The organism is Tropicimonas sediminicola (assembly GCF_900188335.1).
GTDB lineage: Bacteria > Pseudomonadota > Alphaproteobacteria > Rhodobacterales > Rhodobacteraceae > Tropicimonas > Tropicimonas sediminicola.
In genome coordinates this window covers 280042-336875 of sequence record NZ_FZOY01000003.1, presented here as the reverse complement: position 1 = coordinate 336875, position 56834 = coordinate 280042, and the positions used below count along the sequence as shown (strand labels likewise).

At 69.1% G+C, this 56834-nt stretch carries 48 protein-coding genes and 1 pseudogene (2 of these 49 only partly in view); 31 read left to right on the top strand and 18 right to left on the bottom strand.

Annotation, left to right across the window (positions count from 1 at the left end):
- The 4 genes from CHB86_RS10090 to CHB86_RS10075 all read left to right on the top strand — a co-directional run.
- Positions 1–1307: the 3' portion of a GMC oxidoreductase gene (locus CHB86_RS10090; RefSeq protein WP_089232908.1), read on the top strand. 286 nt of this gene lie to the left of the window's left edge; the window shows 1307 of its 1593 coding nt (coding positions 287–1593); its start codon lies beyond the left edge, outside the window; its stop codon occupies positions 1305–1307.
- Positions 1304–1693, top strand: a complete 390-nt coding sequence (locus CHB86_RS10085; protein WP_089232907.1) for a hypothetical protein — start codon at positions 1304–1306, stop codon at positions 1691–1693. Before CHB86_RS10090 ends, CHB86_RS10085 begins: the two co-directional genes overlap by 4 nt.
- Before the next feature lie 253 nt (positions 1694–1946).
- Positions 1947–3566: a VPLPA-CTERM-specific exosortase XrtD gene (gene xrtD, locus CHB86_RS10080; protein WP_089232906.1), complete on the top strand. Its 1620-nt coding sequence runs from the start codon at positions 1947–1949 to the stop codon at positions 3564–3566.
- Positions 3563–4504, top strand: a complete 942-nt coding sequence (locus CHB86_RS10075) for a sulfotransferase family protein (protein WP_089232905.1) — start codon at positions 3563–3565, stop codon at positions 4502–4504. Before xrtD ends, CHB86_RS10075 begins: the two co-directional genes overlap by 4 nt.
- A gap of 19 nt (positions 4505–4523) precedes the next feature.
- Here the strand turns inward: CHB86_RS10075 and CHB86_RS10070 are convergent, their stop codons facing one another.
- From CHB86_RS10070 to CHB86_RS10060, 3 genes are read right to left on the bottom strand one after another with little or no spacing between them, the layout of a single operon-like run.
- Entirely contained in the window at positions 4524–6131 is a 1608-nt protein-coding gene (locus tag CHB86_RS10070; RefSeq protein ID WP_245837881.1) for a hypothetical protein, read from the bottom strand.
- Positions 6128–8611 carry a tetratricopeptide repeat protein gene (locus CHB86_RS10065; protein WP_176442835.1) on the bottom strand — a complete coding sequence of 828 codons (2484 nt, stop codon included), beginning with the start codon at positions 8609–8611 and terminating at the stop codon, positions 6128–6130. Before CHB86_RS10065 ends, CHB86_RS10070 begins: the two co-directional genes overlap by 4 nt.
- A 43-nt stretch (positions 8612–8654) precedes the next feature.
- The gene (locus CHB86_RS10060) at positions 8655–9344 is read right to left on the bottom strand and encodes a sugar transferase (protein ID WP_089232903.1); all 690 of its coding nucleotides are present in this window, start codon (positions 9342–9344) and stop codon (positions 8655–8657) included.
- A gap of 319 nt (positions 9345–9663) precedes the next feature.
- Here CHB86_RS10060 and CHB86_RS10055 point away from each other — a divergent pair, with 319 nt between their 5' ends.
- From CHB86_RS10055 to CHB86_RS10040, 4 genes are read left to right on the top strand one after another with little or no spacing between them, the layout of a single operon-like run.
- Positions 9664–10512 (top strand): ExeA family protein, encoded by an 849-nt coding sequence (locus tag CHB86_RS10055; protein WP_089232902.1) that lies wholly within the window; start codon positions 9664–9666, stop codon positions 10510–10512.
- Between the two features lies 1 nt (position 10513).
- Positions 10514–12115 (top strand): GumC family protein, encoded by a 1602-nt coding sequence (locus tag CHB86_RS10050; RefSeq protein ID WP_089232901.1) that lies wholly within the window; start codon positions 10514–10516, stop codon positions 12113–12115.
- A gap of 32 nt (positions 12116–12147) precedes the next feature.
- The gene (locus CHB86_RS10045; protein WP_089232900.1) at positions 12148–13068 is read left to right on the top strand and encodes a CpsD/CapB family tyrosine-protein kinase; all 921 of its coding nucleotides are present in this window, start codon (positions 12148–12150) and stop codon (positions 13066–13068) included.
- 31 nt (positions 13069–13099) lie between these two features.
- Complete coding sequence (locus CHB86_RS10040; protein WP_089232899.1) at positions 13100–14116, top strand: hypothetical protein; 1017 nt, start codon at positions 13100–13102, stop codon at positions 14114–14116.
- Between the two features lie 4 nt (positions 14117–14120).
- Here the strand turns inward: CHB86_RS10040 and CHB86_RS10035 are convergent, their stop codons facing one another.
- Together CHB86_RS10035 and CHB86_RS10030 are read right to left on the bottom strand one after the other, a co-directional pair.
- Positions 14121–16004, bottom strand: a complete 1884-nt coding sequence (locus CHB86_RS10035) for a PKD domain-containing protein (protein WP_141134866.1) — start codon at positions 16002–16004, stop codon at positions 14121–14123.
- 165 nt (positions 16005–16169) lie between these two features.
- A complete protein-coding gene (locus CHB86_RS10030) occupies positions 16170–19139 on the bottom strand; it encodes a sialate O-acetylesterase (protein ID WP_141134865.1) in 2970 nt (989 codons plus the stop codon).
- Positions 19140–19305: 166 nt separating this feature from the next.
- Here CHB86_RS10030 and CHB86_RS10025 point away from each other — a divergent pair, with 166 nt between their 5' ends.
- Positions 19306–20256 carry a glycosyltransferase family 2 protein gene (locus CHB86_RS10025; protein ID WP_089232896.1) on the top strand — a complete coding sequence of 317 codons (951 nt, stop codon included), beginning with the start codon at positions 19306–19308 and terminating at the stop codon, positions 20254–20256.
- Here the strand turns inward: CHB86_RS10025 and CHB86_RS10020 are convergent.
- Together CHB86_RS10020 and CHB86_RS10015 are read right to left on the bottom strand one after the other, a co-directional pair.
- Complete coding sequence (locus CHB86_RS10020) at positions 20253–20750, bottom strand: glycosyltransferase (protein WP_089232895.1); 498 nt, start codon at positions 20748–20750, stop codon at positions 20253–20255. The two genes, CHB86_RS10025 and CHB86_RS10020, sit on opposite strands and share 4 nt — an antisense overlap.
- On the bottom strand, positions 20747–21262 hold the full coding sequence (locus tag CHB86_RS10015; RefSeq protein ID WP_217898293.1) for a glycosyltransferase family protein: 516 nt from the start codon (positions 21260–21262) through the stop codon (positions 20747–20749). The genes CHB86_RS10020 and CHB86_RS10015 overlap by 4 nt, the downstream gene beginning before the upstream one ends.
- Positions 21263–21401: 139 nt before the next feature.
- Between CHB86_RS10015 and CHB86_RS10010 the strand changes: the two genes are divergently transcribed.
- Genes CHB86_RS10010 through CHB86_RS09995 form a run of 4 tightly spaced genes read left to right on the top strand, consistent with a single transcriptional unit; the run spans position 21402 to position 25646 of the window.
- On the top strand, positions 21402–22874 hold the full coding sequence (locus CHB86_RS10010; protein ID WP_089232894.1) for an O-antigen ligase family protein: 1473 nt from the start codon (positions 21402–21404) through the stop codon (positions 22872–22874).
- Positions 22875–23852, top strand: coding sequence for a glycosyltransferase family 2 protein (locus CHB86_RS10005; RefSeq protein ID WP_089232893.1), 978 nt, complete (start codon positions 22875–22877; stop codon positions 23850–23852).
- 4 nt (positions 23853–23856) lie between these two features.
- Entirely contained in the window at positions 23857–24690 is an 834-nt protein-coding gene (locus tag CHB86_RS10000; RefSeq protein ID WP_245837878.1) for a sulfotransferase family protein, read from the top strand.
- The gene (locus CHB86_RS09995; RefSeq protein WP_089232891.1) at positions 24687–25646 is read left to right on the top strand and encodes a glycosyltransferase family 2 protein; all 960 of its coding nucleotides are present in this window, start codon (positions 24687–24689) and stop codon (positions 25644–25646) included. Before CHB86_RS10000 ends, CHB86_RS09995 begins: the two co-directional genes overlap by 4 nt.
- Before the next feature lie 6 nt (positions 25647–25652).
- Here CHB86_RS09995 and CHB86_RS09990 read toward each other — a convergent pair whose 3' ends face one another.
- Both CHB86_RS09990 and CHB86_RS09985 read right to left on the bottom strand, forming a co-directional pair.
- Positions 25653–26999: an oligosaccharide flippase family protein gene (locus CHB86_RS09990; protein WP_176442834.1), complete on the bottom strand. Its 1347-nt coding sequence runs from the start codon at positions 26997–26999 to the stop codon at positions 25653–25655.
- A 31-nt stretch (positions 27000–27030) separates the two neighbouring features.
- On the bottom strand, positions 27031–27855 hold the full coding sequence (locus CHB86_RS09985; protein WP_176442833.1) for a sulfotransferase family 2 domain-containing protein: 825 nt from the start codon (positions 27853–27855) through the stop codon (positions 27031–27033).
- 258 nt (positions 27856–28113) lie between these two features.
- On the opposite strand from CHB86_RS09985, the gene CHB86_RS09980 reads away from it, so the two are divergent.
- The 3 genes from CHB86_RS09980 (at position 28114) to CHB86_RS09970 (ending at position 31891) form a co-directional block, all read left to right on the top strand.
- Positions 28114–29535: a mannose-1-phosphate guanylyltransferase/mannose-6-phosphate isomerase gene (locus CHB86_RS09980; RefSeq protein ID WP_089232888.1), complete on the top strand. Its 1422-nt coding sequence runs from the start codon at positions 28114–28116 to the stop codon at positions 29533–29535.
- A 27-nt stretch (positions 29536–29562) separates the two neighbouring features.
- Positions 29563–30483: a glycosyltransferase family 2 protein gene (locus CHB86_RS09975; RefSeq protein ID WP_089232887.1), complete on the top strand. Its 921-nt coding sequence runs from the start codon at positions 29563–29565 to the stop codon at positions 30481–30483.
- A gap of 154 nt (positions 30484–30637) precedes the next feature.
- On the top strand, positions 30638–31891 hold the full coding sequence (locus tag CHB86_RS09970) for a glycosyltransferase (RefSeq protein ID WP_089232886.1): 1254 nt from the start codon (positions 30638–30640) through the stop codon (positions 31889–31891).
- 58 nt (positions 31892–31949) lie between these two features.
- On the opposite strand, the gene CHB86_RS09965 is transcribed toward CHB86_RS09970, so the two are convergent.
- The 3 genes from CHB86_RS09965 to pdxH form a co-directional block, all read right to left on the bottom strand.
- A complete protein-coding gene (locus CHB86_RS09965; RefSeq protein WP_089232885.1) occupies positions 31950–32429 on the bottom strand; it encodes a DUF192 domain-containing protein in 480 nt (159 codons plus the stop codon).
- Positions 32430–32431: 2 nt separating this feature from the next.
- Entirely contained in the window at positions 32432–32968 is a 537-nt protein-coding gene (locus CHB86_RS09960; RefSeq protein ID WP_089233095.1) for a cold-shock protein, read from the bottom strand.
- A gap of 224 nt (positions 32969–33192) precedes the next feature.
- On the bottom strand, positions 33193–33795 hold the full coding sequence (gene pdxH / locus CHB86_RS09955; protein WP_089232884.1) for a pyridoxamine 5'-phosphate oxidase: 603 nt from the start codon (positions 33793–33795) through the stop codon (positions 33193–33195).
- Positions 33796–33930: 135 nt separating this feature from the next.
- Between pdxH and fabI the strand changes: the two genes are divergently transcribed.
- Both fabI and gpt read left to right on the top strand, forming a co-directional pair.
- Positions 33931–34749, top strand: a complete 819-nt coding sequence (fabI, locus tag CHB86_RS09950) for an enoyl-ACP reductase FabI (protein WP_089232883.1) — start codon at positions 33931–33933, stop codon at positions 34747–34749.
- A 7-nt stretch (positions 34750–34756) separates the two neighbouring features.
- Positions 34757–35272: a xanthine phosphoribosyltransferase gene (gene gpt / locus CHB86_RS09945; protein ID WP_089232882.1), complete on the top strand. Its 516-nt coding sequence runs from the start codon at positions 34757–34759 to the stop codon at positions 35270–35272.
- Positions 35273–35384: 112 nt separating this feature from the next.
- Here gpt and yghX read toward each other — a convergent pair whose 3' ends face one another.
- On the bottom strand, positions 35385–36272 hold the full coding sequence (gene yghX / locus CHB86_RS09940) for a YghX family hydrolase (protein WP_089232881.1): 888 nt from the start codon (positions 36270–36272) through the stop codon (positions 35385–35387).
- A 178-nt stretch (positions 36273–36450) separates the two neighbouring features.
- Here yghX and CHB86_RS09935 point away from each other — a divergent pair, with 178 nt between their 5' ends.
- The 5 genes and pseudogenes from CHB86_RS09935 (at position 36451) to CHB86_RS09915 (ending at position 43914) form a co-directional block, all read left to right on the top strand.
- Positions 36451–37653, top strand: a complete 1203-nt coding sequence (locus tag CHB86_RS09935; RefSeq protein ID WP_089232880.1) for an aminotransferase — start codon at positions 36451–36453, stop codon at positions 37651–37653.
- 69 nt (positions 37654–37722) lie between these two features.
- Complete coding sequence (locus CHB86_RS09930; RefSeq protein ID WP_089232879.1) at positions 37723–39573, top strand: peptidyl-prolyl cis-trans isomerase; 1851 nt, start codon at positions 37723–37725, stop codon at positions 39571–39573.
- 7 nt (positions 39574–39580) lie between these two features.
- A complete protein-coding gene (trpE, locus tag CHB86_RS09925; RefSeq protein ID WP_089232878.1) occupies positions 39581–41095 on the top strand; it encodes an anthranilate synthase component I in 1515 nt (504 codons plus the stop codon).
- 40 nt (positions 41096–41135) lie between these two features.
- A pseudogene (locus tag CHB86_RS09920) lies at positions 41136–43106 on the top strand (DUF3604 domain-containing protein).
- A 91-nt stretch (positions 43107–43197) separates the two neighbouring features.
- Entirely contained in the window at positions 43198–43914 is a 717-nt protein-coding gene (locus CHB86_RS09915) for a TVP38/TMEM64 family protein (protein ID WP_089232877.1), read from the top strand.
- Here the strand turns inward: CHB86_RS09915 and CHB86_RS09910 are convergent.
- Entirely contained in the window at positions 43898–44344 is a 447-nt protein-coding gene (locus tag CHB86_RS09910; RefSeq protein WP_176442831.1) for a GNAT family N-acetyltransferase, read from the bottom strand. The genes CHB86_RS09915 and CHB86_RS09910 overlap by 17 nt on opposite strands.
- 103 nt (positions 44345–44447) lie before the next feature.
- Between CHB86_RS09910 and CHB86_RS09905 the strand changes: the two genes are divergently transcribed.
- Entirely contained in the window at positions 44448–45551 is a 1104-nt protein-coding gene (locus tag CHB86_RS09905) for an AI-2E family transporter (protein WP_089232876.1), read from the top strand.
- Here the strand turns inward: CHB86_RS09905 and CHB86_RS09900 are convergent.
- From CHB86_RS09900 to CHB86_RS09890, 3 genes are all read right to left on the bottom strand, one after another.
- Entirely contained in the window at positions 45548–46273 is a 726-nt protein-coding gene (locus CHB86_RS09900) for an endonuclease/exonuclease/phosphatase family protein (RefSeq protein ID WP_089232875.1), read from the bottom strand. The genes CHB86_RS09905 and CHB86_RS09900 overlap by 4 nt on opposite strands.
- A gap of 56 nt (positions 46274–46329) precedes the next feature.
- Positions 46330–47742, bottom strand: coding sequence for a cardiolipin synthase (cls, locus tag CHB86_RS09895; protein ID WP_089232874.1), 1413 nt, complete (start codon positions 47740–47742; stop codon positions 46330–46332).
- A 378-nt stretch (positions 47743–48120) separates the two neighbouring features.
- Positions 48121–50277, bottom strand: coding sequence for a divergent polysaccharide deacetylase family protein (locus CHB86_RS09890; protein ID WP_089232873.1), 2157 nt, complete (start codon positions 50275–50277; stop codon positions 48121–48123).
- A gap of 144 nt (positions 50278–50421) precedes the next feature.
- Between CHB86_RS09890 and CHB86_RS09885 the strand changes: the two genes are divergently transcribed.
- The 7 genes from CHB86_RS09885 to lexA all read left to right on the top strand — a co-directional run bounded on the left by CHB86_RS09885 (position 50422) and on the right by lexA (position 55958).
- Positions 50422–51003, top strand: a complete 582-nt coding sequence (locus tag CHB86_RS09885; RefSeq protein WP_089232872.1) for an anthranilate synthase component II — start codon at positions 50422–50424, stop codon at positions 51001–51003.
- Positions 51000–52019, top strand: a complete 1020-nt coding sequence (gene trpD / locus CHB86_RS09880; RefSeq protein WP_089232871.1) for an anthranilate phosphoribosyltransferase — start codon at positions 51000–51002, stop codon at positions 52017–52019. Before CHB86_RS09885 ends, trpD begins: the two co-directional genes overlap by 4 nt.
- Positions 52016–52681 carry a uracil-DNA glycosylase gene (locus CHB86_RS09875; protein WP_089232870.1) on the top strand — a complete coding sequence of 222 codons (666 nt, stop codon included), beginning with the start codon at positions 52016–52018 and terminating at the stop codon, positions 52679–52681. Before trpD ends, CHB86_RS09875 begins: the two co-directional genes overlap by 4 nt.
- Entirely contained in the window at positions 52678–53502 is an 825-nt protein-coding gene (gene trpC, locus CHB86_RS09870; protein WP_089232869.1) for an indole-3-glycerol phosphate synthase TrpC, read from the top strand. Before CHB86_RS09875 ends, trpC begins: the two co-directional genes overlap by 4 nt.
- Positions 53502–53978, top strand: a complete 477-nt coding sequence (gene moaC / locus CHB86_RS09865; RefSeq protein WP_089232868.1) for a cyclic pyranopterin monophosphate synthase MoaC — start codon at positions 53502–53504, stop codon at positions 53976–53978. The genes trpC and moaC overlap by 1 nt, the downstream gene beginning before the upstream one ends.
- Positions 53975–55147 (top strand): molybdopterin molybdotransferase MoeA, encoded by a 1173-nt coding sequence (locus CHB86_RS09860; RefSeq protein ID WP_089232867.1) that lies wholly within the window; start codon positions 53975–53977, stop codon positions 55145–55147. Before moaC ends, CHB86_RS09860 begins: the two co-directional genes overlap by 4 nt.
- 109 nt (positions 55148–55256) lie before the next feature.
- Positions 55257–55958, top strand: a complete 702-nt coding sequence (gene lexA / locus CHB86_RS09855) for a transcriptional repressor LexA (RefSeq protein WP_089232866.1) — start codon at positions 55257–55259, stop codon at positions 55956–55958.
- Between the two features lie 145 nt (positions 55959–56103).
- Here the strand turns inward: lexA and CHB86_RS09850 are convergent, their stop codons facing one another.
- Positions 56104–56834, bottom strand: the 3' portion of a protein-coding gene (locus tag CHB86_RS09850) for a ComEC/Rec2 family competence protein (RefSeq protein WP_245837876.1). The gene runs 1360 nt beyond the window's last position; 731 of the gene's 2091 nt are visible here — the last part of the coding sequence; its start codon lies beyond the right edge, outside the window; its stop codon occupies positions 56104–56106.

Sequence of the window (56834 nt, the reverse complement as noted above, 5' to 3'; positions counted from 1 at the left end):
TCGATTTCGAGCGCGGCCCGCTCAACGGCATGTCCGGCTGGCCCTTTCCCCGGACCGCGCTGGAGGATGCCTACCGGCGTGCCCACACCTACTGCGACCTCGGCGATTTCGACTACGATCCCGCAACCTCCGTGGGCACCGGGCCCGACGATTTCCTGCTGACCGACAGCGAAGCCGTCGACACAGCCGTCGTCCAGCAGAGCGCCCCCACCCGCTTCGGCCCGAAATACGCGGCGGCCCTGCGGCGCTCCGAGACCATCGACCTCTGGCTCTGGACCAACGTGATCGACATCGAGATCACCGCGGACGGCGAGGCGCGGAGCGTCGACACCCGCACCCTGACCGGCATGCCCCGCCGCTTCGCCGCCCGCCAGCTCGTACTGGCCTGCGGCGGCATCGAGACCACCCGGCTGATGATGGTCAACAACCGCCGCAACGGCCAGTCCTTCGGCGACGCGGGCGGACTGCTCGGCCGCTGCTTCATGGACCACGTCGAAGGCGGCGCGGCCTTTCTCTGGCTCGACCGTCCGACGCCGCAGAAAGCCTATTGGCGCGACGACATCGCCGGTCCGGACGGGGTGACCCGGAGTTTCGTCTGGCGGATCTCGGAAGACGTGCTGCGCCGCGACGGGCTGGCCAACGCGCAGTTCTACCTCATCCCCTTCGCGGACCCGGCAGCGCGCGCGCGGGAACGGGAGGCCAATCGCGGCTGGCGCGGCCTCAAGGACATGGCGAAATGGGTGCTGGGCCGGTCCGAGTACGATTTCTCCTTCTCCGACTCCTACTGCCAGGCCGTCACCCATGCCGATGCCGTGGCGCTCGACGCGCTCGGCCTGATCGACCGCTCCGAGACCGCGACCCGCCTGCTGCTGCGCTACGAGGCCGAGCAGCAACCGGAGCGTGGCAGCTATGTCGGGCTGACCGACGATCTCGATGCGCTCGGCATGCCGCGCAGCCACCTGCACTGGTCCCCCGGCGCAGCAGACCGCGACAGCATTATCGCCGCCGCGCGGCTGATCGGCATCGAGGCGGGAGCGGCCGACCTCGGCCGGCTCGAACTGGAAGATCATTTCGACCAGCCCTACTGGGACGCCAACACCGCCTGGCATCACCTCGGCTCCACCCGCATGGCGGCCTCGCCCACCAGCGGCGTCGTCGATCCGGACTGCCGGGTGCATGGCACGCAAAACCTCTTCATCGCCAGCGGCAGCGTCATGCCCTCGATCGGCCGCGCCAACCCGACCCTGACCATCGTCGCGCTGAGCATCCGCCTGGCCGACCACCTCAAGGCCCTGAACGCGACATGAGCTCCCGCCGCGCTTTCCTCGTTTCCCTCGCCGGACTCTGCGGCCTCGGTGTCGCTGGCGCGCTCGGCAGCCTGCGCTACTGCGCCCGCCGCAGCACCGCGACCGCCGCGCGCCTCGACCGGCTCGACGTCGCGCTCGAGCGAATCCATGCGCCCCGGACCATCGGGCGCGCCTATCGGGCAGGCATGGACGAGCCGTCGCTGCTCGCCCAACTCGCGGAAAAGCCCGGCCTTGCCTCCGCGATGGAGATCGACTGCCCTGCAACGCGCTCCGTCGCGATCGCCGAGCAGATCCGAAGCGACTTCCGGGACGGAGACGTGAGGATCGAAGGACGGTGGGTCGTCTCGCGCAGCGAATGCATCATCGCGGCCCTGCGCAGCGCCTGACCTCCGACGGGGACGCGGGATTGCCGCGTGGGATCGGGTATTTCCGCCAAGAAGAAACAGGGACGCGCGCGCCCATCTTCTTGGCACAAATACCCAGAATCCCACCTTCCGACCCCATGCAAACGCCGGGACGGCCGGGTGCCGGTCACAGCTGCGACAGATCCTGCCGAAACGGGCGCCGGATTGTGGCCAACCCGCCGGTGCGATGGTATCGAGATGGAAACCTGCAGCATTTCGAGACCGGGCAGACTTCATGAGCTTCGACAGTGTTTCGATTTCCCGGCCCACGGGCCTCGGGGGCTGGCTGACCGGCGGCACCCTGGTCTTTGCGCTGGCGGTGATGGCGGCGGGCTGGTTCTTTGCGCCCGGCCTCGAGACCCTTTTCGAGGCATGGCAGACGCCGGAATACAGCCACGGGCCGCTGATCCCGGTGATCTCGGCCCTGCTCTTCCTTCGCCACCTGCGGGAAGTGCCCGTCCGCCCCGGCGCGATCCCGGGCCGCTGGCCGGGCGCTGTCGTGGTGGCCTTCGCGGTCCTGTTCGCCGCGGCGGGCCGGCTGGCCGGGATCGGAGAGATCGTCGCCTATTCGCTGATCCTCTGGGTCGCCGGGATCCTGCTGATCAGCTTCGGCTGGCGGCGCGGGGTGGAGTTCTGGCCCTCGGTCCTGCACCTCGTCTACATGCTGCCGCTGCCCGGCGTGCTCTATTACAAGCTCTCGGCCTTCCTTCAGCTGATCTCCTCCGAGATCGGCGTCGACATCCTGCGGTTCCTGGGCGTCAGCGTCTTTCTGGAAGGCAACATCATCGATCTCGGCACGCTGCAGCTTCATGTCGCCGAGGCCTGCTCCGGGCTGCGCTACCTGTTCCCGATCCTGTCCTTCTCCTACGTCTTCGCGATCCTCTACACCGGGCCCAAATGGCACAAGGCGGTGCTGCTTCTTGCCGCCGCGCCGATCACCATGCTGATGAACTCGGTGCGGATCGCGGTGGCCGGGCTGATCGTGCAGCACTGGGGGCCGAGCCACCTCGAGGGTTTCTCGCATTTCTTCGAAGGCTGGGTGATCTTCGTCATTTCGGTCGCGCTGCTGTTCCTGCTGGCGCGGATGCTGATGCTGCTGTCGTTCCGCGGCGCGGGCGCGCGTCGCGAGGCGCTCGACCTGGACCTCGCCAACATCTGGCCGCAGGTCAACCGGCTGAAGCTGATCATGCCCTCGCCCTCCATGATCGCCGCCTTCCTGCTGCCGCTCGCTGGCGCGCTGACCTTTGCCTCGCTGCCCGAGCGCGGCGTGGGCGAGATCGAGCGGACGCCCTTCGCCCTGTTCCCGACCGAGCTCGGCCCCTGGCAATCCGGGCCGTCGATCGCGCTCGACGCGCCGGTCGCGCGCAGGCTGGCGGCGGACGATTACCACTCGGTGAACCTTTACGGCACGGACAGCCCGGCGGCGGTGAACTTCTTCTCCGCCTGGTATGCCGACCAGTCCAAGGGCGGCGTGCATTCGCCCGAGATCTGCCTGCCCGGGTCGGGGTGGGAGATCGCCAGCCTGGAGCGGGTCGACATCGCGCCCGAACTCGGCTGGGACGGCAGGTTCAACATCAACCGCGCGGTGATCCAGAAGGGCATGGTGCGGCAGGTCGTCTATTACTGGTTCGAGCAGCGCGGCCGGAAGGTCGCCTGGGATTTCGCGGCCAAGGCCTGGCTCGTGGTCGATGGCGTGCAGACGGGCCGCACCGACGGCGCGCTGGTGCGGCTGACGACACCGGTTGTGCCGGGAGAGAGCGAAGCGACGGCCGAAGCGCGGCTGCGCTCGGTCACGCAGGAGCTGCTGCCCCTGTTGCCGATCTACCTGCCGGGAGATGCGGGCGCGCCGCGATGACCCAGCTCTGCCTGCTCTACGGGGCGCTGCGGTCGGGCACCACGATGCTGCGGCTGATGCTCGACGGCCATCCCCGCCTGACCTGCCCGGGCGAAACGGATTTCCTGACCGATCACCTGCGCCCTGCCCCCGGCACGCCGACCGGCTGGCGCTATGACCTCGAGGCGCTCGCCGCCGACCGGATCTTTCGCGCCTCCCCCGCAAACCTGCCCGAGACCGACGAGGCCGAGGCCGCCTTTGCCGACATGATCGCCGATCTGGCCGAAAGCGCCGGCGAGAAGGGGACGCTGGTGCTCGTCGCCCATCGCGGGCTGGACCGGCTGCTCGACCTGCTGCCGCGGATGCCGGTGCTGCACCTGCTGCGCGACCCCCGCGACGTGGCGCGCTCCGCCGTTGGCATGGGCTGGGCCGGCAACAGCTATTACGGCGCCGAGACCTGGCTGAAGACCGAGGCCGCCTGGGAGGCGAGCCGGCAGCGGCTGGCCTTGGGGCAGGTCCACACGCTGCGCTACGAGTCGCTGGTACGCCAGCCGGAGGCGGAGCTTGGCCGGATGATGGACTTCCTCGGCCTCGACTATGACACCGGCCTTCTGACCTATGCCGAACATTCCACCTATGACCCGCCCGCCCCGGACCTGGCGGAGCAATGGCGGCAGCAACAGGACCAGCGCGAACTCGGCCTGCTCGAGCCGCGCCTGGGGCGGCTGATGGAGGCGCGGGGCTATGCCGCCAGCGGCGCCCCCGCGATCACGCCAGGGCCGGGCCGGCGGCTCGGGCTCTGGCTGCAGAACAAGCGCGGGGTCTGGGGCCACCGGATCGGCCGCTATGGCGTGATCGACCCGCTGCTGCTGGCCGCCGGCACGCGGCTGCACCTGGCTCCGTTGGCGCGTGGCGCGCAGGCCCGGATCGACCGCAAGAAGATCGCGCGGCTGAAATAGGCGGTGAGCTCTCGGCCTGTCACGGCAGGCGAGGCTCCCTGCGGCGCATCACCGAGAGGTTCGCCTCCCGGTCCCGCAGCACCAGCTCGAAGGCCTCGGCAAAGCCGCCCGCGGCTTCCGGCCGTTCCACCCAGCCGCCGACGCCCTGCCAGTCGACGATATAGTCGATCTCGCTCTCCACGAGGTAGTTCAGCACATGGCCCTCGCGCTTGCGGGCCTCCAGCGCGGCGGGGTTCACCTTGCCGTCGAGGTTGATCGTACGGTCGTGCCAGTAGCCCAGCGTGCCTGTCTGCACCGCACCGACCCAGGCCTGCTCCGGCACGTTCTCCGCGACCCAGTCGACCACCTGCCGGTGCCCCTCGCCAGGCGGGCGCGGCAGGAACGCGAGCCCCAGAAGCACGACGCAGAGCCCAAGCCCGCCCCCGGCGAGCAGCTGTCCCGGAAGCGCCGGGCGGCGCAGAACGCGGCCAAGCTCGAGAGCGGCTGCCAGCGATGCGGTGATGAGCAGCGGGGCCAGCGGCGCGAGGTAGCGGCTCAGGAAATGCGGCGCACCGAACCAGAGCCCGTAATAGACGCAGAGCGCCGCGCCGTAGGCGAGGCAGACCAGCGCGACGATACAGGCGGCCGGGGTCATGTGGCGCAGCATCCTCCAGAGGAAGGCGCCCAGAACCCCGACCATCACGATTGTGAAGAGCGGCAGCGTCAGCGCGGTGGCTTCCAGCGGCACGGGCACCGGGAGCATCGGGAAGGCGTGTTCGAAGAGCTTCGCCGGCAGCAGATCGGCGTTCTGGCCGAACTCGGCGGAGAGGCGCTGCGCGGTGCCGCTGATCGGTACCAGCGCCCCGAAGCGGACGAGGTTGTTGAGGAGCCAGGGCGCGGCGACGGCCAGCGTCATCAGGCCGGCGGGCAGGATGCGGCGCGCGGTGACCTTCAGGCCGGTGCGCTGGCGGAACAGGCCGTCGGCGGCCCATGCGAGGTAGAGCGGGACGATCAGGAAGGCCGTGTCGTTCCGGGCGAGGAAGGTCAGGCCGCAGAGCGCCCCGAGCCCCAGCCGCGCCGCCGCGCCAGCCGAGGCGCCGCGCTCCAGCACCCGGAGGAACAGCAGCAGCGTGAGCAGCACCATCAGGGTCACGAGCCCGGTCTCCAGCCCGTTCATCGAGTGCCGCACCAGCAGCGGACCGAGGAACCACAGCAGCGCCACGGCCCAGGGCCAGATCGGCGCCGCATCGCGTGGGGCCAGCAGGCGGGCCGCAAAGGCGCGGCAGGCGAAGGCCCCGGCGAGCGCGATTGCCCCATGAAGCAGGTGGACGCCTGTCAGCGCGGAGATCTTGTCGCCCCCGGTCAACCGGAAGGGGATCGCCGACAGGAATGTCTGCAGCGGCTGCACCCCGTTTGTGGGAATCGTTCCCTCGGCCACGCTCATCCCCAGCCCGAGCGCGATGTTCCGCGCCACGGTCAGCATCAGGTAGCCGTCCTCGGTCATGAAGAACGCGGCGAGCGCCGGGGGGCCGGCGAGCACGGGCCAGAGCCGATAGAGCGTGCCGAACGTCAGCAACAGCGCGATCGCAAGGATCAGGCCATCGCCCGTCCGGCTCGCGGCGGCGCCTCCCGCCCCGGGCTGGCTCATTGCGGGCTGGGCGCGAGCGGCTCCCCGGCCTCGATCCGCGCGATCTCGGAGGCGAGGGTCTCGCGGTCGGCCTCGGACAGCAGGCTCGTGTCCAGCGCCTCGACGGCCCGGAAGCGCTCCAGCGCCTCGGACTCGCGGCCGAGCTGGGCCAGCACGAAGGCGTAGTGGAACTGGACCACCGGGTGCCGGGGCATCCCCTCGGCGGCAAAGGCGAGGTGACGCTCGGCTTCCTCGAAGCGGCCGAGCCGGGCCGCGATCCAGCCGTAGGTGTCGCGCAGCGGCGGCGCTTCGGCATCCTGCAGGCGGCGGCTGATGCGATAGGCGCGCTGCAGCGTTTCCGGATCGTCGCGGTACATCGACAGCAGGCTGGCGAGGTTGTTGGCGACGAAGGCCGCGTTGCTGTTGCGGGCGTAGAGCGTCTCGTAGATCGCGATCGCGCCGTCGATATCGCCCTCGGCCTCGAGCTGTCCGGCCTTGGTGAACAGCAGGTTCGCCCCCTCCGGCACCGCTTCGAGCCCGCGGTCGAGCACCTCGGCGGCGGCTTCCCGGTCGCCCTGCAGCAGTTCCAGCCGCATCCGGGCGAGCCAGAGCGTCTCTGATTGCGGGGCCTCGGCGAGCATCCCGTCGAGCGCGGCGGCGGCGGCGGCGTGATCGCCCTCGGCGGAGGTGACGGCCACGTCGAGCAGCCGCAGAATGGGAAGATCCGGTGCCTTCTCCTGCGCCTCCGTCAACCGCGCCCGCGCGCCTTCGAGGTCGCCCTGATCAACCAGCCCGCGGATGATCGCGATGTCGGCGGCGATGCCGGCATCCTCGGCACGGGACAGACCGTCGAGGAAGGCAAAGAGATCCTCCTCGCGGTCCTGGGCCGAGAGGATCTGCGCGCGGAGCGTGTTCATCGCGGGTGCGGCGGCCGGGTCCTGCCCCACGGCGGCCAGTTCCTCCAGCTTGGTCGCGACCTGCTCGGCCCGGCCCCAATCCTCGCGCAGCACCATCAGCCGGCCGAGCTCGGAATAAAGCGCCACGTCCTCCCTGTGCAGCCGCAGCGCATCCATCAGCACTTCCTCGGCCGGGTTGTAGCGCCCATCGGCGATCAGCATCCCGGCATAGCGCAGGGTCTCGGCCGGGGCGCTGCCGGAGAGTTCCACCGCCTTGGCAAGCATCTCGCGCTTGAGGTCGGTCTCGCCGGCGCGTTCGTGGGCGGCGGCCATCAGGGTCATTATCGCCGGGTCCTGCGGGCTTTCGCGCATCGCGGTCCGCAGATCGACGATCGCGTCCTCGACGCGGTCCTCGTCGATGAACCAGGTCGCCCGCATCTTGAGCGCCTCGGTCCGGGTGGGGTCGTCGCGCAGCGCCGCCTCGACAAGCTCCCGGGCAGCATCCGACTCGCCCTGCTCCAGCAGCATCCGTGCCAGATCCACCCGGATGCTGGCGACGTCCTGCGGCTTCTGCTCTTCCTTCGGCAGGGCGGCGGCCTCGTCGAGCAGCGTCCGCATGTCGGCAATCGCCTCGGCCTGCCGCTCGGTCTGGTATTTCAGCGTGGCCAGCATCGCCCGGTAGGACAGGTTGTTTGCGTCCCCCTGCCCGGCCAGTCGCTCAAGTTCCGCCTCTGCGGCGGCGTCGCCCTGGTGCTCCCGCAGGAAGGACACGAGCGTCCGCTGGGTCTCCAGGTCTTCGGGCGCCTCCGCGGCCTCGACACGCAGCAGAGCCTTGGCCGAGGCGATATCGCCCTCCAGAACGTACCATTGCGCCAGCGTCTGGGGCAGCGCCTCCTCCTCGGGGAAGCGCTCGACCATGTCCTCGAGCAGCGCCGTCACCTCGGGGTTGCGGCCGACCTGTTCAAGCGCGCGCAGGCGGATGTCGTAGAATTCGTATTTCTCGGGCGCATTGGCGATGCCGGCATCGGCAAGCGCAATCACCTCGTTCCAGGCCTCTCGCTGCACGGCGTCGAACACGGCGATGCGGCGGGCGTGGACCAGCCCGGGTTCCTCCTCCACCAGCCGGCGCGCCTGGCCGGCGGCGGCGTCGCGACCGATCCGGTCGGAGGATTGCAGGGCATCCCGGTAGGCCAGCGAGGCCGCGACGGCCTCGGTTCGCGGCGAGGCGGCCCCCAGTTCGATCGCCTTGTCCACGCTGCGCCGCGCGGTCGCGATGTCGCCCGAGTCGAGCGCCAGCTCCGCCAGCCGGACCCGCCCCTCGGCGAAATCGGGATCGTATTCCACCATGCGAAGGTAATAGCTCGCCGCGCGGTCGAACCGGTCCTGGTCGGCCAGCAACTCGGCAAAGGCGATGCCGGCGCCGCGGTGATCGGGCACAAGCTGCAGCGCGTTGCGGAATTCCAGCGATGCGCGCTGGTCGTCCCCCTCTTCGAGAAAGGCGATACCGGCCTCGTAATGCGCCTCGGCGCGTTCCTCGGCACTGTCACAGGCGGACAGCAGCAGGGTGGCCGCGAGAATGGCTGCGGTCGTCAAGCGATGTTTCACGAAATCCCCCGGTGTTTTCGAGCCCTGCGCATCGCGCGGCAGGTTATACACCCGTACCGCGCAACACCACACCAACGGTCCGCATCAGCAACCGCAGATCGTTCTTCAGGCCGAGCGAAAGTTCGTAGCTGGCGTCATAACCGGCACGGTCGGCAAAGGTGCTGCCGTGGCGGTCTGCGACCTGCCAAGGCCCGGTGATGCCGGGCCGCATGCGGAAATAGGCGGTGCCGGGATAGATCGGCGCCTGCTCCACCATCATCGGCCGCGGACCGACCAGCGCCATGTCCCCGCGCAGCACGTTCCAGAGCTGCGGCAGCTCGTCGAGCGAGCAGCGGCGCAGGATACGGCCGATCCGGGTCACCCGCGGGTCGTCGATCAGTTTCTGGGACCGGTCCCACTGCACGCGGGCCGCGGGGTTGGCCGCGAGATGGGCCTCGAGGATCGCATCGGCGTCCACGACCATCGTGCGCAGCTTGAGCATGCGAAAGGACGAGCCGTCGCGCGCCACCCGCTCCTGCCAGTAGAAGGCAGGACCGCGGGAAAAGACGCGCACGAGAATTGCAAGAAAGCCGACGAAGGACAGGACGAAGGGCGCCGAGAGGAGCACGAGAGTCAGGTCGAGACCCCGCTTGCCATAGCGCCTGTAGAACCTGTGGTGCCACCGCGAGGCGGTCAGAACGGACAGGCTTTCCGTGGGAGCCTGTTCGACAAACCTGCGCGAAACAAACGACATCACAACACACCTGCTCTCATAGAGAGTGTCCCCTCTTCTTGCGGGGACCATAGACAGTTGAATCCCGATGAACCAGACAATTTCGCAAGAGTCTTAAGCTTCTGCCGAACCTGGCATCGCCACGATACAGCCATAGGCGTTAACACTGGTGCCAGCGCAGGGATTGTGCGAGGTTCCGGCGCCGGCACCATGGATCGTCATCCTTTTTTGTGTCGGCGGTCGAATCGAAGTAGTCAGAAAGCACCGCCCAGCGTGATCGCAGCGCCGGGCAGCACCAGGTCGCGCAGGCAAGACGCGACGCGATGGAGGCACGTCGACAATGTCGCAGGACATGTATGCAGGCTTCTTCGGGCTCGCGCGGCGCCCCTTCACGCTGGTGCCCGATCCGGAGTTCCTGTTCTGGTCGGCGCAGCATCGCCGCGCCTTTGCCGTGCTGGAATTCGGCGTTCTGTCGCGGGCCCCGATCACGCTCATCACCGGCGACGTGGGCGCCGGAAAGACGACGCTCCTGCATGCGCTGATGGGACGGCTGACCGGCGAGCTGCGGGTCGGCATGGTCTCGAACGCCCAGGGCGACCGGGGCGAGCTGCTGCAATGGTCGATGAACGCCCTGGGCATGGAGATCGACCGCAACGAGACCTACGTGCAGATGTTCCGCCGCCTCCAGGACATGCTGGTGGCCGATTACGCCGCCGGCCGGCGCGTGGTGCTGATCTTCGACGAGGCGCAGAACCTCAGCAAGAAGGGGCTCGAGGAGCTCCGGATGCTCACCAACATCAATTCCAACAAGGACGAGCTGCTGCAGCTTATCCTGGTTGGCCAGCCGGAACTGCGCGAGGTCGTGCTCTCGCCCGACATGCAGCAGATGGCGCAGCGGGTCGCAGCGAGCTTCCACCTGGAGCGGCTGGACGCCGAGGCCACCACCCAGTTCATCGGCCACCGACTGCGCACCGCAGGCGGCACCGGCGCGGAGATCTCCGAGGCCGCGACCGGCCTTGTCCACGAGGCGACCGACGGCATTCCGCGGCTGATCAACCAGCTTTGCGACCTCTGCATGCTCTATGCCTGGAGCGACGGGTTGAAGGTGGTGGACGAAGACGTCGTGTTGCGGGTGATCGAGGACGGCGTCTTCTTTGGCGGCGGCACCCTCGAGCGCAAGAGGGCCTGAGATGTCGGACGTCCGGTTCTATTTTTCCCGTTTCATCCGACGCTTGCACTGGTTTCTTCTGGTCGCGGTCACGATCTCCGCAGCCTCGGTCATTGTCGCGCTGACCCTGCCCCCCTCTTACGAAAGCGACCTGCGGCTGATCGTCGAGTCGAAGCAGATCCCCGACAATCTCGCCGAGTCGACCGTCTCCACGCCGGCGCTGGAGCAGCTCCAGATCGTGCAGCAGCGGCTGCTGACCCGCGAGAACCTGCTCGACATCGCCAACGACATCACCGCCGTCCACAACCAGTCCCTGCTCAATCCCGACGAGATCGTGCGCGCCATGCGGGCACAGACCCGGGTGCGCAGCACCTCGGGCCGGGATGCGGCAACGCTGATGGACATCTCCTTCGAGGCCCCCTCGCCCCAGGCCGCCGCCGGGGTGCTCAACGCCTACCTGACGCTGATTCTCGAGGAAGACGCCGAGTTCCGCACCGCGCGGGCCGTCACCACGATGGAGTTCTTCGAACAGCAGGTGGAGCGCCTTGGGGAGGATCTCGATGCCAAGAGCCGCGAGATCCTGGAGTTCAAGAATGGCAATGCCGATGCCTTGCCGGAGACGCTGAACTACCGGATGGCCGAGCTGTCGCGACTTGAGGAGCGGCTCACAACCATCGATGCCGACATCGAGAACTTCCAGGGACAGGCGGAGCAGCTGCTGCGCCTCGCGGAAACCCAGAACCAGCTTTCCGGGCTCAACGCCACCGCCGCCGGCGGCACGCTCACCCCGCGCCAGCAGCGGCTTCTGCAACTGGAGCGCGAGTTGGAGGAGATGCGCGGCGTCTATTCCGAGACCAACCCCCGGGTCGTCCAGCAACTCGCCCGGATCGAGCAGCTCCGCGAGGCGATCGCGGCGGAACTCGGCATCGGCACCGCGCCGCAGGGGGAGGCCACCGCCGACGACGGCACTTCCGAGAACGGGATTGCGAACCTCGCCCAGACCGACAATCCCATGCTGAACCTGCAGCTCGAAGGGATCGGGATGCGCGTCGCCACGCTTGCCAGCCAGCGCGACGAGACGCTGCGGCGGGTCGAGGAACTGCGCGGCTCCATCGCGCGCACGCCGGCAAACGCGCTGCAACTCGAGGCGCTGGAACGCGATTACCTGAATACCCAGAAACAGTACAACGCCGCCTCCGACCGGCTGAGCAGCGCCTCTACCGGGGAGCGGATCGAGCTGCTGTCGCGCGGCCAGCGGATCACCGTGATCGAGCCGCCCGCCGTGCCGAGCGCACCGACCCGCCCGAACCGCATCAAGCTCGCCGGGGCCGGCATCGCGACCGGCATCCTCGCCGGGCTCGGCCTGGTGTTCCTGCTGGAATTCCTGAACCGTTCGGTGCGCCGCGCCGACGACATCGTCGCCCATTTCGAGGTCATGCCGATCGCCACGATCCCCTACGTGCGCTCCAGCCGGCAGCAGATGATCGACCGGGGCTTGAAGCTGGCGCTGATCCTCGCGATCCTGGTCGGGGGACCGGCGTTGATCTATGCTGTGCATGAATTCTACATGCCGCTGGATCTGGTCGCCGAGAACACGATGAACCGCCTGGGCGTACGCTGGTAGGCCCGGACGGCGACGGAGAAAAGAGGCGACCCATGGACAGATTGCACGCTGCCATCGAGAAGGCCCGCGCCGAACGCGAGAAGGCGCTGGCGGGCCAGCCCTCCCGCCCGCTGTCGCCGCCGCCCCTGCCCACAGGCGCGACCCAGGACCCGCTTCTTGGCCCTGCCGCCGCCCCGCAGACACCGTTCCCTGTCTCGCCGCCGACCGACCCCGCCCCGGCCGTCGGGCGGGGCCGTCCGCAGGTCTGGCAGTCGCTGCGCCCGTTCGACCGGGAGGCCAGGGAACTCAAGCGCAACCGCCTGCTCGCCCTGCGCGGCGGCAAGGAAGCGGTGCCCTTCGACCTGCTCCGCACCCGGATGCTGCATCAGCTCAAGCAGAACGGCTGGCGCCGGGTCGGGATCGTCTCGCCCACTCCCGAATGCGGCAAGACCACGGTCGCGGCCAACCTCGCCTTCGCCTTCGCTCGCCAGCCGGACGTGACCGCGCTGCTGCTCGATTTCGACCTGCGCCGCCCGCGGCTCGCGAAGATGCTCGGGCAATCCGTCGAGCATGGCATGGCTGACGTGCTGCGCGGCTCCGTCAGCTTCGCCGACCACGCGCTCAGGTTGAGCGAAAACGTCGCCATCGGGATGAACGTAGCGCCTGCCGTCGCGCCGTCAGAACTGCTCCAGAGCGAGCGCACGGTCTCCGCGCTGGCCCAGATCGAGGCGGAGTTCGCGCCCGATGTCGTGCTTTTCGACCTGCCCCCGATGCTCTCGACCGACGACAATTACGGCTTCCTGCAACGCGTCGATTGCGTGCTGCTCCTCGCCGCCGCCGAGCAGACAACGATCGACCAGATCGACGTCAGCCTGCGCCAGTTGAACGACCTGACGACGGTGCTCGGCGTGGTGCTGAATAAAAACCGTTTCGCATCGTCCACTTACGGGTACAATTCAGACTACTACTACTGAACGCCCTCCTGCGGACAAGGAAGCGGACGCGATGGCAATCCAGCTGATCGCCAACATGACGCCCGTCGCCGGCTGGACTCCGGTGCTGCACATGATCGGGCTGATGGCGCGCTGCATGGGCGCGCGGCTCCACCAGCCCAGCGTGGCCCGGTACTCGCGCGCGGGCCGCAGCCTGCTGCCCCTGCTCATGCCCCCGCGGCACGGCGACGGGGACATCGCGATCTTCGTCGCCCGCACCCCGGCCGAGACGCTCTCGCTGCTGACGCCGCGCCACCGGCTCGCCTCGTATCGCCTGCGCGTTCTCTGGCTGATCGACAGTTTCTGGGTCGACCGCCTGCCCCCGACGGAAAAGCTCGACGCCTACGACGTCATCTGCTTCACCCGCGGCGGCGACCGGGACTTCTACGAAAGTGAGTTCGGCAAACGGGCACTCTGGCTCGGATGGGGCAGCGACGTGCTGGACCTGGGCTCCGCCAATCCCGAGCGCCCGGTCGATGTGCTGCGGGTCGGGCGCCAGCCACCCGATTGGGACAACGACGTCGCGAGCGGCGCGGCCTGCGCCGCCGCCGGGTTGCGCTTTGCCGGGCGGCCGCCCTTCGGCGACACGCCGGAGACGCAGCAGGCGCAGATCATGTCCGCCTATTCGAACGCGAAGTTCGTGATTGCCCATTCCAACCTCGCGGCCCCCGCGCCCTATGTGCACCCGAGCGTCGAGTACATCACCGCGCGCTGGACCGATGCGCTGGCCTGCGGCGCGGTGGTGGCGGGAAGCCAGCCGCAGGGCGACCTCGAGCTGGTCGACTGGCCCGGCGCCTTGCTGGACTTCCCGCGGATCGACCGGGCTGAGAACGTGGCGCAGCTTGCCGAGGCAGCGGCGGCCTGGGCCCCGGAGACCGCCCGCCGCAATCACCTCGAGGCGCTTCGGCGGCTGGACTGGCGCTGGCGCTTCGAGGCTCTCGCCCAGCGGATGGGCCATTACCCTCCGGCCCTCGCCCCAGAGATGACCCGCCTGCACTCCGCCATCGCCGCCGCCGAGGCCGGCTGCTAGCGTCCTAGTCCGGCTCCAGCGCGCCCCGGCTCGGAGACGCCCCCCGCAGTGCGCCGGTCAGATCGTCGAGCGCCACCGGCCCCTGCCCCGCATCCCCGATCGCCGCGCTGCCGGCCTGTGGCCTGTAGAGCGCGATGAAGCCCTTCGGGCTCGCAAAGGCCGGGTCGAGCGGCCAGGTCTGCGTATCGGCCAGACCCGGGTAATAGGCCTCGAACAGCGGCGTGGCGTCGAGCGGCGCATCGCCCGTCGTCCCGCCGCTGACATTGGGGGTCAGCACGACGTTGTTGGCGACCACGACATCGGTGAAGTCGCGCCGGTTCGCCTCCTCCATCCGGCTCGGCCCGTCGCTGTTGGCGTCGCTGCGCAGGTCGACCAGCGTGTTGTTGTAGACCCGGATCGGGCCGGCATTGTTCTCGGCATCGGTGAATCGCGTATCGACCGCCCACCGAACCACCGCCGACGGGCCTCGGTTGGTCTCTTTCGGAACATCCGGAAAGACGAACACGGAATTGCGCAGGCTCACCCCGGAATGACCGACAAAAACGCCGCCCTGGGTATTTGCGGTGCCGATGAAGAGCGATTTCTCCAGGATCACCTCGCCGAACCGGTCCTTGGCCGTCGAGGTGTTGCCGTGCAGGTCGACAAAGGACCAGCCGCCCTCGCCCACGATACGCTGCGCGTTGAGGCGCGGGCCGCGGGTGCCGGTGACGTTCCAACGGATCAGCGCCTGGTGCGCCTGTCGGCCGCCCGCGGTGGACCAGCCGTTGCGCGAAAAGAGCTGCACCTTGTCCAGCACGTGATAGCCCGACAGCAGCGGCGCGCTGAAGCGGACCGGCCCATGATCGTTGTGCCTGCCCCCCTTCGGACCGCCGCCGAGCGCCATCGGATCCTGCTCGATCCGGCAGCCGGTGATACCGACAAAGGTAGATTGCTTGGCCAGCAGACCATAGCCCTGCCAGCGCTCGATCACGCAATCGGAGAGCGCCATCGACCCCGGTTCCTTGCTCGACATGTGGACCGCGATGGAGAGGCCGGTGAAATGCATGTCGTGCACCGTCCACTGGCCGGATTGCGTCATCAGGAGCCCCGGGCTGGGCCGGCCGGTCTCGGTCACCGGATCCCAGCCGCCGCGGATCTCCAGCCCCCAGATCTGCACGGGGAACATCGCCTTCGGCCCCCGGTGCATCGCCGGGCGCGGATTCGCCGAGGTGTCGAGCACGGGCCGCGCGCCCTGCCCCCAGGCCCCGATGTAGAAGTTCTTGCGGGCCTTGTCGTCGCGGATGTCGATGGCGTCGCGCAGCGCGTAGGTCTCGCCCCGCTTGAGCAGCAACCGCCCCCGCGCCACGCCAAGCCCGGCATAGGCGTGGAGCGCGGTATCGAGGCGGGTGTGACGTGCGCCCGGTGGCGCGCCGGTGAAATCGCCGTCCTGCGCGACGACGATGGTGCCCGCGGGGCCAAAGGCGCGCTCCGGGTCCTCCACCACCACGGTCGCGGTGGCCGTGATGGTGGTCGTGCCGTCCGTCACTTCGCAGGTCACGGTGTACCTGCCCGGTGTCGCGAAGACATGCATCGCAGTCGGCCCGAAGGCATCGCCGAGCGACGCGCCCCAGATCGCTGCGACCCGCGGCAGCGCGACCAGCGCTTCCCGATCCTCGCCGAACTCCCAGCGATAGCGCAGCTCGTGTGCGGGTCGTTCGCCCCAGTCTCCGACGGCAGCGCGGAAGAACACACCATGCGGGGCGATCCCGTTCGGCGCCTCGGCGCGGATGGTCACCGAGGGCGCGGCCTGCACCTCGCCTGCCTGTATCAGCAGCCCGGCAAGCAGAATGAGCGGCGTCAGAAAGCGCAGCCCTCGGATCGGCATGGAGAGAAATCGGAACCTGCGCACATCGTCTCCTGTCGGTCGGGCATCGCGGCTGGCAGCGTGCGGCCATGGTCGGAAGGTGACCGATGCGGCGTGGCATTTCCACCCGCAATGCAAAGGGGGGCGACGGAAGATCCGCCGCCCCGCAATCCGTCCCGGGTGTCAGGTGATGGCCCGCGCGCGCCCGCGTCAGAACCCCAGCCGCAGGATCGCCTGCTCCGCGGCGCGGCGGCCGGCGATCCGCTGCCCCTCGGCATCCGAATGGGTGCCGTCGGCCTCCACATGGCCGGCATCGCGCGCGACGTAGATGCAGTCGGGCTGCGCCTCCGGCCCGCCGGAATCCATGTCCATTGCCGCCTGCACCCGCAGGAACTCCGCCTGGTGCGTGTTGGTGCCGTCCGGCAGCGGGCCGAGGATGATCCATGGCGCCCCGGCGGCTCCGGTCGCCGCCCCAAAGGCCGTTCGCATCGCCGCGAAAGCCGTGGGATAGGAGGACATGTCGGCCGTCACATCGGCCTCGCCCTGCCCCCAGAGCACCGCCCGCACCGCACTGCCCGCGGGCGCCGCCGCGCGGCAGGCGTTGGTCCGCGCGACCGCGTGGGCATAGGCGTAGGGATCGGTGCCGTCCGGGTTCCAGGCGCCGCCTGCCCCCTCCAGCGTCGTCGCCGGCCAGGCCGCGCAGACCAGCACGACACAGCGCTCTGGCTTCCGGCCGACGATCGACTGGCCGAAGGCGAGGCCCGGAGACAGACCGCGTGTCAGCGAGGACATCTGCAGCGGCGCATGGGCGGCATGGACCGTGTCGATGACCGTGCCATAGCTCGATTCCTGCGACGACCCCGGCCATTGCAGCAGCCGTGGGTCGCTCCAGCCGTCCTGCTCCGCGTCGAGCCCGAGCGAGGTCGTCGCCCCGGCGGCCATGTTCGACTGGCCCGCGAGCACGTAGATGTCCCAGGGCAGCGCCAGGATATCGTCCATCTTCACGACGTCGAAACGCTCAAGGTGCTCGCCCGACCAGGCGGACCCTGCGAGGAACTGCGCCTGCGTGTTGGAGGCCGCCTCGAAGGGCCAGACCTGGTGCAGGCCGCGGTTGCGCGCCGAGGGCATCATCGTGGGCGACAGCAGCCGCGCCCGGTAGGAGGAGCCGGGAAGCTCTTCCCGCAGGACGGAATGGGCCCAGTAGGTTCCCTCCAGCGTGAGGCCCGCAGCCGTGACCGTCTCCAGCGAGCCGAGCGCGACCGCACCGGCCTCGACCGTTCCTGTGACCGTGACATGGCTCTGGTCGTCGAGCGTCGCTTGAGCGGCGGTGAAAGGCGACGGGCGCGGCTGCGTGGCCCCGGTTGCCGCACTCGCGCCACGCAGGGCGCCGAAGAAGTCGTCGAGCGCCACCAGCCCGCCCGCGGCGCCGTCGGCAGCGCTGCCGAGCAGCGGTTGGTAAAGCGCGATGAAGTCCGCCGGGCTGGCATAGGCGGCATCGAGCGGGGTGTTCTCGAAATCGTGGAGCCCGGGATAGAGCGCCTGGAACAGCACCGTGTCATCGAGCGGGGCCGCGCCGGTGTCGCCGCCGGTCACATTGGGGTGGAACACCAGGTTGTTGGCCGCCTCGACCCCGGTGAAGGCCGCGGGAGGCGTCTCCACCGCGACCGTCGCGCCAAGGGTGTTGGAGTCATCGCGCAGGTCGATCACGGTGTTGCTGTAGATCCGGAAGGCACCGGCATCGTTCTCTGCGGTGGAGCTGTCCACGTCCCATTTGAACGCCGCCGAAGGGCCGAAATTGGTCTCTGTCGGCACGTTCGGGAAGATCATCACGTTGTTGCGGGCTGTGAAGCCGGAATGGCCGAGCCGGAATGCGCCGTGACTGTTTGCGGTGCCGATCAGCAGGGATTTCTCGAAGATCACCTCGCCCGGGAGTTCCGGAGACGTGGAGGTGTTGCCGAAGCTGTCGATGACCGTCCAGCCACCCTCGGCCACGATGCGCTGCACGTTGATCCGCGCGCCCTCGATGCCCGAGACGTTCCAGCGGATGCAGGCCTGGTGCGCGATCCGTCCGACGGCATAGCTCCAGCCGTTCCGCGAGAAGAACTGGCACTGGTCGACCACGTTGAACCCGTCCGCCGAAGGGCTGCCGAAGCGCAGCGGGCCGTGCACGCAATGGCCGCTGCCGTCCTTCGGGCCACCGCCGAGCCCGGCCGGGTCCTGCTCGATCCGGCAGCCGGTCAGGCCGACGTATTGCGAGTTCTGGGCGAGGATGCCGTAGCCTTGCCAGCCCTGCATCGAGCAGCCCAGCATGGAAAGCGCGCCGGTCGTGTGCTGGAAGTTGATCGCGATCCCGAAGTTGCGGAAATTGCAGCCCTGAAAGGTCAGGTTCCCGTCATAGGTCAGCAGGAAGATTTCCTGCGAGGTGCCGGTCTCGGTGGTCGGGTCGAAGGCGCCCAGGAAATCGATGTCGATGAACTGGATGTCCGAGCAATTTCCGCGGACGAAGGTGTCGTAGGCCGAGCCGCTGCTGTCGATCACCGGGTTGGCCCCGCTGCCCCAGGTGCCGACGGTGTAGTTGTTGCGCCCGCCCCAGGAGCGGACCTCGTACTGCGCCGCGATCGGATAGCTCTCGCCACGCTTGAGCAGCAGCCGGGTCGGCGCGCTCTTTGTCCGGTAGGCCGTAAGCGCCGCGCCAAGGTCGGTGTATTGCACCGCCCCCGCCGGCGCACCGGTGAAATCGCCATCCGCCGCCACCACCCAGGTCGCGCTGCCGGTATAGATCTCGTCCGGATCGGCAATGGCGATCTCGGTCGTCCCGGTCAGCGTTCGGCTGCCGTCGGTCACCTCGCAGGTGACGGTGTAGGTGCCGGGCCGGGTGAAGACGTGGCTCGCGGTTGGACCATAGGCCTCGGACAGCGTGTTGCCCCAGATCGCCGCGTTGCGCGGCAGGTCGAGCGGGTTGTCGGCCACCTCGCCGAAACGCCACTTGAAGCGCAGCTCATGGTTGGGAGCCTCGCCGCCGATGCCCGTGACCTCGGCCTCGAAGAACACTCCCGCCGGCGCGATGGATTGCGGCTGGTGGGTGAGAATGGAGAGCGTGGCGCTCGGCGTGCTCGTGGGAGTGCTCCCGCTCGAGATCTTGCGCGAGAAGGGTTGGACGAGCGAGCGGACGGTCTGCATGGGGTTTGCTCCGATATGTCTGGCGGCCGGTTGCGGCAGACTATGTGAAGAGAGAGTTAACGCCGCCCGACCCCACCGTTCGCTGCCCCCTCGGCACGCCATGGCAATGCGGGCTCCGCTGGCGTAGAAGCCACGGGCAAACCCGCCATTTCCGACGCCACGCCCGATGCCAGACACCGCCCCACCCGCCTCCCGCCGCTACCTGGTCGTCTCGCCCTGCCGGAACGAGGCGGCTTACCTGCGCCGGACCCTCGACGCCGTGGTCGCCCAGACCGAGCGGCCGGCGCTCTGGATCGTGGTCGACGACGGCTCGACCGACGAAACCCCCGCGATTCTCGCGAATTACGCGGCACGGCACGAGTGGATCCGGGTCGTTCCCAAACCCGACCGCGGACACCGCGCCGTCGGGCCCGGGGTGATCGAGGCCTTCGAGGCCGGGCTCGCTGCAGCGCCGCCGCTCGACGGGTTCGACTACCTTTGCAAGCTCGACCTCGACCTCGATCTGCCGCGCGCCTATTTCGCCACCCTGATGGACCGGCTGGAAGCCGACCCGCGCCTCGGCACCTGCTCCGGCAAGCCTTGGTACCGCACCACCTCCGGCGCCTGGATCAGCGAGAAATGCGGCGACGAGGCCTCGGTCGGCATGACCAAGTTCTACCGTGTCGCCTGTTTTCAGGAGATCGGCGGATTCGTCCGCGAGGTGAACTGGGACTCGATCGACTGCCACAAGGCGCGGCAACTCGGCTGGACGGCGCGCAGCTGGGACGACCCGGAGATCCGGATCGAACACCTGCGCCCGATGGGGTCGAGCCAGAGCGGCATCGTCAGTGGCCGAAGGCGGGCGGGATATGCCCAGTACTACATGGGCACCGATCCGCTTTATTTCACCGCGACCGCGCTCTATCGCATGACCCGCCCGCCCTATGTGATCGGCGGCCTCGCGATGCTCTGGGGTTACGGCGAGTCCTGGCTCGCCGGCAAGCCCCGCCAGCAGGACACCGCCCTCATCGCCTTCATCCGCCGCTATCAACGCCGGGCGCTCAGGGTCGGCAAGCGGAGGGCGCTGGAGGAGGTCGAAGCCCGGCAGGCCGGCCTGCGCGGCCCCGGCACGCCCTAGCGGCGGCCGCGGAAAATCTCCGCCCTGATTCGCGCGATCATATCCGGGTCGGCTTCCGGCTTCATGTCAGGGCGCGGCGCCCCCTCGGCCAGTGCTGCCTCAAGGGCGTCGGGCAGGTCTGCGGTCGTCATCGCCACGAAGATCCCCGGCCGGCCGCCCAGATGCGCCACGGTGTCGAGCTGGTGATCGTTGCGCACCTCGCCGGTTCCGGACCGGCGAGGCAGAACCACAAGCGGCACCCGATGTGTCATCGCGGCGATCATTACGCCCGTGCCGGCATGGCTGACGATGCAGCGCGCGGCAGCACAGCGGCTGGCAAATTCCGCCGGTGCAAGGCTCCGCACGGTCCGGAAGTGTTGGGGACGGAAGCCCGACTGCCCGTCGGTGAGGATCTGGCCAAAGACCTCGGTGTCGGGATGCGCCGCCGCCCAGCGGTCCATCGCCCCCACCAGCCGGTCGAAGGGCAACTGCGAGCCCACGGTCACGAAGATCACAGCACGCTCCCCGAATACTCAGGCCCTTCCGAAGCACCCGTCGCCTCGCGGCCGAGATGCGGCCATTGGGTCAGCCAGAGATCGCAATGCGGACCGGCCATCCGACCCGACATCGAAAGCGCACCCGCGTTGGCGACGCTGTCGACCCAGATCCCCCGCGCGCCAAAGAGCCGCCCGAGCCTGAGCGCCACGTAGCCCGGCGCCGCCCCGGTGGTGACGATCACGTCGGGCCGGAGCCGCAGCATCAGCGAGGCAAGACGCGCCACCAGCCGCACGAGCTGCCAGCGGCTCCAGCGGCTCGCGTCGGGAATCGCCACGAAACGCGCGTCGCCGCGCCCGGCCAGATCCGCCTGCAAGGCGGGGTCCGTCGTGGCATAGACCAGCTCGCAGCCCTCCCAGGCCGGCGTGAGCCGCATAAGCTCGGCCCAGTGCCCGCCGGAGGAGGCGACTGCCAGCACGCGGGGCGGCCGCATCGCATGGGCGCCCTCGCGCCGTTTCGTGGTGTCGTCCATCGCTCGATCCCCGCCGACCGCAGGGGCCGCCTTTCGCCCCGTTCTAGGCCCGCCTCCGGGCCGAGGAAAGGGGGCGCTGGCGGGTTCTCAATCGCTCGGGCCGGGTCTATGTTGCCCGCGGATCCTTCAGAGGGGGGCCATGCCCAACACCTTCGCCCTTGTCGTGCTCTGGGCCTGGCCCGTGTTCTGCGTGCTCGCGTTTCGCAGGCTGCCGCTGGCCACCGGGCTGTCGCTGGCGATGATCGGCGGCTATCTCCTCGTGCCGCCCGCGATCTCGGTGAACCTGCCGCTGCTCCCGCCCTACGAGAAGCGCCTGGCTTCCGCCGTTGCCGGACTGCTGCTGGTGCTCATGGCCCCGCGCCCGACGCCCGCGATGGCACGGATCGCACCGCCCACGAGCCTTGCCGGCTGGCTTCCCGCCAGCAACGCCCTGAGGCTCTGCCTGCTCCTGTTGGTCGTGGGCGCGCTCGGCACGACGCTCACCAACAGCGAGCCGCTGCGCCTTGCCGACAGGTCCCTGCCGGGGATGACGCTGAAGGACGCGATGGCGCAGATCTTGGGCAGTCTCGGCACGATCCTGCCCTTCCTGCTCGCCCGGAAATACATCGCAGCGACCGAGGACCAGGAACGCATGATCCGCGTGCTCGTCTTCGCCGCGCTCGCCTACACGTTGCTGGCGCTCTTCGAGGTGCGTATGTCGCCGCAACTCAACCGCATGGTCTACGGCTTCTTCCCGCATTCCTGGCTGCAGCACATCCGGGGCGACGGCTACCGGCCGGTGGTGTTCCTGCAGCACGGGCTATGGCTCGCGATCTTCTTCACCAGCGCCCTGGTGGCCACGCTGGGGTACGCCCGGATCAGCGATGGAGGCCAGAAGGTCCGGCTTCTGGCCGCCGCGGCCTGGATCTTTGCCACGCAGGCCGTCTCCAAGTCGCTCGGCGCGCTGGTCCTGTCGATCATTTTCGCCCCGATCGCGCTGATCTTTGGCCGTCGCGTGCAGCTTGTCCTTGTCGCGGCGATCACGCTCGCGGTGCTTGGCTACCCGATGCTGCGCGGATCGGGTCTGGTGGCGGTGGACCAGATCGCCGCCGTTACCGAACAGATCGACGCCGACAGGGCCAAGTCCTTCAATGGCCGGCTGCGGAACGAGAACATGCTGCTTGAGCGGGTCTCCGAGAAGCCGCTCTTCGGCTGGGGCGAATGGGGACGCTGGCGGGTCTATGACGAGCGCGGGATCGACCGCACCACCAGCGACGGCTTCTGGATCATCACGCTCTCGCAGGGCGGCTGGGCCCGCTACCTCGCCATGTTCGGGCTCTTGTGCCTGCCGGTGCTGCAACTGGCGTTCCGGCGGCGGCACCTCGACGACCCCAAGGCCCAGGGACTTGCAATCGCGCTCGCCCTGGCGTTGACTGCCAACCTGATCGACCTGCTCCCAAATGCCGGGATCACGCCGCTCACCTGGATGCTCGCGGGCGCCCTTGCCGGGCGGATGGAGCTGCAACCCGCGGCTGCCGCGCAGCCGGCGCCACAGGCTTCCGCGACGCCACGCTCGCCCTACACGCCGGTGCGAAAGACGACCTCGACCTGGCAACCGCAGCGAAAGACCTGAATGCGCGCCTACGTCACGATTTCCATCATCAATTACCGCACCGCAGCGCTGACCCTGGCCTGCCTCCGCTCTGTCCTCGCCGATCTCGCAGGCGACGCGGACCGCCCAGCGACGGACGGCCGCATCATCATCGTCGACAATGCCTCCGGCGACGGATCGGCCGAAGCAATCGCCGACTGGATCGCCGCGCATCCTGACGCGCCGGTCGACCTGGTCCGCTCGACCGAAAACACCGGTTTTTCCGGCGGTCACAATCGCGGCATGGCGGCCTGCGACAGCGAGTTCACCCTTGTGCTCAATTCCGACGCAGAGCTGCGTCCCGGCTGCCTCGCCGCCCTGCTCGCCGCCGCCGAAATACGCCCCGAGGCCGGCCTTTTCGCGCCGCGGCTGGAAGGCGAGGACGGCACGGTGCAGACCTCCAGCTTCCGCTTCCCGGGCGCGGCGAGCGAGTTGATCCGCGGCGCGGGCTCCGGCCCCGTCACGGCGCTCCTGAAATCCCACGAGGTCGCCATCGGCCCCGCCCCCGCGCCGGCGGAGATCCAATGGGCGAGCTTTGCCTGCATCCTGCTGCGCCGCGCCATGGTCGAGGCGATCGGCCCGATGGACGAAGGCTATTTCCTCTATTTCGAGGATGCCGAGTATTGCCACCGCGCCCGGCGGGCCGGCTGGGCGCTGGTGCACGTCCCGGAGGCGCGCTGCGTCCATCACCGCGGCGGCAGCGGACCTGTCAAGACGCTGATCTCGCAAAAGAAACGCCTCCCAGCCTATTATTACGCCTCGCGCACGCGGTTCCTCTACCAGACCGGCGGCTGGACAGGGATGATCTCCGCCAATCTCGCCTGGCTGCTGGGTCGGCTGCTGGCGCAGGGACGTATCCTCTTCGGCAAGCCGCGGCATCGCGCCGCCGAGGCCGAGGCGCGCGACATCTGGATCAACGCCACCCGCCCGCTCGGGCCACGGCATGCACCGGGCGAGTGATCCGATGGCGGCCCCCGACTTCCTGATCATCGGCGCGATGAAATGCGGCACCTCGACCCTGCAGGCGCAACTCGCCGCCCAGCCGGGCATCTACATGACGACGCCGAAGGAACCGAACTACTTCTCCGACGACGCGATCTTTGCCCGCGGCGAGGCCTGGTATTCCGGCCTGTTCGACGCCGCGGCCCCCGGCGACCTGACCGGAGAGGCGTCGACCCATTACACCAAGCTGCCGACCTATCCCGACACCCTCGACCGCATGGCAGCGCGCCTCGACCAGCCCCGGTTCATCTACCTGATGCGCGACCCGCTGGAGCGGGCGATCTCGCACTACATCCACGACTGGTCGCAGGGTCTGCTGCCCGACGATCCGGTCGCGGCCTTCGAGAGCACGCCGGAGCTTGCCGCCTACAGCCGCTACGGGATGCAACTCGCACCCTTCGTGTCCCGCTACGGGCGCGACTCGATCCTGCTTTTGCGGCTGGAGTGGATGCAGGCCGACCCGCAGGGAACGCTCTCCCGCGTCGGCAATTTCCTCGGGAAGCCGGACCTGCGCTGGAACGCCAAGCTTGGGGCGCAGAACGTCTCCGCCGAGCGCGTCCGGCGGCTGCCGATGCACGGCCTGATCGTCGACAACCCGGTGGCAAAGGCGCTGCGCAGGAGCCTCGTGCCAAAGGCCGTCCGCACCCGGATCCGCGAGGGCCGGCAGATGCGCGGCCGACCCGACCTGCCGGAGCGCCTGCGCACGCGCCTTGAGAGCATCTTCGCCGAGGATCAGGCGCACCTGGCCGAGCTTTTCCCCGGCGATCCGGCAGTCGATTTCGAGGCCGTTCCGTGAGCGCGCCCGAGGTCGCCGCCGTCGTCATCGGCCGCAACGAGGGCGCGCACCTCGCCGCCTGCCTTGCCTCGCTCGCGGGAGAGGTCGGGCGGGTCGTCTATGTCGATTCCGGCTCGATGGACGACTCCGTCGCGGTTGCGCGGACGGCAGGCGCCGAGGTGGTGGAACTCGACCCCGCCCAGCCCTTCACCGCCGCCCGCGCCCGCAACGCCGGCGTCGATGCCCTCGGGGAGATCGGCCTGCCCGAGCTGATCCAGTTCATCGACGGCGATTGCACGTTGGTGCCGGGCTGGATCGCCACCGCCCGCGCCGCCTTCGCCACCGAGCCGGAGCTTGCCGTAGCCTGCGGACGACGGCGGGAGCGGCACCCGGAAGCGTCTGTCTACACCCGGATGATCGACCGGGAGTGGGACACGCCAGTCGGCCGCGCGCGGGCCTGCGGGGGCGATTCCATGATGCGCAGCGCCGCGTTCCGGGCGGTCGGCGGGTTCGATCCGACGATGATCGCGGGGGAGGAGCCCGATCTCTGCATCCGCCTGCGGGCCGCTGGCTGGAAGGTCCGGCGGCTCGACGCGGAGATGACGCGCCACGACGCCGGCATCACCCGGTTCGCGCAGTTCTGGCAGCGCGCCCGCCGCGCGGGTCACGCCTATGCCGAGGGCGCCGCGCGCCATGGCGCACCACCGGAACGGCACTACGTCCCGCAGCTCCGCCGCTGCCTCCTGTGGGGCGCGGCGCTGCCGCTGGCGACCCTGGTGCTGACGCTCGCCATCTCGCCTTGGTTCCTGCTCCTCGCCCTGGCCTATCCGCTCCAGATCCAGCGCCTCGCGCGGTCTCGTGGCCTCGCCGAAGCCACGCTGCTGACCGTCGGCAAGATCGCCGAGGCGCAGGGCGCCATTGGCTACCGGCTCCGCCGTCTCGGCAAGCAGCGCAGCTCTCTGGTGGAATACAAGTAACCGGCTTCAGGGGAGGAGCGGCGCGATCCGGTCCCAGTTGATCGCCACGCCGGCGGCGCAGATCGCCAGTCCCGCGAGGGTCATCCAGACATCCTGCACCGGGTCCCAGGCATTGTACCGACGGGCATAGGCCACCCGCATCGGCAGCGTCAGCAACACCGCCAGCCCGATCGCCGCGATCGCGCCGACCACGCCCGCAAGGTCGATGCCCGCGAACATCAACCCCGTCTGCAGCACCGCAGTCACGATCTGCAACACAGCGTTCCGGGCCGAATCGCCCTCCGCCAGGAGCAGCGATCCGACCGAGTTCAGCGCCAGCGGCGGCACCAGTGTCAGGGCATAGAGGCTCAGCGTCGGCCCCGCATCGGCGAAGCGGGGATCGTAGAGCAGATCGACGATCAGCGGCCCGCCGAAGGCCATCACCGCCGCCGCCAGCAGCGCCGCAGCGGTCAGCATCCGCCGCGCCCGAAAGATCGCGGCCCGCCCGGACGGATCGCCGGACATCGGCCGCACCCGGTAGAGCGGCAGCACGATCTTGCTGCTGACGGCACGGGTCAGCAGAAGCGGCACGCTGGCGAGGAAGAAGGCCACGTTGTAGACGCCGAGTTCCCCGAGGCTCAGGTGCGCGCCAAGGATCGCCCGGTCGCCCTGGGCGATGACGAACCCGGCAGCCGTGCCGATGAAGATGTAGCGCCCGAACCCGAAGGCATTGCCGAGGGCCGCGCGTTCCAGCCGGAAGCGGTTCTTCGCATCGGGCAGAAAGATCCACCAGGCGAGCGTCCGGATCACCTCGCCGATCAGCGTGCCGATCACCAGCGCCCAGACCGACCGCAGGGTGACGGCGAGAACCGCCATGATGACGAGCGTCAAGGCCTGGCAGCCAAGCTGGATCGCCGTCACCTGCCCCAGCCGCAGATGCCGATGCGCGGTGTGCAGCGCCGTCGGCACGAAGCCGTTCACCAGCAGCGCCAGCCCGGAGACCGGCAGGATCAGCGCAATATCCGGCGCCTCGTAGAGCGCCGCGGCCGGCCCCGCGATCGCCAGCGTCAAGAGCCAGAGCAGAAGTCCGCGCGCCACCTGCACCGTCCAGATCGTGTTGAGAAAGTCCGGATCGTCGCCCCGCCCGCTCTGCACGATCAGCGGGCGCACCCCGGTGTCGGAAAACAGGTTCAGCCCGTTGAGGAAGACCTGCACCAGCGCCATAAGGCCGAATGCCTCCGGGAAGAGCAGCCGCGTCAGAAGGAGGTTGGAGGCGAGACGCAGCACCTGCGCGCCGCCGAACTGCACGAAGACAAGCAGGGTGCCGCGCCAGGCCCGCGCCCGGACGCTCTCGCCGATCCCCAGGTCGCTCACGCCCACCCTCCGCATCGCGGGACCGCAACCATCACGAGGCACCGCCGTCGAAGCTGTAGCCGAAGAGCTCCACGTCCCGGGCATAGGCGCGGGCGACGATCTCGGCGGTCGCGTCGCTGTAGGCGCGGCGGTAGTCGCCCTCGCTGCCGCCGGTCGGGTTCAGCCGGGCCAGCCGCGCCTCCACCCCGATCCGGTCACAGACATGGCGGTAGTCGTCCTCCAGCCGTTCGTAGCGCCCCACGAAATCCACGGCCGGCGCGGACCGCCCGGTCAGGCAGACAAAGGCATGTTGCGGCCGGAAATGCACGGCGCTCCAGATGTCCCCCCCGGCGATGAAGCCGCGCAGGAAGGCGTCGAAATCCGGAAAGGGCACGATGATACGCTCCGCCCGCGCGGCATCCTCGGGCACCAGCCCGCCGGCCTTGAGAAACCGATAGGCCGAATGCACCCTGTCCCAGGGGTTGCGCACGAAGGTGAACTTGAAGAACTCCCGGAATTCCCGCCCCGTCAGGGCCAGGCGATAGGCCGTGATCGGCAGATGCCCGCCGCCGCGGCAACCGAAAAGCGCATCGGCCACGGACAGGCCCGCGCATTTCGGGATGTGGACGAAGACGGCGCGCCGCGCGATCATCGGTGCAAGCGTCACAGGGTAGTCCGGCGAGATCTCCCGCGTGCGCAGGCTCTGGAGTTTCCCGTAATACTCCGGGTCGCGCAGTCGGTAATAGGCCTTGTGGACTTCCGGCGGCAGCGCGGCCATCAAGCGGCGCGGCAGGCCGTTCATCCGGGCCTCGTGCCGCCCGTCCTCACTGCCCTGCCCGATCCCGCGGGCCGCTACCATTGCGTCGCTGCCGTCCATCGCCTGCCGTGTTCTGCCTGCGTCCCGCGGCCCGGCCATTGCGCCCGGACCAGAGCCCCGTCACCGCCTCGCGGCGATGCGCCCCCTGCCCGACCGCTACCACGATGGCGGAACCATCACACCTCGAAAATTGTGGCCCGCAATCCGGTCGGACCGGTAGCGGACGCGGGCAAGCTGCGGTTAACCCTGTGCCAGCGCGGGCAAGGAAAGCACCCACGCAGGCAATTGATTTGAAAGTACAGGCAAGAGGGTTTCGCCATGATCCATCCCGTCATTCTCTGTGGTGGCTCCGGCACACGTCTGTGGCCCTCGTCGCGCAAGGGCTACCCCAAGCAGTTCGCGCCGCTGCTGGGAGAGAGCAGTCTCTACCAGGCGACGCTGCGCCGCCTCACCGGCCCGCGCTTCACCCGCCCGCTCGTGATGACCAATGAGGAATTCCGCTTCCTCGCCTCGCAACAGGCCGCCGGCATCGGGCTCTCGGATGCGCAGGTTGTGGTCGAGCCCTGCTTGCGGGACACCGCTCCGGCCATCCTCGTCGCGGCCCTCATCGTGGCGCAGGACGACGGCGACGAAGGGCTGATGCTGGTTGCCCCGTCCGACCACGTGATCGCCGACCTGCCCGGTTTCCTGCATGCGGTGGACCGCGGCGCCGAAGCCGCCCGCAGCGGCGCGCTGGTCACCTTTGGGGTGACGCCGGACCGGCCGGAAACCGGCTATGGCTATCTCGAGATCGCCCGCAAGCCCGACGGGACCGGCGCCGCCCTGCCGGTGTCCAGCTTCCGCGAGAAGCCCGATGTCGCCACGGCAGCGAAGTTCCTCGAAGCGGGCACCTATCTCTGGAACGCCGGGATCTTCCTGTTCCGCGCCGCCGACGTGATCGCGGCCTTCGAGGCCCATGCACCGGACCTCGTCGCCCCCGCCCGCGCCGCTCTGGATCGCGGCCGCGAGGATCTGAACCTGTTCCGGCTGGACCCTGACTCCTACGCCGGGTCGCCGTCGATCTCCTTCGACTACGCCGTGATGGAAAAGGCCGGCCGGGTCTCCGCCGTGCCGCTCGACTGCGCCTGGTCCGATCTTGGCGCCTGGGATGCGATCTGGGCGGCCGAGAGCCCCGACGAGGACGGGCTGGCCATCCGGGGGCCGGTCACGGCCGTCGATTGCCGCGACAGCTACCTGCGGTCCGAGGAGCCTGGGCTGCAACTCGTGGGGCTGGGGCTCGACGGGGTCGTCGCGGTGGCGATGCGCGATGCGGTGCTCGTGGCCGACAAGAGCCGGGTGCAGGAGGTCAAGGGACTGGTCTCGACCCTGCGCGCCGGTGGCGTCGACCAGGCCGACGATTACCCGCGATTCCACCGTCCCTGGGGCTGGTACGAGACGCTCTGCATCGACACCCGGTTCCAGGTGAAGCGGATCATGGTGCACCCCGGCGGGGTGCTGAGCCTGCAGAGCCACCATCACCGGTCGGAGCACTGGATCGTTGTGTCCGGCACGGCCGAAGTGACGATCGGCGACCAGGTCAAACTGGTGACCGAGAACCAGTCGGTCTACATTCCGCTCGGCACCGTGCACCGCATGGCCAACCCGGGAAAGCTGCCGATGTACCTGATCGAGGTCCAGACCGGGGCCTATCTCGGCGAGGACGACATCCAGCGCTACGAGGATGTCTACGGCAGGGGCTGACGCCCCGCCCCACCTGGAGACTTCGCCCTGCCTGACCGCCCCCGCACCTTTCCTGCCCCGGAGACGGTCGCTGTCGTCCTCGCCGTGTTCAACGGCGAACGCTTCCTTGGCGCGGCGCTCGCCTCCGTCTTCGCGCAGAGCCGGGTGCCGGACGAGGTGATCGTGGTCGATGACGGCTCGACTGATTCCAGCGGGCAGACCGCGCGCAGCCATCCCGGCGTGCGGGTGATCCGGCAGGAGAACCAGGGACTGAGCGCCGCCCGCAACACCGGGCTCGCCGCGGTGCAGTCGGACGCGGTGGTGTTTCTCGACGATGACGACCGGATGCTGCCGGAGAACCTCGCCACGGGGCTGCGTCTCCTGTCCGCATACCCGCAGGCGGCCTTCGTCGCCGGATGCGCCACGCCGATCGACGCCGCCGGCACCCGGACCAGCCCCGATAAGCGCCTCGGCAGTCCCGGCACCTGCAGCTTTGCCACCCTGCTGGCCGGGCATTCCTTCGTGCCGCCCTCCACCGTGATGTTCCGCCGCGCGGCCTTCGAGGCGACCGGCCCCTTCGACACCGCGCTTCGGTCGGGCTGCGAGGATCTGGACATCTACCTGCGCATGGCGCGGGTCTTCGAGGTTCATGCCCACCCGGCGCTGATCGTCGAATATCGCCGCCACGGCCGCAACATCACCCGCAATCGTGCCAGGCTGCTCAAGGCCAGCCTCGACCTGCTGGAGCGCAACCGTGCACTTGTCGCGGACGACCCGGAGCTGAAGGCCGCCCTTGAAGCGGGCCGGCGGCGCTGGATCGCGACCTATGGGCCGGGCTTGCCCAGCGAAGCGGCCGGACATCTGAAACAGGGGCACATCCTGCCGGCCGTGCGCGCGATCGGTGCGGCGCTGCGCTATCATCCGCAGGGGCTCTGGCGCTACCTGTACGGCAAGCTCGGGCGCGGATGATCTGCGGCGGATAGGGGGCCGTCTGCCCCCCGCGCCCCGTTCCGGGGCTCCCCCCGAGGGTATTTTCCCCAAGAAGACGGGTATGGGCCGTTTTGCGATGGACCTCCGCCCCTGCCGCGTCGCAAGGTGCCGTCGCCCGCATCGAAGGACCCTCATGGACGACCGCCCGCAATCGAAGGCCCTGCCGCGCCTCGCCTACCTGACCAGCGAATACCCGGCGGTGTCTCACACCTTCATCCTGCGGGAGGTGCTCGCCCTGCGGCGGCTGGGCTTCGAGGTCGAGACCTGCTCGATCCGGCGGACGGATCCGGCGCTTCATCACCTTGGGCCGCAGGAGCGGCAGGCGGCGGCGTCGACCTTCTACGTCCTGGGCGCCGCGCGGTCTCCCCTGGCGCTGATCTCCGCGCAACTGACTGCATTGGCCCGGCCCGCGCGGTGGCTGCGGGCAGCGGCGCTCGCCTGGCGCAGCCGGCCACCGGGCTTGCGGGCCATGCTCTACCAGGCATTCTACCTCGTCGAGGCCGCGGTCCTGGCGCGCCACCTGCGCCAGCGGGGCATAACGCACCTGCACTGCCATTTCGGGCACTCCGCCTGCAGCGTCGCCATGCTGGCCAGCGAATTGTCCGGCATTCCCTACAGTTTCACCCTGCACGGGCCGACGATCTTCTATGCGCCGAAGCATTGGCGGATCGACGAGAAGATCGCCCGGGCGCGCTTCGTGGCCTGCATCAGCCGGTTCTGCCGAAGCCAGGCCATGATCTTTGCCGCGCCCGAGCATTGGGACCGTCTCAAGGTGATCCACTGCGGCGTCGATCCGGCACTCTACGATACCGGAGCGCGGGAACGAACCGGCAAGCGGCTGCTGTTTGTCGGGCGACTGGCGGCGGTCAAGGGGGTGCCGGTGCTTCTGGAGGCGTTCAAGGCGGTGGCCGCGCAGCACCCGGAAGCCCACCTGACCCTGATTGGCGATGGCCCTGAGCGGGCCCGGTTGGAAACCGAGGCGGAACATCTCGGCGTTTCGCGGCAGGTGGCCTTTGCCGGGTATCGCAGCCAGGAGGAGGTGGCTGCCGCGCTGGCGGATGCGGACCTGTTCGTTCTGCCCTCCTTCGCCGAGGGGGTGCCGGTGGTGTTGATGGAGGCGATGGCGGCGCGCCTGCCGGTCGTCGCGACGCGCGTTGGCGGGGTTCAGGAACTGGTCGAGGACGGCGTGAGCGGACTTGCCGTGACTTCAGGGGATGCGGACGCCTTCGCCGACGCGCTTCTGCGCCTTTTGGACGATCCGGACCGGATGCGCTCCATGGGAGAGGCCGGACGCGCGCAGGTGATCGATGAATTCTCCACCGAACGCGAAGCGGAACGGCTGGCCGGGTTGTTTCGGGGAGACATGGCCGGGCCAGCCCGCCAATAAGATCCATTTCGGTCCTGATAGGCCGAGCCGCGCGTTTGCGAAACGCCGCCAGCGCGTCTCAGTCCGCGCAGGACCAGGCGGCGTCCTCTCCAAGGGCGGGGTGGCGCATCTGGGTGCCGGGCGCGATGTTCAACGCCTCGGCCAGCCCGCCGTTGATCTCCAGCACCGCCACCACGCCGGGGCCGCCGTCGATCGGCGTGAGGTCGCCCGGAATCGCCTCCGAATGCACGCGGGTCACGACGCCGTGGGCATCGGCGAAGATCATGTCGAGCGGGATCAGCGTGTTCTTCATCCAGAAGCTCGCGTGCTGCGGCTGCGGATAGATAAACAGCATGCCGGCGGACCGGGGCAGCGACTCGCGGAACATCAGGCCGCGGGCACGTTCCTCGTTGTCATCGGCGACCTCGACGGAGAAGCGCGCACTGCCCCAGTCGCCGCGCAGGTCGATCTGGTCCTCGGCGCATTCCGCGCTCGCAACGGCGGGCAGAGCCGCCGCGACGAGCGCCAGGATCGCCTTCCTGCCCCACCCTGCAGACATCTTCAGCTATCCCTGATCGCGCGTTCCCAGGCCGCAACCTCTATGGCCATTCGGCCTCGACGGCCCTCGACCACGCGCAGGCCAACCGCCTCACCCGGCTGCAGGTCGGCCAACCCGGAACGGCGCAGCACCTCGACATGCACGAAGATATCCTCGTTGCGGCCGAACACGTTGGCAAAGCCGAAGCCCTTGCCCTTGTCGAACCACTTCACCCTCGCGGGCTCCAGCGGCAGGGCGGCGATTTCCTCGGCCGTGATGGCGGCCGCATCTTCCAGCGGCGGGCCGTCGTCCTCGTCGGGCGGGGTGATCGTGCGCACCTCGACCGCCTGCATGCCGCGCGCGGTCTGCTGTACGAGGATCTCGATAAGAGCCCCGTCGGCAACGGAAGATTGCCCGAAATTTCTGAGCACATTCGCATGAAGCAGAATGTCCGGACCGCCCTCTTCGGCGACCACGAAGCCAAACCCCTTGCTGGGGTCAAACCATTTTACACGGCCGTTTACCGGCCACGCGTTTCCAGTCTCGTCTTTCGCGGTCACCAGCGGGTCACCTTTGTACACTCCCGATTACGGGCCTTCGGTTTTCTAACACTACACCAATCAAAGTTCTTTCGGGGAAAAGCGTGACGCAAATGGAAACAATCAATTCAGAGCTTCGATGGTTAGGGCATGATACCCATCGTTTCAAGCTTTGGCCTTCGTTTCAACGCACATGCCACGAAATGACCAAGATTGATGATGAAAAAACACATTTTCGACAGATTTCACGGCTGTAGCCGACGAACTTCCCATGAACCCTGGGCAGATTTCCGCCACTGGAAACGATCGTGAAGGCGAAACGCGCCATCGGCCCAGAATTCGATCTCGGTCGGCCGCAGCCGGAAACCGCCCCAGAATGGCGGACGCGGCGGGTTGGTGCCGTGTTTTGCCGTGACGCGGGCCACTTCGGCCATAAGTGACGCGCGCGACGCAAGCGGCTGACTCTGGTGCGACGCCCAGGCCCCCAGCCGGGATTTCAGAGACCTGGAGGCGAAATAGGCATCGGCCTGCGGCCCTTCTTCGCGCTCCACCGTGCCGCGCACCCGGATCTGCCGGCGAAGGCTTTTCCAGTGGGCGACGAAGGCCGCCTTGCCGGCTTGCTCCAGCTCGGCCGCCTTGGCGCTGCCGTAGTTGGTGTAGAAGACGAAGGTATCGGCCTCGATCTCCTTGAGCAGCACCATCCGGACATTGGGCATGCCCCCCTCGTCGACCGTGGCGAGCGCGATCGCGTTGGGATCGTTCACTTCCCTGGCCTCCGCCTCGGCCAGCCAGTCTCGGGCCAGCGCGAAGGGATCGTCGCCTGCGAAGATGCCGGTTCGGTCGCTCATCGGGGTCTCTCCTGCCTTGCGGAGCCCGGGCTACACGCGATGCACGGGCATTTCCAGTGCCTTCCGTCGCTCTTGCCCTGCCCATGCCGCTTGCCGTAAAGGGGCCGAAAGGAAATCCGAGCGGCGGAGGGACAGATGACGACGGGTCTTATGGCGGGCAAGCGTGGCCTCATTATGGGGCTGGCCAATGACAAGTCCATCGCCTGGGGAATTGCGCGCGCCTGCGCAGATGCCGGCGCCGAACTGGCGCTGACCTACCAGGGCGATGCCTTCCGCAAGCGGGTGCTGCCGCTGGCAGAGCAACTGGGCGTGACCCAGCTCGCCGATTGCGACGTGATGGACGATGCCTCCGTGGATGCCGTCTTCGCACAGCTGGAAGAGGCCTGGGGCTCGCTCGACTTCGTGGTTCACGCCATCGGCTTTTCCGACAAGAACGAGCTTCGCGGCCGCTACGTCGACACCAGCCGGGCCAATTTCAACATGACCATGGATGTCTCGGTCTATTCCTTCACCTCCGTGGTGCAGCGGGCCGAGAAGCTGATGAAGAACGGCGGCTGCTGCCTGACGCTCAGCTACCTCGGCGCCGAGCGGGTGATGCCACACTATAATGTGATGGGTGTCGCCAAGGCCGCGCTGGAGGCCAGCGTGCGCTACCTCGCCGAGGACCTCGGCAAGGACGGCATCCGGGTCAACGCGATCTCGGCCGGCCCGATCAAGACGCTGGCCGCCAGCGGCATCGGCGATTTCCGCTACATCCTGAAGTGGAACGAGCTGAACTCGCCGCTGCGCCGCAACGTGACGATCCAGGACGTCGGCAATTCGGCCCTCTACCTGCTGTCGGATCTCGGCGCGGGCGTCACGGGCGAGCTGCACCACGTGGACGCCGGCTATCACAGCGTCGGCATGAAGGCCGTCGATGCCCCGGATATCGACGTCACCACCGGAAGGAAGTGAGACCCCGATGAGCCAGCGCCCCGACCGCCTGCCCCACGAAAAGGGATTCCACATCAGCTGGGATCAGATCCACCGCGACAGCCGCGCGCTCGCCTGGCGTCTCGACGGCCACGGGCCGATGGAAGGCGGCGCCTGGAAGGCGATCGTCGCGATCACCCGGGGCGGCATGGCGCCGGCGATGATCATCGCCCGCGAGCTCGACGTGCGGATGGTCGATACGATCTCGGTGAAGTCCTACAACCACCAGCACCAGATGGATGCGGTCGTGCTCAAGGCGCCGGACGAGGCGATGATGGGCGACGGCGAGGGCATCCTGGTGATCGACGACCTCGTGGACAGCGGCAAGACGCTGGAGCTGGTCCGCAAGCTCTATCCCAAGGCGCATTTCGCCACCGTATACGCCAAGCCCAAGGGCCGGCCGATGGTGGACACCTTCATCACCGAAGTGAGCCAGGACACCTGGATCTTCTTTCCCTGGGACATGGCCCTGCAATACGTCGAGCCCTATCGCGGCACCGACTGACGGCTCAGGCGGCAAAGGCCGAAGGGGGGCCGTCTGCCCCCCGTCTGCCCCGTTCGGGGCAGCCTCCCCCCGAGGATATTTCCACCAGGAAAAGCTGCCTGACCTGGTCTGATCAGGCCAGGTTGGCCGCGAAATGCGCCAGCGTGCGATCCCACGCCAGGGTCGCCGCCGCCTCGTCGTAGCGTGGGGTCGAGTCGTTGTGGAAGCCGTGGTTGGCGCCCTCGTAGATATGCGCCTCGTAGGCCTTGCCGTTCGCCTGCAGCGCCTCCTCGTAGGCGGGCCAGCCGGCATTGACCCGTTCGTCGAGCCCGCCGTAGTGCAGCAGCAGCGGCGCCTGGATCGACGGCACCTGCGCCGCTTCCGGCTGGCGCCCGTAGAAGGGCACGGAGGCGGCCATCTCGGGATAGGCCACCGCCAGCGCGTTGCAGACGCCGCCGCCGTAGCAGAAGCCCACCGCGCCGACCTTTCCGGTCGAGCCCTCGTGGTCGCGCAAGAATTCGAAAGCGGCGAAGAAATCCTCCATCAGCTTGGCGCCGTCGAGCGTCTGCTGCATGGCGCGGCCGTCGTCGTCATTGCCGGGATAGCCGCCGAGCGGCGTGAGCCCGTCGGGTCCGAAGGCGAGGTAGCCCGCCTTGGCAGTCCGGCGCACGACGTCCTCGATATAGGGGTTGAGGCCCCGGTTCTCGTGGATCACCAGCACCGCCGGAAGCGGGCCGCTGGCGCCGGCGGGTTTGGCCATCAGGCCGCGAATGGTGCCGTGCCCCTCGGGGCTGTCGTATTCCGCGATCATGGTCTCGATCGACGGGTCGTCCTCCGCCACCTGCTGGGCGAGGGCATAGTTCGGCCGCATGCTCTGCAGCACCGCGGCCGCGGTCACGCCGGCGGCGGTGTAATGCGCCGCCTGACGCAGGAATTCGCGCTTGGTCAGCTGCCCGTGGGCATAGCCGTCGTAAAGTTCCAATAGCTTGGGATGAAAATCGGTTGCCTTCTTGCGGGTCATGTCGCGCTCCTTGGCGAGGGTGTCCGGGCGGACTGTAGCACCGGAATCCGGCCGCGCGACGCCCGTCACCAAATCGTGTTGAGGGTGCGCAGAAGCCGCCTTCGCCGCGCCGCAGCAGGACCCTTTCGGGACGGTGCCCGCGCTGCTAGACAGGGCAAGGACCGAAGGAGCCCCGCCGATGCCCATGCCCCTGAACCCAGCCATGGCCGCGACGGCGGTATCTCCGGTGCCGGAGTCCGCCCGCTGGATCGCCGGCCGGCAGTTTCCCGACGACCGCCCCCTGATCAACGTCAGCCAGGCCGCGCCGGTGGCGACGCCCCCCCTGCCCCTGCGCGAGGCGATGGCGCGGGCGGTGATGGAGGAGGCCGGCGCGCATCTCTACGGCCCCGACCTTGGCCTGCCGGACTTGAGGGAAGCGCTGGCGGGACAGATCGCCGGCATCTATGGCAGCGCCGTCGCGCCGGCACAGGTGGCGATCACCTCCGGCTGCAACCAGGCCTTTGCCGCCGCCATCGCGACCCTCGCCGGCCCCGGCGACGAGGTTCTGCTGCCGGTGCCCTGGTACTTCAACCACAAGATGTGGCTCGACATGTCCTCCGTGCGCGCGGCGCCCTTGCCCAGCGGAGACGACCTCGTGCCCGATCCGGACGCCGCGGCCGCGCGGATCACAAGCCGCACCCGGGCGATCGTGCTTGTCACGCCGAACAACCCAACGGGCGTTGCCTATCCGCCTGAAACGATTGCCGCTTTCCGCGACCTCGCCCGCGCGCACGGTCTGGCGCTGGTGATCGACGAGACCTATCGCGACTTTCATCCGGACCCCGGTGCGCCGCACGGGCTCTTCTCCGACCCGGACTGGGAGGACACGGTGATCCACCTCTACAGCTTCTCCAAGGCCTACCGGCTCACCGGGCACCGGGTGGGTGCGCTGGTCAGTTCGCCGGCGCGCCTTTCCGAGGTGGAGAAGTTCATCGACAGCGTCACCATCTGCCCCAGCCAGGTCGGCCAGCGGGCGGCGCTCTGGGGCATCCGGCACCTTGGCGACTGGCTGGCCGGCGAGCGGCGCGAGATCCTCGACCGGCGCGCGGCCATCGTGGAGGGCTTCGGGGGGCTCGCCGATCGGGGCTGGCGGCTGCGCGGCTGCGGCGCCTATTTCGCCTATGTCGAGCATCCCTTCGCGATGCCTTCCGACGCGCTGGCCCCCGAGCTGGTGGACCGGGCGGGCGTGCTCTGCCTGCCGGGCACGATGTTCGAGCCGGCGAGCGAGGCGCCGGGCGGCGCGACCGGCAGCCGCCATCTGCGGATCGCCTATGCCAACATCGACCGCGCCGGGATCGGCGCACTCTACGAGCGGCTTTCACAGGTCGGTTTCCCGGCCTGAGGGCGCTTGCCTCCCTGCGATCAGGCGCATAGACAAGCGCGACACGGATCCGCAGGAGACAGGTGCCCCATGAGCAAAGGCAAGAAGGCCGGTAACATCCTCGTCTATGCGCTGATAGCGGCGCTGATCGCAGGTCTCGGCGGGTTCGGCATCTCCAGTTTCTCCGGCGGCGGCACCACCGTCGCGACCGTCGGCGACCGCGAGATCACGGCCGAGGAATACTACCGCGCGATGGTCGAGGCGATCCGGGCGCAGGAAGCCGCCGGCGCGACCGACCTGAACTTCGCCACGCTCGAGGCCCAGGGAATCCCCTCGCAGGTGCGCGGGCAGCTTGCCGGGATCGAGGCGATCAACGGCGAGGCCGACCGGCTCGGCCTGTCGGTGGGCGACGCCGAGGTCGCTCGCCAGATCCGGGCGTCCTCCTCTTTTGCCGGCGTCAACGGCGAGTTCGACCGCGATGCCTATGAATACACGCTGGAGCAGAACGGCTGGAGCGTGAGCGAGTTCGAGACCTCGGTGCGCGAGGAGACCACCCGCCAGATCCTGCAGGGTGCGGTCTCGGCCGGGGTCGCGCCGTCGCAGCAGATGGTCGACCAACTGACCAACTGGCTCGGCGAGCGCCGCAGCTTCCGCTGGGCCGCCTTCCGCGCCACCCGCTACCTTGCCGAGCTGGAAGAGCCGACCGAGGACGAACTCGCGGCCTTCCATGCCGAGAACGAGGACGCCTTCACCCTGCCCGAGAGCAAGCGCATCACCTATGCGCTGCTGACGCCCGACATGATCGCCGGCGAGGTCGAGCTGAACGAGGACGACCTGCGCGCGCTCTACACCGAGCGGGCCGCTCAATACGTCATGCCCGAGCGCCGGCTGGTCGAACGCCTGGTCTTCGGAACGGCCGAGGATGCGACCGCCGCCCGCGAGGCGATCGAGGCCGGCGAGAGCGATTTCCCCGCGGAGGTCGCGAAGCGCGACCTGACCCTGCAGGACGTGGATCTCGGCGACGTGACCCGCGACGCGCTCGGCGCGGCCGCGGATGCGGTCTTCGGGCTGGAAGAGCCGGGCATCGTCGGCCCCTACCCGACCGATCTGGGCCCGGCGCTGTTCCGGATGAACGGCATCCTCTCGGCGCAGGAAACCACCTTTGAAGAGGCGGAGCCGGACCTCCGCGCGGAGCTTGGCCGCGAGCGCGCCGCCCGGACGATCGAGGACATGATCAGCGATTACGACGACCGGCTCGCCGGTGGCGCGACGCTGGAAGACCTGGCCGCCGAAACCGAGATGGAGCTCGGCACGATCGACTACTACCCCGGCGTCGATGCCGGTGTTGCGGGCTACGAGGCATTCCGCGCTGCCGCCGAGGCGGTGACCGAGAGCGACTTCCCCGAGATCGACACGCTCGACGATGGCGGCATCTTTGCCCTGCGGATGGACGAGACGGTGCCGCCGCGGCTGCAGCCGCTGGACGAGATCCGCGACCAGGTGGCCGACGCCCTGCTCGCCGAGCGCGCGCTCGACCGCGCCCGTGAAGAGGCCGCGGCGGCGCAGGCACAGCTCGAGATCGGCGGCACGCTCGGCAGCGACGCGGCCACGGTGGAGACGGCGGAGAATGCGACCCGCGCGAACTTTGCCGAGACCGGCGCGCCCGCGATCCTGGCCGACGCCGTGTTTGCGCTGGAAGCCGGTGAAAGCACACTGGTCGATTTTCCGGGCGTCGCGATCGTGGTGGTGCTCGACAGCATCGATCCGGTCGACGCCGAGGACCCGCAGAACGCGCTGATGGAGCAACAGATCCGGGCGCAGGTCGCCCAAGGCACCGCCTCCGACCTGTTCCTCTACTTCGCGCAGTCGCTGACCTCCAGCGCGGGGATCCGCTTCAACGACGCGGGGCTGAACGCCGTGAACTCGCAACTCTTCCGCTGAGCGCCCAATGGTACAGCTCCTTCCCGGCTTCGACGATTTCGCCCGTGGCTACAATGCGGGGCAGAACCAGGTGGTCTATGCCCGCCTGGCCGCCGATCTCGACACGCCCGTCAGCCTGATGCTCAAGCTCGCCGACGCCCGCACCGACAGCTTCATGCTGGAATCGGTGACCGGCGGAGAGGTGCGCGGCCGCTACTCCATCGTCGGACTCAAGCCGGACCTCGTGTGGAAATGCAACGGCAGCGCGGCCCGGATCAACCGGTCGGCCCGCTTCGACCCCGACGCCTATGTCGACGAAGAGACCGATCCCCTGACCTCTCTGCGCGCGCTGATCGCGGAGAGCCAGATCGAGCTGCCCGACGGCCTGCCCTCCGCGGCGGCCGGGCTTTTCGGCTATCTGGGCTACGACATGATCCGGCTGGTCGAACACCTGCCCGGCGTCAATCCCGATCCACTCGGCCTGCCCGACGCGGTGATGATGCGACCCTCGGTCGTGGCGGTGCTCGACGGGGTGAAGGGCGAGGTGATGGTCGTCTCTCCCACCTTCACCGGCCAGGGGCTGTCTGCCAAGGCCGCCTATGCCCAGGCCGCCGAGCGGGTGATGGACGCGATCCGCGACCTCGAGTCCGGGATGCGGGGCGAAAGCCGCGCGCTCGCTGACCAGGCCCATGTTGGCGAACCGGTCTCGAACTTCACCAAGCCGGACTACCTGGCGGCCGTCGACAAGGCCAAGGAATACATCCGTGCCGGAGACATCTTCCAGGTCGTGCCCTCGCAGCGCTGGACCGTGGATTTCCCGCTGCCGCCCTTCGCGCTCTACCGCAGCCTGCGGCGCACCAACCCCTCGCCGTTCATGTTCTTCTTCAACTTCGGCGGGTTCCAGGTAATCGGTGCGAGTCCCGAGATCCTTGTTCGCCTGCGTGAGGGCGAGGTCACGATCCGGCCCATTGCCGGCACCCGTCCGCGCGGCGCCAACGAGGACGAGGACCGCGCGCTGGAAGCCGACCTGCTCGGCGACGAGAAGGAAATGGCCGAACACCTGATGCTGCTCGACCTCGGCCGCAACGATGTGGGCCGGGTTGCGAAGATCGGCACCGTGCATCCCACGGAAGAATTCGTGATCGAGCGCTACAGCCATGTCATGCACATCGTCTCCAACGTCGTCGGAGAGCTGAAGGACGGCGAGGACGCGCTCTCCGCGCTGCTGGCCGGCCTGCCCGCCGGCACCGTGTCCGGGGCGCCCAAGGTCCGCGCGATGGAGATCATCGACGAGCTGGAGCCCGAGAAACGCGGTGTCTACGGCGGCGGCGTGGGCTATTTCTCCGCCGACGGCGACATGGATATGTGCATCGCCCTGCGCACCGCGGTGCTGAAGGACGAGAAGCTCTACATCCAGGCCGGTGGCGGGGTGGTCTATGACAGCGACCCGGAAGCGGAATGGCTGGAGACGGTGAACAAGTCCCGCGCCATCCGCGCCGCCGCGCAGGATGCCGGCCGATTCGTGCGCCGGGGCAACCGCTAAATCACACTCGCTTTGACAGGGATCATATTCCTGCCACCCTATGGGATGCAGTTTGGCTGCAATTTTCCAAGGGGAGGGAGCGATGTTTCAGGGAGTTTCCACCGGCGGCGGCACGCGCCGCAAAGGTCTTTGGGCCGCGGTGTCTGTCGTTGCGATGTCGGCGAGCGCAACGGCGTCGTCCTACGAGGTCAGGGTCGAGCCGGAGACCTTTGCCGCACCGGAGGTCTATTCGCCTTACGCCGGCCGCGCCTATCCCGACCAGGTACTCTTTGGCGACCTGCATTTCCACACCGAGATCTCCTTTGACGCCGGTCTGATCGGCACCTCGCTGTCTGTTCACGACGCGTTTCGCATCGCCCGCGGCGAGAAGGTCCTCTCCAACACCGGCCAGCCGGTTCAACTGATCCGCCCGCTGGACTTCCTCGCGATCACCGAGCACGCCGAGATGCTCGGCATCGCCACCGCGGTCCGGACATCGGACCCACGCCTGCTGTCGGACGAGTGGGGCCGCAACATCCACGACCTGTTCAACTCCGGGCAGGAAGGGCGCATGGCCGCCTTCGCCGACATCATCGAGATCGGCACCGTTCAGGGCCGCGACCCGACCGCCGGGCTCGACCTCGACGGACAGATCTGGCTCGACATCGTCGACGCGGTCGACTCCTACAACGATCCGGGCAATTTCACCGCGCTGTCGGGGTTCGAATGGACCTCCACCCCGATGGGGGACAACCTTCACCGGATCGTCCTGTTCGGTGACGGCGCCGACAAGACCGGCCAGACACGGCCGTTCCCGTTCTTCGACAACGAGGATCCGGAAAGGCTGTGGGACTACCTCGAGGGCTACGAGGCGCAGACGGGCGGGCGGGCGATCGCCGTGCCGCACAACGCCAACCTCTCGAACGGGCTGATGTTCGCGCCGACACGGTTCGACGGCTCGCCGATGGACGCCGAGTACGCGGCCAGGCGCGCCCGCTGGGAACCGATCCACGAAATGACGCAGATCAAGGGCGACGAGGAAACGCACCCTTTCCTGTCGCCCGACGACGAGTTCGCCGATTTCGAGACATGGGACGTCGGGAACCTCTCGGGCGCCTTCCCGAAAGAGCCGGAGATGCTGCAATACGAGTATGCGCGCTCTGCCCTCAAGCTCGGGCTGAAGCTGGGGCGGGAACTCGGCGTGAACCCGTTCCAGTTCGGCCTCTACGGCACGACGGACGCGCACACCGCCATCCCGACGTCGCGCGAGGAGAACTATTTCGGCAAGTACCAGCACACCGAACCCTCCGCCAACCGGCACAACATCGACGTGATCCCGGCCGAGGATCCCGCGCTGCGCATCCTGACGGCGCAGGAATCGGCCTCCGGCCTCGCGGCGGTCTGGGCCAGGGAGAACACGCGCGAGGAGGTCTTCGGCGCGCTGAAACGCAAGTAGGTCTTCGCGACGACCGGCACGCGCCTGCGCGTCCGGGTCTTCGGCGGCTGGGAGTTCACGGCCGAGGACATGGCGACGCCGGATTTCGTGGCCAAGGGCTACCGTAACGGCGTCCCGATGGGCGGTGCGCTCCGCGGCGCACCCGATGGCGGCGCGCCGAGCTTCATGGTGCAGGCCATCCGCGACCCGGACGGCGCCAATCTCGACCGGGTCCAGATGGTGAAGGGCTGGGTCGACGCCGCCGGCGAGACCCACGAACGGGTCTACGACCTCGCCGTCTCCGGCGGGCGCGAGATCGGCGAGGACGGTCGCGCACGGGAACCGGTCGGCAACACGGTCGACATCGAGACGGCGACCTACGCCAACAGCATCGGCGCGCCGACCCTGCAGGCGCATTGGACCGACCCGGAATTCGACCCGGCGCAGGGCGCCTTCTACTACGTGCGCGTCCTCGAGATCCCGACCCCGCGCTGGACGACCCACGATGCCGCCTTCTACGGCGTGCCGCTGCCCGACAGCGTCCCGCCGACGGTGCAGGACCGCGCCTATACCTCGCCGATCTGGTACATGCCCTGACGGCAGCGCCCGGCGACTGATCGCAGACGCCGGGCATCACGTTTGGGTTTGAGATTCCCCCTCCGCCGGGGCCATGTGATAGGATCGGGCGATGGACAGTTCTCCGTCGCCTCTCCCGCGCAGCACCGCCCGCCGCAAGTACCTCGGCGCGGCCGTTCTCGGCCTTTGCGCCCTGGCGATCCTCGCCACCACCTGGCTGCTGCCGAGCGTCGACCCGGCGGCGCTGGTCGAGAAGGTGGCCAGCAATCCCGGTCACATCGCCTTGCTGCTGATCGCGCTGATGGTGCTCCACAATTTCGTCCCCGTCCCGGCCGAGGCCATCGCCATCTGCGCCGGCGCGACCCTGGGCATTGCGGCCGGGGCCTTCGCGATCTGGATCGGGGCGATGCTGGGCGCGGTGATCGCCTTCGGGCTGTCGCGCCGCTACGGCCGCCGGTTCATCGCCGCGCGCGACGCCTCGGGCCACCTCGCGCGAATCGAGCGGAACTGGGAGAGCTGGGGCGCGACGGGGCTGATCGGCTTGCGGCTGGTGCCACTGATCTCCTTCAACCTCGTCAACTACGGCGCCGGTCTGACCTCGGTCGGCTGGTGGACATTTCTCTGGACCACGGCTGTCGGGATCCTGCCGATCCTGCTGCTTTCCGTGGCGGCCGGTGCGGGCCTTCATGCCACGTTCATGGGGCCGGCCTTTCTCGCCATCCTAGGGCTGCTCTGCCTGGGCCCCGGCCTGGTCCGCTATCTCCGGCGCAGACGCGCGATCAGCGCCGCCCGGAGCATCGAGACAACGCCCGTCAGCCCAGATCCTTGACCATGAAGACGCGGAACCCCTCGCGCCCGGTCTCGGCCCAGCCGCTGTTGCGATAGAACCGCAGGGTCGGCGTCATGTCCCGGTGGCTGGCGAGCGTCATCTGCCCGTAGCCGGCGGCGCGGGCGTGGTCTTCCGCCGCCGCCATCAGCGCGCGCCCGATCCCCTGCCCGCCACAATCGGGATGCACCGCGAGGTTGGCGATCCGCGCCACACCCGGCTCGAGATGCAGCACCAGCCCGCCGACGATGCGCCCCGTGCCCGGTTGCTCCGCCACCCAGACCGGGTGATGCGCGATCTCGTCGGCCACCCCGGCATCGACATCCGGCAGGCCCTCCAGCCGGTCGATCCACGGTCCATAGGCGGCGCGGATGACGGAGGTGAAGGCCGGGGCGTCCTCGGCGCGGGCTTGGCGGATCTCGGGTGTGTCCATGTGTAATATCTGGGCCGGACCCGCGGGCTTTGCAATCCCGTGGCTTGCCAAGTTCGCATCGTCATGAGCAGGTTCCAGATCAGGGAAGCACCGGGAGGCGCGCATGACACCCATTTCCGAGCGCCAGATCATTGACCTGGCCATCCGCATCGGTTTCATCGCCATCTTCGTCTACGGCGCGGTGGTGCTGGTCGCGCCGCTCATCGGGCTGATGCTCTGGGCGGTGATCCTCGCGGTCGCGGTCTACCCGCTGCATCTGTGGCTCTCGCGCCTGCTCGGCGGGCGGGTCCGGATCTCGGCGGGACTTCTCACGACCCTCGGGCTGCTGCTGGTGGCAGGGCCGGTCGCGCTGCTGGCCGCCGGGATCTTCGAAGCCGCCAACACCGTTGCCGCGAGCGTCGATGCCGGGACCTTCCATATCCCGCCGCCCCCCGAAAGCATCCGGGACTGGGCGCTCGTCGGACCCAAGTTGCACGAGGTCTGGACGGCCTCCCACGCCAACCTCGCGGACACGCTCGGCCGGTTCGTGCCGCAGATCCTGCGGGCAGGCGGGCGGGTGCTGGGCGAGCTGGCGGGGCTCGGGATCGGGCTGCTCATGATGGCCCTGTCGGTGCTGATCATGGGCGCGCTGCTGGTCGTCGGGCCGGGCTTTGCCGCCGGCACCCGAACCTTCGCCGACCGGATCTTCGAGACCAGCGGGCCGGAGCTGCTCGACATGGCCGGGGCGACGGTCCGCAACGTCTCGCGCGGGGTGATCGGGGTCGCGGTCATCCAGGCCCTGCTGGCCGGCATCATCATGGGCGCCTTCGGCCTCGCCGCCGCCGGCCCGCTGGCGCTGGCCTGCCTGCTGCTCGCGGTGATCCAGATCGGCGCCGGTCCGGTCCTGCTGCCGACGATCATCTGGGCATGGACCGCGATGGACACATCGCAGGCCCTGCTCTTCACGGTGCTGCTGGCGCCGGTGACGATCATCGACAACATTCTGAAGCCGATCTTCATGGGCCGCGGGCTCGACACGCCGATGCTGGTGATCCTGGTCGGTGTGCTGGGCGGGCTGATGGCCTACGGGGTGGTGGGCATCTTCGTGGGGCCGGTCGTCCTTGCCGTGTTCCACCGGCTGCTGGTCCACTGGATCGCCCAGCCCCCCGCCCAGTCCCCCGCCCCGGTATCGGCCACGCCAGAGGAACCCGGCGGCGAGGCGCCCTAGCGCCCGTCGTCCTGCCCCTCCGGAGCCGCTGACGGCGCAATCTCGATGTCGCTCCAGATCGGCAGGTGATCGGAGGCCCAGCTTGCCCGCGGCCCCTCCTCCACGCCTGCGTCCCGCAGCCCGACGTCGCGGCCGAGCGCAAACCGGTCGAGCCCGGCCACCGGACGTGCGGCGTGAAAGGAATTGCCGGGGCAGACCAGCTGGAAATCGCGCTCCAGCGGCTCCAATCCGCGATCCGTCGACCATTCGTTGAAATCGCCCATCACCACCGCACGGCCGGGCATGTCGCCCAGATGTTCGCGGATGGTCTGCAACTGCAGGCGGCGGTGATAGCGCACCAGCCCGAGATGCGCCCCGACGACCGAGAGCATCCCGTCCTCGCCCTGCACATCCACCCGAACGGCCCCGCGCGGCTCCAGCCCGGGAAGGTCCACGCGCTCCACATGGGCGATGTCGAGCCCCTTGCGGACCAGAACGGCATTGCCGTGCCAGCCAAGGCTGACCTCGTTCTGGGCCAGCGGCGCGATCTCGTAATCCGTCTCGGTATCGATGTAGGTGCGGCAGAGCACCGAAGGCCGCTCGCCGAGTCGTTTGTCGACTTCCTGAAGCGCGACCACGTCGGCCTCCAGCTCGTTCACGATCTCCAGAATCCGCATCGGATCGCGGCGCAGATCGACGCCGACGGCCTTCTGGATGTTGTAGCTGGCTAGTCGCAGCCGCATCTGGCCTCGCTCCCGTTTCCCTGCCGGCCTGGCTCCGGCTGCCTCGCCCGCAGCCGCTACAGAACCGGCGCCATCAGCCTGGCGAAGGGCGCACCCACGCGCCTTGGCCATGGCTGTTCGCTCAGGCTCTTCTCCAGTACATAGGCACGCCTGAAATCCGCTTCCAGCATTGCCGCCACCTCCGCCGCCGCGCGGGCGTCGAAGACCACGACGGTTGCCTCGAAATTCAGCCGGCAGGAACGGTTGTCCATGTTGGTGGTGCCGATGGAGGCAAGGTTGTCGTCCACCAGCACGACCTTCTGGTGCATGAAACCCTCGGTATAGCGCCAGACCTGCACCCCGGCGTCCCGGATCTCGTCGAAATAGGCGAAGGCCGCGAGCCAGGGCATCCGGTGGTCGATCGCCGCCGGCACGAGGATGCGCACATCGACCCCGCGCAGCGCCGCCAGCTTGAGCGCGGTCAGGATGTCGACATCGGGCACGAAATACGGCGAGGCGATCCAGACCCGCTTGGTCGCGCGGGTGATGCAGGCACAGAAATAGAGGCTCCCCGTCTCCAGCAGGTCGCCGGGACCGGTGGGCACGACCACCGCATCCATGCCGTTTGTCACCCGCTCGGCCCGCCACTCGAGGAAATCGAGCAGCAGCGTGCGCGTGGCCCAGTGCCAGTCCTCGGCAAAGACCAACTGCAGCTCCGAGACGACCGGCCCACGCAGCCGGCAATGGGTATCGCGCCAGGGGCCGAAGGTCGGATCCCGCCCCATGTATTCGTCGCCCACGTTCAGCCCGCCGATGAACCCGACCTGCCCGTCCACCACCACCGTCTTGCGGTGGTTGCGGAAGTTGATCTGGAAACGGTGGCGCGGACCGCCGCTGGCATGGGCATTGACGACGTCGATCCCGGCCTCCCGGAGATCCTCCAGGTAGGCATTGGGCAGTTTGGAGCAGCCCACGGAATCGTAGAGCAGCTTGACCGTCACGCCGCGCGCCGCCGCGCCCTTGAGCCGCTCGGCAAAGGCCTGGCCCAGCTCGTCGTCATGGATGATGTAGAACTGCGCCAGCACATAGCTCTTCGCCTCCTCGATCGCGGCGAAGATGGCATAGAAGGTCTGCTGCCCGTCGATCAGCGGCTCCACCGAATTGCCCGAAACCACGGGCATTTCGGCGATCCTCTCGAAGGCGCGGAAGCCATAGGGACCGCCATCTCCCTTCGCGCGGTTCAGCTCGGCAAGCGCGTCGATGCCGGCGATCACCGCAGAGGAATCGCGCCGCGAGATGACGTAGCCGCTGAACCGGAAGTGGCCGAGGAACAGGAAGGCCGGCACCGCCAGCCAGGGGAGGGTAATCAGGAACATCACCCAGGCCAGCGACCCCTGCGGCGTGCGCGCCTTGGTCACCGCGCGGTGGGCGAAATAGACGGCCGCGACCTCCAGAGCCAGATAGGCGACGGCGTAGATCGTGACCCACATGTCAGACCTCCCTTTCCAACGTCGGTTCCGGCTCTCCGGCGATACTGAACGCAGCGCCCGCCGTGATGCAAGTAATGCTTGGCGAGGGAGGAAGGTTCCCGGGCGGGGCTCGCCTTTCGGCCTGCAGAGATCAGGCTCCGGGTTCGGGTGACCGTGCGCGGGCGTGCTCACGCGCCCAGGCACCCGATCCTTCAGAACGTCATGCGAGCCGCATCCAGGCTCACCCGCTCGGCAAGTGGCCGTAACGCGGAATGCGGAATTCGCAGAGAAACAGGGGCTCGAAACGTCGAACCACGGACTCGGGCTTGCACGACCGCCATCGTCTCCGTCAGGCCGTTCGCCGACGGGAAAGCGGTCGACGCGGACGCGATCAGCGCCTTACTGGCCTCTGAGCACCGCCGAGACCGGCGCGAGCGCCACTTCCTGCGCCTTGTCTTCCTGCGCCCATCGGAAAAGGGCCTCCACCGTTTCCGGCTGGGCATGGCCCGCCATGACAACGGCCCCGTCCTGCGCCGCCTTGAACGCCGCGCGGTCGAGATAGCGCTGGATCACCGTGCTGCGCTCGCCCTGGTCGTCGACACTGCGGAAGATCAGCGCCGCCGGATGGCCGGCCCGCGCCGAGGCCGCGCGCACCGCGCCGAGCCCGCGGTCCCAACCGATCATGCCCAGCCCGTCGCCCGCGGCGAACTCCACCGCGTGTTCCACGAGGGCCCGACGGCCGCCGATCCCGTCCGTTGCGGGATCCATGATCGCAACGGCCTCCGGCACGGCGGCGAGGTTGGCTTCCAGCGCCACCTCGAGATCGCGCGCCGTGGCGTTCGGGGCGAGCCCGGTGGCCAGAGCGACGACTTCGAAGCCGGCCGAGCGATAGAACTCCGCCGCCTCTGCCGCATCCGGCAGCGCCGGGTCGATGGCGAAGGTGACCGGGAAGTTGAAGGTGCCGAGGACCTGCCGGTCCAGCGTCCGCGACCCGTCGTCGATCAGGATCACCGAGAACAGCGGCTTGCCCTCGGGGTTGGAAAAGGGCACCGCGTGGCGGCTCAGCGCGCCGAGCGTCGGTTGGCCGGTTGCACCGGGCAGCGGGTCGGTCTCGGGTTCGACGGCGACGGCCACCTCCTCGCCCTCCGGTTCCCGCCCGATCTGCGGCAACCGCGAGGAGCCGCGGGACCGGTCGGTCAGCGGCAGGACCCGGACGCCGGGCACGGTGGGCGTTTCGTCCCCGACCTCGGGCGCGGCCTCGCCGGGGTCGGCGCGGCGGATCTCCATGCGCTCCGGCCGGTCGGGCTCATCGCCGCCTTCGGGCAGCGCATCGGGGCTCGCGGCGGGCAACGGCTCGGTGCCCTCGGCTGGCACGGCCTCGCCGGATTGCGGTTCCTCCGTCACCCGCTCAGGCGCGACGGGACCGGGCAGCTCGGTCCGGGACTCGGCCATGGCGATCTGTTCGCCCTCGGCCGCCGGGGCCGGTTCGGCCTCATCGACAGGCGTGCCCGGGCTGGCGGTCACGATCTCCGCCTCCGAGGCGGCATCGCCGTTGACGGCCGGCGTGGCCTCGGGCGGTTCGACCGGCGCGATGGGGCTTGCTGCCTGGCTCTCCTCCGAGGGCAGCGCCGACGCGACGGCGGCCGGGGTCTCGGCCTCGGTCGTGGGCGTCGTGGCCTCGGCCGTGTCCACGGCGGGCGTCTCTGCCGCATCACCGACCTCCGGCTGCGTGGTGCCTTCGACGGCCGCCGCGCCGCCTTCCGCCGGCACGGGCGCGGCATCGGTGGCGGCAATGGATTCGGCCGGCGCCGCATCGCTGGCGGCAAGCGACTCGGCAGGCGTTTCGGTGACTTCGAGCGTGTCGGTCGGGACCGGCTGCGGCGTGACCGCCGGCGGGAGCCCGCCACCGTCGAGCTGAAGGGAGCTATCTGCGTTCGGTCCGGAGACCGGGCTCAGCGACTCGCCCTCCGGCCGGATCAGCGTTCCGCCAGAGGAGTCCGCGGTCACCTCCGGGGCGGTCTCGTCGATCGCCGGCGCGACCGGCGCGGTGACGGACATGCCCGGCGTGTCTGGGCGCGCCGCGCCCTCGGTCAGCGGCAGGTCCAGCCCGCCCTCCTGGGTCACGCTCGGCGGCACCGCCGGCGCCCCCGCGACGGGCGAGGTCGGGTCGGCAACCGGCAACGCGGCTTCCGTTTCCGGCGGCGGGCGGCGGAACTCGGAGCCCGCGGGCACGGAGACGGCCTCGCCGATGGTCTGCCGGGTGGCCGGCGCCGGGCGTTCGGGTTCGGAGGTGCCGGCGGTCTCCGCGGCAGGTCCCGCGGCCTCGGGCTCGGGGGTCTCGGCCGCCGGGACTTCGGCTTCCGGGGATGCGCCCGCATCCGGCGCGTCGAGCTGCGGCGCGGTTTCCGTGGCGTCCGCCTCCGGCTCCACCGAAGCGAGATCCTCGCCCCCCTCGCCAGGACGCTGCGGCAAGGGTGCCAGCAGCGATACCGCGCTGAGCACAAAGACCGAAATGATGCTGCCCCAGATCAGACCCGACAGGATACCGCGACCCATGCCTTATCCCCGCTTGCTTATCGTTGCGCTCTCGCCTCGGGCATTCCCCGACCGAGGCCTTGACCTTGACCCCGGCGAGTGCCTCTGAGCATGTATAGCCCGACACTGAGACCGGTTCACCCCCAATTGCTCGGACACCCCGGAATGCTGCTTCTGATCGACAATTACGACAGTTTTACCTACAACCTCGTCCATTATCTTGGCGAGTTGGGGGCCGAAGTTGAAGTGCGCCGGAACGATGCGCTCGACGTCCAGCAGGCGATGGCCCTGCGCCCGGACGCGATCCTGCTCTCGCCCGGCCCCTGCGACCCCGCCCAGGCCGGCATCTGCCTCGCGCTGACCGCCGCCGCCGCCGAGACGCGGACCCCGCTGCTGGGTGTCTGCCTCGGCCACCAGACGATCGGCGAGGCCTTCGGCGGCAAGGTGGTCCGCTGCCACGAGATCGTGCACGGCAAGATGGGCCTCATCCATCATGACGGAAAGGGCCTCTTCGCGGGCATCGACGGGCCGTTCCAGGCCACGCGGTACCATTCGCTGGTGGTCGAGCGCGAGAGCCTTCCCGAATGCCTCGAGGTGTCCGCCTGGCTCGAGGACGGCACGATCATGGGCCTGCGCCACAAGACGCTGCCTATCGAAGGCGTGCAGTTCCACCCCGAGAGCATCCGGTCCGAGCACGGCCACCTGATGCTCCGGAACTTCCTCGACCGCATGAAGGTGCCGGCATGAGCGACACGATCAAACCCCTTATCGGCCTTGCCGCCGATCGCCCCCTGACCCGCGCCGAGGCGGAGGCCGCCTTTGACGCGCTGTTCGAGGGCGAGGCGACGCCGAGCCAGATCGGCGGCTTCCTGATGGCGCTGCGCACCCGCGGCGAGACGGTCGAGGAGATCGCGGCCGCCGCCAGCGTCATGCGCGCCAAGTGCCACGCCGTGGCCGCGCCGGACGGGGCGATGGACATCGTCGGCACCGGCGGCGACGGCAAGGGCACGCTCAACATCTCGACCGCCACCGCCTTTGTCGTGGCCGGCGCGGGCGTGCCGGTGGCCAAGCACGGCAATCGGAACCTGTCGTCGAAATCCGGCTCCGCCGATGCGCTGACCCAGATGGGCATCAACGTGATGGTCGGACCGAAGGTCGCCGAGCGGGCGCTGGCCGAGGCCGGCATCTGCTTCATGATGGCGCCGATGCACCACCCGGCGATGCGCCACGTCATGCCGACCCGCACCGAGCTCGGCACCCGCACGATCTTCAACATCCTCGGCCCGCTGACCAACCCCGCGGGCGTGAAGCGCCAGCTGACCGGCGCCTATTCTCCCGCCCTTCTGCGCCCGATGGCCGAGACCCTCGGCGCGCTCGGCAGCGTCTCCGCCTGGCTGGTGCACGGCTCCGACGGCACCGACGAGCTCTCCATCGCCGGCCCCTCGCAAGTGGCCGCGCTGAAGGACGGCACCGTGACCGAGTTCGAGGTCTCGCCCGAGGACGCCGGCCTGCCGGTCCATCCGTTCGAGGCGATCCTCGGCGGCACGCCGGAGGAAAACGGCCGCGCCTTCGCCGCGCTGCTCAACGGGGCGCCGGGCGCCTATCGCGACGCGGTGCTGCTGAACACCGCCGCCGCGCTGCTGGTCGCCGGCGTGGCCGCCGACCTGAAAGAAGGCGTCGAGATGGGCCGGACCAGCATCGATTCCGGCCAGGCGCGCGCCAAGGTGCAGGCGCTGGCCGCACTCACCTCCGCCGCCGTATGAAGCTCGACCCGGCTCATACGGGCGCCTGGGCGAGCTTGCCGTTCTTCCGAGACGACCTGCCCCGCATCGACGCGGCGCTGGCGGCCGAGGAGCGCCCCTTCCTGCCCGCACCCGACCGGGTCTTCGCCGCGCTGGAGATGACCCAGCCGGAGGACGTCCGCGTGGTGATCCTGGGCCAGGACCCCTACCCCACGCCGGGCCACGCCCACGGGCTGGCCTTTTCCGCCGAGCCCGAGGTGCGGCCGCTGCCGCGCTCGCTGGCCAACATCTTTCGCGAGATGCAGGACGATCTCGGCTCCGTGCCGCCGAACGCCGACCTGCGGTTCTGGGCCCGTCAGGGTGTGCTGCTGCTGAACGCGGTGCTGACCGTCCCCGCAGGCGAGGCCAACGGCCACAAGGCGGTCGGCTGGCAGAGGCTCACCGCGCAGGTGCTGGCCCGCCTGTCCGACAGGCCGCGCGCCTTCCTGCTCTGGGGCAAGCCCGCCCAGGCTGCCGCGGCCTCGGTCGACGCCACGCGGCACCTCAAGATCGAGACGGCGCATCCCTCGCCTCTCTCCGCCCACCGCGGATTTTTCGGTTCCCGACCCTTCTCGCGCGCCAACGACTGGCTGCGCGCCCAGGGGCATACTCCCATCAACTGGACGACCCCGGAGACGTCATGAGCACCCCGACTATTCTCGAGAAGATCAAGGCGTACAAGCTGGAGCATATCGCCGCCTGCAAGGAGGCCCGCTCCTACAGCGACGTCGAGGCGCTGGCGCGCGGCGCGGACCCGGTGCGCGGCTTCCAGGCATCGCTTCGCAAGGCGGTCAAGCAGGGCTATGGACTGATCGCCGAGGTCAAGAAAGCCAGCCCCTCCAAGGGGCTGATCCGCGCCGATTTCGACCCGCCGGCGCTGGCGCAGGCCTATGAGCGCGGCGGCGCGACCTGCCTGAGCGTGCTGACCGACGGCCCGTCCTTCCAGGGCGCCGACGAGTTCCTGACCGCCGCCCGCAACGCGACCTCCCTGCCGGCGCTGCGCAAGGATTTCATGTACGACACCTACCAGGTCGCCGAGGCCCGCGCCCTCGGCGCAGACTGCATCCTGATCATCATGGCCTCGGTCTCCGACGCGCAGGCCTCCGAGCTGGAAACCGCGGCCCATGAATGGGGCATGGACGCGCTGATCGAGGTGCACAACGCCGAGGAACTGAACCGCGCCCTGCATCTCGAGTCGAGGCTCATCGGCATCAACAACCGCGACCTCAACACCTTCGAGACCTCGCTCGACGTCACCCGCGGGCTCATCAAGCACATCCCCGAGGAATACCTGATCGTCTCGGAGAGCGGGCTGAACGGGCCGAAGGAGCTCGCCGAGCTGGCGATGTACGGCGCCCGCTGTTTCCTCATCGGCGAAAGCCTGATGCGCAACGAGGATGTCGAGAGCGCCACGCGCGCGCTGCTCGCCAACCCGCTCACGGCCGCGCACGGCGGAGGCATGTGATGGCTCTCACGCATTTCGACTCGCAGGGACGCGCCCACATGGTCGATGTCTCGGACAAGGAGATCACCAGCCGCGTCGCCGTGGCGGAAGGCTGGGTGCGGATGCTGCCCGAGACGCTGACACTGGTGCAGCAGGGCAGCGCCAAGAAAGGCGACGTGCTGGGCGTGGCGCGGCTGGCGGGGATCATGGGGGCCAAGAAGACGGCCGATCTGATCCCGCTCTGCCACCCGCTGCCGATCAGCAAGGTCGCGGTGGAACTGGAGGCCGACCCCGCCCTGCCCGGCGTGCGCATCGCCGCGACGGTCAAGACCACCGGCCAGACCGGGGTCGAGATGGAGGCGCTGACCGCGGTCTCCACCGCCGCGCTCACCGTCTACGACATGCTCAAGGCGGTGGACCGCGGCATGGAGATGGGCGGCATCCGGGTGATCCTGAAGGACGGCGGCAAGTCCGGGCGGTTCGAGGCGGGCGCATGATCCCCGTCTCCGAGGCGCTGGATCGGCTCTTCGACCTCGCCGCGCCGCTCGGCACCGAGCGCGTGCCGCTCGCCGACGCCGCCGGCCGGGTGCTGGCCGAACCGGTGATCGCCCGCCGCCTGCAACCGCCCTTCGCCGCCTCCGCCATGGACGGCTACGCCCTGCGCCGGGCCGAGATCGCGACGGGCGCCCGGTTCCGGGTGATCGGCGAGGCCCCGGCGGGGCGGGCGTTCTCCGGCACCGTCGGCCCCGGCGAGGCCGTCCGGATCTTCACCGGTGCGCCCCTGCCCGAGGGCGCGGACTTCGTGGTGATCCAGGAAGACACCGCCCGCGACGGCGAGGTGATGACGATCACCGAGGCCGATCTGCACAACGACAACATCCGCCCGGCCGGCGGCGATTTCGGTCCCGGCGACCGGATCGAGGCGCCACGCCTCCTGTCGCCCGGCGACGTGGCCCTGGCCGCGGCGATGAACGTGCCGGAACTGGTGGTGGCCCGCCGGCCCTCCGTTGCCCTGCTCGCAACCGGCGATGAGCTGGTGATGCCGGGCGAGGATCCGCGGCCCGACCAGATCATCGCCTCCAACTCCTTCGGCCTGAAGGCGATGATCGAGGCCGCCGGAGCCGAGGCGCGGATGCTGCCCATTGCCCGCGACACCGAGGCCAGCCTGCGCGCCGCATTCGAACTGGCCGCCGGCGCGGACCTGATCGTCACCATTGGCGGCGCTTCCGTGGGCGACCACGACCTCGTCGCGCCGGTCGCCGGGGCCCTCGGCATGGAGCGCGCCTTCTACAAGGTGGCGATGCGCCCGGGCAAACCGCTGATGGCCGGCCGCCTGAACGGCTCCGCGATGGTCGGACTGCCAGGAAATCCCGTTTCCGCAATGGTTTGTGGTCATATATTCATCCTCCCCCTGCTGCGCGCAATGCTCGGACTCGGCCGGGCGCCCGCGCCTAGGAAGACGGCCGTGCTTGGGATCGACGTGGACGCGAACGGCCCCCGCGAGCATTACATGCGGGCGGTGCTGGCCGACGGCGTGGTCACGCCCTTCGAACGGCAGGACAGCGCCCTGCTCGGCATCCTGTCGCGCGCCAACGCCCTGCTCGTCCGCCCGGTGGCCGACGGGCCGCGCAAGGCCGGCGAGACGGTGGAGATCCTGCCGATCTGATCGTCTGCTTCCATTGGGCCGGTTGACACAAAACGTGAACACTGGCAGAACATGGGGGAAACGCGGGCCGGCGGAATGCGCCCGCGCGGGCAGACAACGGAAGGGTGCCATGCTGACACGGAAGCAACTCGACCTGCTGGAATTCATTCACAAGCGGATGCAGCGCGACGGGGTTCCGCCCTCCTTCGACGAGATGAAGGACGCGCTCGACCTGCGGTCAAAATCCGGCATTCACCGGCTGATCACGGCACTGGAGGAGCGGGGCTTCATCCGTCGCCTCGCCCACCGCGCCCGGGCGATCGAGATCGTCCGGCTGCCGGAGACGCTCCAGGCCAAGGGGTTCAAGCCCGTTGTGATCGAGGGCGACGCGGCGGAACCGGCGCCGGCAACCCCGCCCCAGCCCGCGAACTCGATTCCTGTGGACCTGCACGCGACGGAACTGCCTGTGATGGGCCGGATCGCCGCCGGTGTTCCCATCGAAGCGATCAGCGAGGTCAGCCACACCGTGGCGGTGCCCGGCCAGATGGTCGGCGCGGGCCGGCATTATGCGCTCGAGGTGCGCGGGGATTCGATGATCGAGGTCGGAATCAACGATGGCGACGTGGTGGTGATCCACGAGCAGGACACCGCGGACGATGGCGACATCGTCGTCGCGCTGGTCGAGGATCACGAAGCGACGCTGAAGCGTTTCCGCCGCAAGGGCGGCATGATCGCCCTGGAGGCTGCCAACCAGGCCTACGAGACCCGCCTGTTGCGGGACGACCAGGTCAAGGTCCAGGGCCGGCTGGTCGGTCTGATCCGCACCTACTGATCCGTCGGGAGCGCCGCCCGGGAGGGCTCCCGCCCGTCGTCGGCGCATCACAGATGCGCCTCCTCCCGTTGGGCCGAGCCGCGCTTCGCGCGGCGGTCCCAGGCCGGGCGCTCCGCTTCAGGAATAACGACTGTCCCGGCTCGGGTCAGGGCGACCACATGCGTTGCCCCGAACGCTCCGCCACCGTCTCGACCTCCAGGCCGCCATCCCGAATCCGCAGCGCAACCGCTCCCGTCGCGCGCAGATCCACCGGGTCGAGCAGCCAGCACGGGCCGGCGGGCCGGGTTTCGACCTCCACGTTGGTGACGATCACCCCAGGTCCGCATCGCTCGCCCAGCTCCTTCAGACCGGTCTTGCCGGCCAGATGCCGAACGGCGGTGTCGCCAAGCGCCGCGCGGCGGTCGTGGGGCGGACCGGTGAAGCCGGTGCGCACGGCGGCGCTCGCCTGGTCCCCTCCGTCGCCATCGTTCTCCAGCCAGACCTGGGCGGCGAAACCGTCGCCCCGCGGGCGCGACAGGGCGCGCCCGTCCGGCCCCATGATCCCCACCAGCCCCCCGGTGTCGGCGATCAGTGCGTCCGGACGGGAGGCCTGTGTCCAGAGCGCAAGCGCCACCGCCACCGCGCCAAGCCCGATCCAGCGCATCCGGCCGCACCAGATCAGCGTGAACAGGAATCCGAGCGTCAGGAGCGGCAGCACCGCGTCTCCGGGCGAGATGACGTGGGTGACCGCCCCGTCCATCCCCGCGACACGATCGGCCACGTAGAGGATCCACTCGAGCCCCATCTGCATCGCCCAGAACGCGGGGGCGGCAAGCCCAAAGGGCCAGAGCACCGCAGCCGTCACTGCCGCGGGCATCACCAGCGCGCCCATCAGCG

Excerpts from the sequence above, each read along its gene's own strand:
- CHB86_RS10050 (WP_089232901.1), top strand. The coding sequence starts at position 10,514 with ATGTCGGACGTCCGGTTCTATTTTTCCCGTTTCATCCGACGCTTGCAC.
- cls (WP_089232874.1), bottom strand. The coding sequence starts at position 47,742 with ATGTGGGTCACGATCTACGCCGTCGCCTATCTGGCTCTGGAGGTCGCG.
- CHB86_RS09900 (WP_089232875.1), bottom strand. The coding sequence starts at position 46,273 with ATGCGGCTGCGACTAGCCAGCTACAACATCCAGAAGGCCGTCGGCGTC.
- CHB86_RS10060 (WP_089232903.1), bottom strand. The coding sequence starts at position 9,344 with ATGTCGTTTGTTTCGCGCAGGTTTGTCGAACAGGCTCCCACGGAAAGC.
- CHB86_RS10000 (WP_245837878.1), top strand. The coding sequence starts at position 23,857 with ATGGCGGCCCCCGACTTCCTGATCATCGGCGCGATGAAATGCGGCACC.
- pdxH (WP_089232884.1), bottom strand. The coding sequence starts at position 33,795 with ATGAGCGACCGAACCGGCATCTTCGCAGGCGACGATCCCTTCGCGCTG.
- CHB86_RS10025 (WP_089232896.1), top strand. The coding sequence starts at position 19,306 with ATGCCAGACACCGCCCCACCCGCCTCCCGCCGCTACCTGGTCGTCTCG.
- CHB86_RS09860 (WP_089232867.1), top strand. The coding sequence starts at position 53,975 with ATGATCCCCGTCTCCGAGGCGCTGGATCGGCTCTTCGACCTCGCCGCG.
- CHB86_RS09965 (WP_089232885.1), bottom strand. The coding sequence starts at position 32,429 with ATGTCTGCAGGGTGGGGCAGGAAGGCGATCCTGGCGCTCGTCGCGGCG.
- CHB86_RS10030 (WP_141134865.1), bottom strand. The coding sequence starts at position 19,139 with ATGCAGACCGTCCGCTCGCTCGTCCAACCCTTCTCGCGCAAGATCTCG.
- CHB86_RS09885 (WP_089232872.1), top strand. The coding sequence starts at position 50,422 with ATGCTGCTTCTGATCGACAATTACGACAGTTTTACCTACAACCTCGTC.
- CHB86_RS10040 (WP_089232899.1), top strand. The coding sequence starts at position 13,100 with ATGGCAATCCAGCTGATCGCCAACATGACGCCCGTCGCCGGCTGGACT.
- CHB86_RS10045 (WP_089232900.1), top strand. The coding sequence starts at position 12,148 with ATGGACAGATTGCACGCTGCCATCGAGAAGGCCCGCGCCGAACGCGAG.
- CHB86_RS09910 (WP_176442831.1), bottom strand. The coding sequence starts at position 44,344 with ATGGACACACCCGAGATCCGCCAAGCCCGCGCCGAGGACGCCCCGGCC.
- lexA (WP_089232866.1), top strand. The coding sequence starts at position 55,257 with ATGCTGACACGGAAGCAACTCGACCTGCTGGAATTCATTCACAAGCGG.
- yghX (WP_089232881.1), bottom strand. The coding sequence starts at position 36,272 with ATGACCCGCAAGAAGGCAACCGATTTTCATCCCAAGCTATTGGAACTT.
- CHB86_RS10015 (WP_217898293.1), bottom strand. The coding sequence starts at position 21,262 with ATGGACGACACCACGAAACGGCGCGAGGGCGCCCATGCGATGCGGCCG.
- CHB86_RS09875 (WP_089232870.1), top strand. The coding sequence starts at position 52,016 with ATGAAGCTCGACCCGGCTCATACGGGCGCCTGGGCGAGCTTGCCGTTC.
- CHB86_RS10070 (WP_245837881.1), bottom strand. The coding sequence starts at position 6,131 with ATGAGCCAGCCCGGGGCGGGAGGCGCCGCCGCGAGCCGGACGGGCGAT.
- moaC (WP_089232868.1), top strand. The coding sequence starts at position 53,502 with ATGGCTCTCACGCATTTCGACTCGCAGGGACGCGCCCACATGGTCGAT.
- CHB86_RS10055 (WP_089232902.1), top strand. The coding sequence starts at position 9,664 with ATGTCGCAGGACATGTATGCAGGCTTCTTCGGGCTCGCGCGGCGCCCC.
- CHB86_RS10005 (WP_089232893.1), top strand. The coding sequence starts at position 22,875 with ATGCGCGCCTACGTCACGATTTCCATCATCAATTACCGCACCGCAGCG.
- xrtD (WP_089232906.1), top strand. The coding sequence starts at position 1,947 with ATGAGCTTCGACAGTGTTTCGATTTCCCGGCCCACGGGCCTCGGGGGC.
- CHB86_RS10075 (WP_089232905.1), top strand. The coding sequence starts at position 3,563 with ATGACCCAGCTCTGCCTGCTCTACGGGGCGCTGCGGTCGGGCACCACG.
- CHB86_RS09930 (WP_089232879.1), top strand. The coding sequence starts at position 37,723 with ATGAGCAAAGGCAAGAAGGCCGGTAACATCCTCGTCTATGCGCTGATA.
- CHB86_RS09980 (WP_089232888.1), top strand. The coding sequence starts at position 28,114 with ATGATCCATCCCGTCATTCTCTGTGGTGGCTCCGGCACACGTCTGTGG.
- CHB86_RS09905 (WP_089232876.1), top strand. The coding sequence starts at position 44,448 with ATGACACCCATTTCCGAGCGCCAGATCATTGACCTGGCCATCCGCATC.
- gpt (WP_089232882.1), top strand. The coding sequence starts at position 34,757 with ATGAGCCAGCGCCCCGACCGCCTGCCCCACGAAAAGGGATTCCACATC.
- CHB86_RS09970 (WP_089232886.1), top strand. The coding sequence starts at position 30,638 with ATGGACGACCGCCCGCAATCGAAGGCCCTGCCGCGCCTCGCCTACCTG.
- CHB86_RS09890 (WP_089232873.1), bottom strand. The coding sequence starts at position 50,277 with ATGGGTCGCGGTATCCTGTCGGGTCTGATCTGGGGCAGCATCATTTCG.
- CHB86_RS09915 (WP_089232877.1), top strand. The coding sequence starts at position 43,198 with ATGGACAGTTCTCCGTCGCCTCTCCCGCGCAGCACCGCCCGCCGCAAG.
- CHB86_RS10010 (WP_089232894.1), top strand. The coding sequence starts at position 21,402 with ATGCCCAACACCTTCGCCCTTGTCGTGCTCTGGGCCTGGCCCGTGTTC.
- CHB86_RS10085 (WP_089232907.1), top strand. The coding sequence starts at position 1,304 with ATGAGCTCCCGCCGCGCTTTCCTCGTTTCCCTCGCCGGACTCTGCGGC.
- trpC (WP_089232869.1), top strand. The coding sequence starts at position 52,678 with ATGAGCACCCCGACTATTCTCGAGAAGATCAAGGCGTACAAGCTGGAG.
- CHB86_RS09985 (WP_176442833.1), bottom strand. The coding sequence starts at position 27,855 with ATGGACGGCAGCGACGCAATGGTAGCGGCCCGCGGGATCGGGCAGGGC.
- fabI (WP_089232883.1), top strand. The coding sequence starts at position 33,931 with ATGACGACGGGTCTTATGGCGGGCAAGCGTGGCCTCATTATGGGGCTG.
- CHB86_RS09935 (WP_089232880.1), top strand. The coding sequence starts at position 36,451 with ATGCCCATGCCCCTGAACCCAGCCATGGCCGCGACGGCGGTATCTCCG.
- trpE (WP_089232878.1), top strand. The coding sequence starts at position 39,581 with ATGGTACAGCTCCTTCCCGGCTTCGACGATTTCGCCCGTGGCTACAAT.
- trpD (WP_089232871.1), top strand. The coding sequence starts at position 51,000 with ATGAGCGACACGATCAAACCCCTTATCGGCCTTGCCGCCGATCGCCCC.